The following is a 56,848-nucleotide window of genomic DNA, read 5'->3' as shown; positions in this document are numbered from 1 at the left end:
GACAAACTGCTTACCGCCCTTCATCACGAAGGGGACGCGGGTGAAGACCCGAATGTCCTCGAGGGGGTTGTCGCGGACGGCGATCACGTCGGCGAGCAGGCCCTCGCCCAGCCGGCCCCGGTCGGTGACGTCGATGAGGTCGGCGCCGACGATGGTGGCGGCCTGGATCGCCTGCAGCGGCGTCATGCCCCGCTCGACCATGGTGACCAGCTCGTTGCCGTTCTTCCCGTGCGGGATCGCAGGCGCGTCGGAGCCGATGGCGATCTTCACGCCGGCCTCGATGGCGTTGCGGATCGACGCCTTGGCCTTCGGCCAGTCCCGGGCGGCCTTCGCCTGGATCCGCGGGTCGGAGGACTTGAGCACTTCCATGCCGTCGATCAGCGCCTGAGTCGCGACCAGGTAGGTGCCCCGCTTGACCATCAGGTTGATCGTGTCGTCGTCGATCATGAAGGCGTGCTCGATGCAGTCGACGCCGCACTCGACCATCTGGGTCACGGCCTCCGAGCCGTGGGTGTGCGCCGCGACCCGCAGCCCGCGCCGGTGCGCCTCGTCGGTGATCGCGAGCACCTCCGCGTCGGAGTAGTGCTTCGCGCCCGCCGGGCCGGTAAGCGTCATGGTGCCGCCGGAGCCGCACATCTTGATGACCTGGGCGCCGTGCTTGATCTGGTGGCGGACGGCCTTGATGACCTCGTCGACGCCGTTGGCGAGGCCTTCCTCGACGGTGAGCTGCAGGACGTGCGGGGCGAACTGACCGAACATCGTCGGGTCGAGGTGGCCGCCCGTCGGGGTGATGGCGTGGCCGGCGGGCACGATCCGCGGGCCGTCGACCCAGCCGGAGTCGATCGCCTTCATCAGCGCCACGTCGAGCAGGTAGCCGCCGGTCTTGCAGAACAGGCCGAGGTTGCGCACGGTGGTGAAGCCGGCCCGCAGGGTGCGGCGGGCGTTCTGGGTGGCGCGCATCATCCGCAGCGGCGGGTCGTCGCGCATCTGCCCGGTGAACTGGTTCTCACCGGGGCCGCCCATCAGGAGGTTGAGCTCCATGTCCATCAGACCGGGCACGAGGATCAGGTCGCCGAGGTCGATGACCTCACCCTCGGGCTGACCGCCCAGGCCGACGATGTACTCGCCGTCGACCTTGAGGATCCCAGGCCGGATGATCTCCCCGTGGTCGACGTCCAGCAGGCCCGCAGCCTTGAGGGTCAGCATGGAGGCGCTCACCTCTTCCCTTCGAGCCCAGCCAGGATAAGACCAGCCAGGTTAGGAGAATCACGTTCTCAGACTTGAGTGCCAGATTTTCACGCGGGGCGCCGCCGCGTCAAACGTCCCGACCCGGGCCCCAGGCCGCTCCCCAGAGGCCGCGAGCCCTCGACCAGCGCGAACCGGGCCGCGCGTGGGGCCAGAAGCGACACCGAAGATCGATTACATCGTTGATTCTCGTAGGATGAGAAGCTAGTTTCCCTCCACGAGAACAGCGCCGACCAGCCAACGGCCCGCTCGGCGTCGAGGTCACGAAGAAGATGATGGGTGAGCGGCGCTGGGCCGACCCGGCGGAGATCGACGCGGTGTTCGTGAGCGAGGACGCCCAGGAGGGCGCCCGGGCGTTCGCCGAAAGCCGCGCGCCGGTGTGGAAGGGAAGGTAGCCCGGTGAGCATCACCGACACCACGGACACGGCCGCCAGCGCGACGAGCGCGCCCGCCGCGGCACCGCGGCGGCACGAGCACTGGATCAACGGCGCGGCGGTGCCCCCCGCGGGTGGGGCCTACTTCTCCACCCGCAGCCCGGCGACCCGCGAACCGGGCGATGAGATCGCCGCCGGCACGGCGGCCGACGTCGAGCTCGCCGTCGCCGCGGCGGCGGCCGCCTGGCCCGCGTGGGCCGCCCGGCCCGCGGGCGAGCGCGCGGACATCCTGCACGCGGTCGCCGACGCGATGGCGGCGGGGGCGGGGGAACTCACCGAGCTGGAGCGGGCCGCCACCGGCAAGACCGACGGCCAGCTGAAGCTCGAGATCGACATGTCGGTCGCGTACTTCCGGTACTACGCCGGGGTGCTGCGCGCGCTGCACGGCCGCACGATCGACCTCGGCGCCGGGGCGCACGCCTACACCCGGCTCGAGCCCTACGGCGTCATCGGCGCGATCACCCCGTGGAACCTGCCCCTGAACCAGGCAAGCCGCGCGCTCGCCCCGGCGCTGGCCGTCGGCAACGCCGTCGTCGCCAAGCCGAGTGAGTTCACCTCGACGTCGACGGTGCTGCTCGCCCGGCTCGCGACCGAGGCCGGGCTGCCGGACGGCCTGCTCAACGTGGTCACCGGCACCGGGCCCGACGTCGGCAGCCCGCTGGCCACCCACCCGCTGGTACGCAAGGTGGCGTTCACGGGCTCCGTTCCCACCGGGCGCCACCTGGCCAGGGTCGCGGGCGACCGGCTGATCCCGGTGACGCTGGAGCTCGGTGGCAAGTCCCCGGTCGTCGTCTTCGCCGACGCGGACCTCGACCGGGCGGCCGCGGCGGCGGCCGGCGCGATCCAGGCGAACTCCGGCCAGGTGTGCTCGGCCACGACCCGCCTGCTCGTCGAGAACTCGGTCCATGACGAGGTCGTCGCGCGCGTCGTCGAACGGCTCGAGAAGCTCCGGCCGGGCGTCGACTTCGGCCCGATCATCACCGAGGCGCAGTTCACCAAGGTCCTCGCCGCCTTCGCGGAGGCTTCGCGGGACGGCCTCACCCCGCTGACCGGGGGCGCCGCCTACGACGACGGCCCAGGCGCGGCCGGCCAGTACGTGCGCCCGACCGTCTACGCCGACGTACCGCCGACGCACCAGCTCGCCCACGAGGAGGTCTTCGGGCCGGTCCTCGTGACCCGCCGGTTCGCCAGCGAGGCGGAGGCGCTCGCCGTGGCGAACGACACCGACTTCGGCCTCGTCGCGAGCGTCTGGAGCGGTGACATCGCCCGCGGGCTGCGGCTCGCCGAGGGGATCCAGGCCGGCCAGGTCGCCGTCAACGGAGGCCCGCTGACCATCGAGACCCCGTTCGGCGGCTACAAGAACAGCGGCTACGGCCGCGAGAAGGGCCTCGAGGCCCTGCACGACTACGCCCAGACCAAGACCATCAGCCTCTCTCTGGGCTAACACGAAGGAGCACCACCGTGGACGATGCGCTGAGCGCCGCGTACGCGCTGCGCAGGGCCATGCTGGGCGACGCCTACGTCGACCGGCAGACAGGCGAGACCGATCCGGTCGCGCGGGAGTTCCAGGACCACATCACCCGCCAGGCCTGGGGCGTCTGGACTCGCGGCGGAGCCCTCTCCAACCGGGACCGCAGCCTGCTGGTGCTGGCGATGACCGCCGCTCTTGGCCGGATGGAGGAGTTCCGGCTGCATGCCAGCGCGCAGGCGCGGACCGGTGTGACCGACGCCGAGCTGGACGAGCTGCTCTTCCAGGTCGCCGCCTACTGCGGCGCGCCGGCGGCGATCTCCGCCCGCCGTGCCCTGCGCGAGGTGCGCGCCGACCGCGCCGCCCAGGAGGCCGCTCAGGAGACGGCCGCCGCTTCGGACAGCGGGTCCGCGCCCGGCGAAGGGGCGTGACTATGACCTCCCCGACGGTTGGCTTCGTCGGCCTCGGCAACATGGGCGCCGCACTCGCCGACAACCTCGTCAGGTACGGCTTCGACGTCGTCGCCTTCGACGTGGCCGGCCCGGACCGGGCACCCGAGCGCTCCCGGTTCGCGGCCGACCTGGCCGAGGTGGCGCGCGAGGCCGACATCGTCGTGTTCAGCCTCCCGGACGGCACCGTCTCCGAGAAGGTCGCCTCCGAGGTCGCCGGCGCGGCCGACCGCCGCGTCGCCCACATCATCGACACGTCGACGATCGGTGTCGCCGCGGCCGGCCGTATCACCGAGCTGCTCACCGCCGCCGGCATCGGCTACGTCGACGCGCCCGTGTCCGGCGGCGTGGCCGGCGCCAGGGCCCGCAAACTGGCGGTCATGTACGCGGGCACCGACGAGGCCGTCGAGGCCGTCTACTCTGTGCTCGCCGGCCTGTCGGACAAGATCCGCCGCGTCGGTGACCGCGCCGGCCTCGGCCAGGCGCTGAAGCTCGCGAACAACTTCCTGTCCGCCACGGCGCTGGCCGCCACCAGCGAGGCCGTCGCGTTCGGCGTCAGGGCGGGCCTCGACATGAAGACCATGATCGAGGTCCTCAACACCTCCAGCGGCCGCAGCGCCGCCACCGACGACAAGTTCCCGAACGACGTCCTCACCGGCCGCTACGGCTCCGGCTTCGCCAACACCCTCATGGCCAAGGACGTCCGCCTCTACCTGGCCGAGGTCCGCGAGGCCGCCACTCCGGACACCGTGGGGGCGACGACCGAGGACATCTGGAAGCACTTCGCCGAGGCCGAGCCGGGGGTCGACTTCACCCGCATCTACCCCTTCGTCGAGGGCTCCGCCTGACGCGAGGCCAGCCCCGTATCCCCTCCGGGCTCGTTATGGAAGCGCTGGGCGCCGATCCGTGGCCGTCCGCTTCCCGACACAGCAACGTTGTCCGTTCGCCTCGCCACCGTTGCGCCGCATACGGGACGATATGTACGCGGAACGGAGCGAACGGATTGGCCGGTGGGGGGACCCATGGATCTGCCTGAGCGGCCTGACTCGTCGAATGCTCCCGGAAACGGCGGACGCACGGGTGCCGGTCCCGCGGGCGACTCCCCCGACCAGCGCGGCTCCTTACCCCCCAGCCGCAGTCCGCTGGCCGTCGCGATCGGAAATGCCTCCCTGCTGTGCGTCGGATACGTGATGCTGGGCTGGCGCCGGCGGGCGGCCGCCGTCGGCCTGGTGACGCTCGTACTCGTCATCCTTCTCGCCTCGGCGATTCAGACGGTGTGGTTCGAGCTCGTCTTCCTGGCATGGTGGCTGGCCCTTGTCGCGCATGGCTGGTTTCTGGCGGGCGGATGGCCACGGCGCCGGCGGAGGGCGGGCGGAAGAACGCGGCTGGTCACCGCGCTCGCCCTCGCGCTCCCGGTGCTCGCGGCCGTCGTCCTTCTCCGTCTCGACGTCGCGCGGATCAACAGCGACCTGGCGGGGGCGGTCCGGGACGGCGACTGCGGAAAGGCGACGGCGGCCCTGGACCGCAGGTCGGCGGCCCACTATCTGGCCGACGCGCCCGGAGCGGCCAGCGGCGACGCCACCGGGCGGGTGTGCGCACGGCTCCGAGTCGCCGCCGCCCAGTTCGACGACGCTCTGGACGGCGACAAGAGCGCACTGACACAGGGTTTCAGCGGCCTGTCGGGAGTCCTCGCGGACGCGCCGGGCCACGAGCGCCTGGTCGAGGGCGTTCTGAGCGGATTCCTCGACCGCCTCCCCGTCCACGACGCCTGCGACACGGAGACGATCCTCGACGGGCTGCGCGCGAGGAAACCGACCGCCGACATGTTGGACCGTGCCACCGGCGTCGTCCCCCGGCTGGCACCCGCGGCGATCGTCGGCTGCGGCGACAGTCTCCTGGCCTCCAGTGACTGGGAGCCGGCACGCACCCAGTACCAGCGGCTGCTTGACCAGTACCCGGGCGACAAGCTCGCCGGCAAGGCCACCGATGGGATCAGGAAGGCGACCCAGCAGGTCGAGCTGGCCCACGTCCGTGAGCTGTTGGGAACCGGCTCCGGCGGCGGGCAGCCCGCCTACTGCACCAACCCGGCGCCGTACAGTGGCGCGGCTCCGCATGGCGGCGACGGGCCGTATCGCACCCTCCTGCGCGGCGACAACACCTACGTCGGCCAACTGCCCGCCGAATGGCTGACCGACGACGTCGCCGACGCGGTGCTCGTGGTCTGCGCCGGCGCGAAGGAGTACGGCGACACGGTTCGGACCTGCTCGTACGAGACGAGCTTCGGCGTGTTCGGCTCCAAGGACGTGGCATTCAAGAAGATCGCGGTGCCGGTCCGCGTCTACGAGGTCCAGACCGGGCGCCTGGTGTCCGACCTCAGGGTGCAGGTCAACGGCCCGAACTGCCCCAGCACGATCAGCTACACCACCTACGGTTCTTTCGACACCGGGCCGCCCTCGGAGATGTACGTCGACGCGTCGGACGCCGACGTCACCGCCGCCGTACGCGGCGCCCTCGCACCCGTGATCGACCCATGACCACCACCGACCGACTGACCGGCTCACCAACTCACCGCGACGGGTGGCGTGGGCCCGGTGGCCGGGCCACGATCGTCGGCGGTCGGTACCTGCTCAGCCGGTCGGTCGCCGCCCGGGCGGCCCGGATGATCGGCCGACCGCAGCTTCGGTGGTCGGGCGTGATGCATCACGTTCCATCGGCGCTCCTGACAGCGTCGCGGCCCGTTCCGGGGTGCCACCCGGGCGGGCCCTTTCATGAACTCAAGCCAGGCTCGGCCGGTGGCGGCGACCGGCCAGCGCGCTACGTGGTCAGCGCCGGCATTCTGCTCGCTGCGTACCGGCGTGCGAGCGCCGCTCGCCATCTCATCGCCTGGTCACTCGACTCGACTGCCCGGTAAGTCCATAGCCCGGCAACCTGGCTGGCGAACGCGGTCAGCGCTTCCGGGGTGACCGTCCAGCAGGCGAGCCCGGCTGCCCACTGTTCGGCCTCGGTCGGGCTGTGGCCCGCGCCGATGAGCCGGATCGCCATGAACGCGGCGTCGACCCAGGGGGCGCCCTGCGCGGGCCAGCCCCAGTCGACCACCCAGATCCGGTCGTGGGCGACGAGGAACTGGTGGGCGTGCAGATCGGTATGCAAGAGCCGGTCGCCGGCGACCGCGTCGCTCACACCGACGGCCAACGTGGCGGCCATCGCGACGTCGAACCCAGGGACTGCGTCGGCTGGCAGGGAACGCAGGTCATCCCACCAAGCGGAGCGTCGCCACCGGTCCGACAACGGGCGTAGCCCGTCACCGGATCGCCGGCCAAGTTCGTCGAGCACCTCACCGATACGCGGTAGGTCCGCGGAGCCGGGGGTGAGATCCGCCGGACGGCCGTCCGCATGGTCGAACGCGACGAGCAGCCAGCCCGCCGTGTCGACGGCGAACAACGGCGTCGGGGCGACCCCGGCGGCCAAGTGCCCTGATTCGTGCTCGTTTGACAGCCATCGCGCCCGTCGGCCGTCGCCCTCGACCGCTTTGACGAACAGCCGGCGGCCGGCTGTTTCCGCAACCACGGCGAGGTCGCAGCCGTTGCCCACGTCCACCGGTTTGGTGGACGTGACCGGCCCTGTCTGCGCCTCGACCGCCTCGCGGACCTGCGGAGGCAGGTCATCCCATCGCATGGGAGGTCGCATTCCTAGTCGTCGTCCTGGTCGGTCCGGGTGTCTCGGTTCTCGTTGCCGTCCGAGCCGGAGGCACCGCAGTCGTCCGGGTCGCACCTGCGCTTCGCGGTTGTCGTCCACAGGTCAGGGTCGACGACGAAACCGGATGCCTTCATCGCGGCGATCGTAGCGACCTGGCCACCGGCTGGGCGTTCATCGACGGTCGGGTCGACAGGCACGTGATGAATGAACCGGCCGCAGACGCGGGCGCAGAAGGCTGCGTAGTCGCGGGTGAAGAGGATGAACGTGTGCCAGCCGACGTCCACCAGCGGCGACGGGACGAGCCCCTGGGGGCCGCGGTCCGCGCACGTGCCGAGGAACGCCAAAGCTTGGTCGACGATCCGGTCAGCCAGCTCGGCGTGATCCGGATGGTCGGCGGCGACCCGGGCCGCGACCCGGGCGAACAGCGCCGGGTCGACAAGTTCATGGCCGTGATGCTGCTCGGCTGTGGGCTGTGTTGTCGGGGCAGGTGGGGCGAGGGTGGTCATGGTGCCTCCTGGTGGTGTCGCGCCCGCCCGGGGGGTGATGGCACCCGGGCGGGCCCGAGCCGGTGGGGGGAGGGGGCTCGTTCGACGGGTCGGGTCTGAGCCGGGCGGAGCCGCAGCAGTTGGAACGGCCCGACTTCCCAGGCGGGCAGCATCTTCAGGCCCTCCGCGTACGTCTCCGCTCCTGTGCGTGAGTAGAACGGTGCGAGGGTGCAGAGGACTCGACCGTGGTTGTCGAAGATCGTCAGTCCCCAGAGGTTGACGATCAGCGGCTCGTCGTCCGGGTGGCCGGGGAGATCGGGATCTCCCCGGCCGTCAGCACCACCCGCGGCCGGAGCGCCGGCCGGGAGGGTGGTCCGGTGCCGTGATGGCTCGGCCAGTTCGGATATTTGGTCCATCGGCGCCTCCCGAACTGTCCGTGCCGTTGCCGGCGCCGTTGCCGGCACGACCACTGTCAGGCAGTGTTCGAATAGTCGCTAGACGTGTAACCGTGCTGTGCTGTGATGTGCGGTGTCAGCACAGTCCGCACAGGCAAGGCGGGGGTTCGCATGGGGCAGGATGGTCGTGCGGAACTGGCCGCCCGGATCCGCGAACTACGCGGCGACAAGAGCCAGGCCGCGCTGGCGGCGGCGATTCTGCACGATCGGACAGCGATCTCCCGGGCCGAGACGGACACCGAGGTGCCATCGCCGGCGCTCTGCGAAAAGCTCGACGCGTACTACCGAACCGGTGGCGAACTAGGCCGCCACAGGCAGACATTGGTAGGCGGGCAGCTAACGGAGGTGAGTCCGACGGACCGTCGAGACCTTCTTGCGGGACTGGTTGCCAGCGCCGGCGAGCTAACCGTCCGGATCCGGACCGGCCGGACGACCCCGGGCCGCAGTGACCTGCTCCTCCTCCAGCACACCATCCGCACCGTGACTGACACGTACGGAGCCACTCCGCACTCAGCGCTGACCCCCATCGTCGGACAGCATTGGCGCCTCGCCGAGGGGATCGTCGCGGACGCCTGGAAGTCGGACCGCCTCCGCCCCGCGTTCCGCGTCGCGGCCGGCCAGCTCGCCTACCTGCTCTGCCGGCTGTTCTTCAACACGGGCGACACAGCCGGATCGGCCACCTTCCTTGAGCTCGCCGAGGAACACGCCGTTGGTACTGGCGATCCGGCACTCTCCTCCGCCGTCACAGGCATGTGGAGCACCCTCCACTTCTATGCCGGGGACTATCGGGAGGCCGCCGCGGTCGCTGTCGACGGCCGCCGTTGGGGGTATTCCTACGACACGGCGGTCCTCGCCGCCTATGAAGCGCGCGCGCTCGGCGCCCTCGGAGACGACACCGGGGCGATGCGCGCCCTGGAACTGATGGAGCGGTCGCCGATTCCCAGCGCACCCGAGCCGTCGTGCGAGCCCTACGGCACTGCTTGGGGGATGCTCATCGCCGGCGGCACCCTCGCCCGACTCGGCCGGCATGAGGAGGCTTTGCCGATCACAGCCGGGTCCGTCGCCGCATACGACACCAGGTCCGACGCTCCCTATGAAATGCACGCCAACGCGCTGCTTGCCCACTCCCGCGCACTGCTCGGAGCCGACATCGCCGCGGCGGCCGACACAGTCTCCCGGGCACTCGACATGGTCGCCGATCGCCCGACGTACAGCGTGTGGGCCCGGGCCGGCGAGCTAGCCAGCGTCATGGCGCCGCACCGGTCGGTCCAGGCCGTCGCCGAGCTGCGCGGCCGGCTTCGCGAGGCGCCAGCGATGCTCGCCCTCACCGCCGGCCAGACGTCATGACTGCCCCTGCATCGACGGCGAGCGCATCCTTCACGGTCCCCACCGTCACCACCGACCGGCTACTCCTTCGCGCCTGGCACCCGGACGACATCGCCCCCTACTCGGCGATGAACGCCGACGAGGAAACGATGCGCCACAACGGCGGCACCTTCGACACCGCCGGAACCTGGCGCCTGGTCAGCCATTTGATCGGCATGTGGGCATTGCGCGGTTACGGGATGTGGGCCGTCGAGCTTCGGGCGACCGGCGAGTTCATCGGCCGCGCTGGACTGTATGCCGCCTTCGAATGGCCCGCGGTCGAGGCCGCCTGGTCAATCCGCCGGGACCTGTGGGGCCAGGGCCTGGCGACCGAAGCCGCCGCCGCGGCCATCGCCTGGGGCTGGTCGACCCTGCCAGACGACCACTTCATCTCGATCATCGACCCCGCCAACATCGCCTCTCAGCGGGTCGCGGAGAAGGTCGGCTTCACGGTCACTGGGCACGGCAGCGTCGGGCCGTGGAAGGACCAGATTCTCTACCGGCTGGACCGGTCGCCGCCCGGCTGAACTCGCAGTCCCGGGCGCCTGGTCGCAGGCTCGGCGACCTACATGAACGCGACCGGCCCGCCCCGACGCGCGGGACGGACCGGCGGGCGGGTGCCGCTAAAGGCGGACGCCCTTGGCGATTAGGAGGGCGGAGCAGGTGGCGGCCACCCACCTTGCCGCCTCCACCCGCCCACCCAGATCACTGTCGGTGAAGAAATCATGGGTTAGCGTGTCCCCGATCGATCACAGGGGGACACGGGGATGACGCACTACGGCACCCACGACCAAGGTCACGGCTACCAAGGTCCGGGCTACACACAGCCCTACCAACAGACCGGCGGCTACCCACCCGCCTACGGCAACCAGCCACCATCCGGCCCGCCGCCCCGCCCATCATGGAAGCGACGCTGGCCCCTATGGGCCGCCCTCGGAGTCGTCGCCCTGCTGTTCGTGTCCTGTGTCGCCGCCATCGCCAGCTCGGGTGATGGCAAGTCGTCCGCCAGTGCAACACCGACACCGACACCGACAGCCACACTGACGACGACGCCAGCACCGGCTACTTCGGCGGTCACTGTCGCCTCGACGCAGCCAGTCGCCCAGCCGACCGCGAATGCCACACCCGAACTCGTCGCCGTTCCGAACGTCGTCGGAAGCGATCTCCAGTCCGCGCAGGAAACCCTGTTCCCACCGCTGCGGTCCACATCAATCGACGCGACCGGGCAGGGCCGGATGCAGCTGTGGGACCGGAACTGGGTCGTCGTCCGCCAAGACCCGCCAGCAGGCACGCAGGTCGAGGCGCTGACCGACATCAAGCTGTATGTGATCAAGCCAGGTGAGACTGCCCGCTGACGCAAGACCAGGCTGGCAGGTCAACCAATCGCCGGAGGGACATCACGCCGCGGGTAGGGACGTCGAGGGGGCTTGCATGCCGGGTCGGTTCCGCCGCCCACGTCCCGAGACCGACGAGGAGAGGGACGCCCGCCTCGCAGGCACGATCGTCAACGGCCACTGGGAGGCCGTGCAGATTCTCGAACCGATCGAGCTGGAAGATCTCGAACCAGCCGAGAAGATCGCCTACGCGCAGACACTCGCGATCCTGGCGTTGACACATCGGCTGGACAGGCTCGGCAAGGCGGCCAACAGCGACAAGACGGCCAGCAGCATGGACCCGTTGGTCGCGAGACTCGCGGATGCGATCGAGCGGATAGCGAACTTCGGCGTCCCGCCACCGCCCGGCTGACAGCCCCTTGAGGCTCAGGCTGCGTGGTGGACGACGTTGGGCGAGGACCGACGGAAGCGGGTACGGCGGACCGACTCGGTACGGCGCATCCGGTAGGCACGGACCGCCTTCTCGCTGACCCCGTCGCCGAGGCGGGACAACTCGCCACTGGACGGCGACAGGTAGCGGCGGACCGTCCGCGACTAGGTGCCGAGGCGCTTCGCCGCTTCCTCGACGGTCAGTTCGGGGGTCGAGGAGGTCCCGTGTCGCCATTGGCGCTATTGATGATCTAGTCGCCGTGGCGTCGGCCATCCGCTGGTGTCCAGGAGCGGACAAGTGATTCGGCGCGTTGCCGGAACACTGCAGCCACCAGCCCAACGGTGGGACGGCAAGTAGCGAGGAGATCACGGCAAATGTCCACAGTATTGCGTCGGCGGGCGTGCGGCGAGGACCAGGCCAGGAGCGCGGGCGCTCAGCGTGGTCGCCGCCGGCGTCGGGGGCTTCTCGCATCCGTCCTGGCCATCAGCATGGCCGCCGTTGTTCTCGGCGTCGCCTCTCCCGCTCGGGCCGCGTCGCCCTACTACCAGTTCAAGTCCGTGAGGTCCGGGCTCACTCTGGACGTCAACGGGGGGTCGACGGCGCCCGGCGCCCAGGTCATCCAGTGGTCCAGCAACGGCGGCGACAACCAGCGCTGGGCGCTGTTCTTGACCGGCAACCAAGGCCAGGTCGTCAACAAGAAGAGCGGGCTTTGCCTCAACTTCGACGGAGTAGTCGGCCACACCCTGACGCAGGAGCCGTGTGACGGCCGGTTCACCGAGCTGTGGCAGTTCCAGGTCGCGGCGGACGGGACCTTCCAGCTGCGCAACTATTGGAGCGGGCTCTACGCCGACGTCTACGGCGACAGCCTGTGGCCGGGCGCGCCGATTGACGGGTGGTACGGCAACGGCGCGCTTAACCAGCAGTTCGTGTCGGTCTTCTTGGGGTAGCGACGCGACCCCCCAGGACTACCGAGGGATCGGAACCGACTGCGTGGGCGTCCTCGAAGCACTTGGACGCACCGTGTACGACCCCTTCAGTCGGTGACTGGTGGAGCCGCACTTTGGGCAGCGAACCTGCCCGTCCTCGTCCAGCACGCCCTTAATTCACGCCAACGCCCCCCAGTTGTCGTAGCGGAGGACACCCTAGACCGGTGCGCCAGAATTGCGGCGCTACCCCTTGTCGGAGATCGGCGCCGCTGCCAGGTTGGTCAGCAACGAGAAGTCGACCTGGCTCTCCAATCCTGGCGGCTTCCCAGCCGACTACGAGGCCGGCTTCCCCACGCTCTGCGAACTTGCTGACAAGCGGCTCGCCGAGCATGGGTGGCGCCTCGAAGGTGACTGGAGCAGGACCCGGCGGGGTGTCAGCGGACGTTGTAGAGACCGCGACGGGGCCGACGGTCGGCTGAGCCGAAGACGACGAACGCCCCTCCCGGTCTCGGCTGGGAGGGGCGTTCGCGTTGCACACCTCAATGCCAGCGTAGATCGCGGACGTCTGGGGCGCCGGGCCTGGGGGATGCCCCCGAATCGGGGCTTGTCACTCACTGTCGCCGTCGGTCGCGACGGTCCCGCGTGGCGCCGATCAGTCTTCGGACCGGGCTGGACCGTCTCTGGACCGTCGCGCACGCGAGACACCGCGAGACGTGGCTAGATCATGCCGGGTGTAGCTAGCCTGGTCAGAGCCATGATCCGGAATTCGTGCTGGTCGATCACAGGCCGAGGTCCTTGGCGATGATGGTCTTCATGATCTCGCTGGAGCCGCCGTAGATGCGTCCCACCCGGGCGTCGGCCCAGGCCCGGGCGACCGGGTACTCGGTCATGTATCCGTAGCCGCCGAACAGCTGCAGGCAGGCGTCGGTGACGCGGCCCTGCATCTCGGTGACGAACAGCTTGACCTTCGCCGCGTCCGTCGGGGTGAGCTCGCCCGCGTCGAGCGCGGTCAGTGCCCGGTCGAGCATCGCCCAGCCGGCCTCGACCTCGGTCGCGCAGCCGGCCAGGACGAACTTGGTGTTCTGGAAGTGGCCGATCGTCTTGCCGAACGCCTTGCGGCCGTTCACGTAGTCGACGGTCTGCTGGACGACGGACGCGGCCGAGGCCTGCGCGTTGACGGAGATAGACATCCGCTCCTGCGGCAGGTGGGAGGTCAGGTAGGTGAACCCCTGGCCCGCCTCCCCCAGCAGGTTGGCCGCAGGCACCCGGACGTCGTCGAAGAAGATCTCGCAGGCCTCCTGGATGTGCAGGCCGATCTTCTTCATCTTCCCGCCCCGGGAGACGCCCGGCGTCTTCGCGTCGATGACGAGCAGCGACAGGCCGGCGTGCCGCTGGGCCGGGTCGGTCTTCACCGCGGTCAGGAAGACGTCGGCGTTCAGGCCGCCGGTGATGAACGTCTTCGAGCCGTTCACCACGTACTCGTCGCCCTCGAGGCGGGCGCTCGCCGACAGGCCCGCGAGGTCGGAGCCCGCCCCCGGCTCGGTGAGGGCCAGCGCGCAGACCAGCTCGCCGCTGGCCAGGCCAGGCAGCCAGCGGGACCGCTGCTCCTCGTTCGCGTGGTCGACGAAGTACGGCACGCTGATGTCGCAGTGGATGCGCAGCGGGCCGAGGCCCAGGCCCAGGCGGCCGGCCTCCTCGGCGACGACCGCGTTGAACAGGTACGAGGCGCCGCCGCCGCCGTACTCCTCCGGGATGCCCAGCCCCAGGATGCCGAGGTCGCCGCACTTGTTGTAGAAGTCGCGCGGCGGCATGCCGCGCTCCTCCCACTCGTCGAAGTGGGCGACCACCTCCTTCTCGAAGAAGGTCCGGACCGCCGCTCGGAATGCCTCGTGCTCAGGTCCGTAGACCGTGCGTCGCACCGGTCGTCACCCCTTGTTCGCGTTGAGCTTCTCGACGATGGCGGCGAAGTCTGGCGTCTTGAACGACTGCTCCTCGGCGTTCGTCGCGTAGTCGAGGCTCGCCATCACCGCCCGTTCCAGGTGGATGTTCAGCAGCCGCTTCGTCGACTCGACAGCCTGGCGGGGCAGGCCGGCGATCTTCTTCGCACACTCGAGGGCCTCGCCGAACGGGTCGGCGACGATGTGGTTCGCCAGACCCATCTGCAGTGCCCGCTCGGCGGGGATCTTCGCGCCGGTGAGCGCGTACTCCTTCGCCCAGTGCAGGCTCGTGTGCAGCGGCCAGGTGAGCGGGCCGCCGTCGGCCGCCACCAGGCCGACCTGCACGTGCGGGTCGAGCAGGTACGCCCGCTCGGCCAGGTAGACGATGTCGGACAGCGCCACCAGGCTGCAGCCGAGGCCGGCCGCCGGCCCGTTGACCGCGGCGACGACCGGCACCCGGCAGCGCGCCATGCCGAGCACGAGCTCCCGGCCGTGCATGATCGTCAGCCGCTGCAGATCGGGGTCATCCCTCAGTCGCTTCAGGTAGGCGAAGTCACCGCCGGCCGAGAACGCCCGCCCGGCGCCCGTGATCACCGCGGCCCTGGCCTCCAGGTCCTCCGACAGCAACGTCCACACCTTGGCGAGGCCGAGGTGCAGCTCGTGGTTCACCGCGTTGAGGTTGTCCGGCCGGTTCAGCGTGATGATCCGGATCGGGCCGTCGGCCCGGACCTGGATCTCGTCCGGCAGGTCGTACAGGTTGTCCGACATCGTTGTCCGTCCCTTCCGGCCAGGTCAGCTCGTCGGCAGGCCGAGGATGCGGCCTGCGATGATGTTCTTCTGGATCTGGGACGTGCCGCCCATGACGCTCTGCGCCCGGCTGTACAGATAGGCCTCGAGGTTCTCCCGGTCCCTGGTGCCGGTGACGGCCAGCGCCGCGTGGCCCACGGACTGCTCGACCCAGGTCATGAGCAGCTTGTCCAGCGAGCCGTCCGAGGTGTGCGTGACGCCGTCGAGCTGCTCGGACAGCCGCCGGCGCACGTGCAGCCGCAGCATCTCGGCCTGCACCGCCGCCCAGCGCAGGTCGTCGGGCACCTTCCCGCCGGCGGCGTCGGCCGTCTGCGCGAGCGAGCGGACGAGCTTGCCGTAGCGGGCGGAGAAGCCCAGCGTCGACGGCTCGCGCTCGTGACCGACGACGGTCATCGCGAGCTTCCAGCCGTCGCCGGGCTTGCCGACCATGTTGGCGGCCGGCACCCGGGCGCCGTCGAAGACGACCTGGCCGAACTCGGCCGACACCCCGTTGATCATCTTCAGGGGCCGCTGCTCGACGCCCGGCTGGTGCATCGAGACGATGAAGCCGGAGACGCCCTTGTGCCGGGGCACGTCCGGGTCGGTGCGGGCGAGCACCAGGCACAGGTCGGCGACGTCGGAGTAGCTCGTCCAGATCTTGTGGCCGTGGATGACGTACTCGTCACCGTCGAGCTCGGCCCGGGTGGTCAGCGAGGCGAGGTCGGAGCCGGCGCCCGGCTCGCTGAAGCCCTGGCACCACCGCTCGGTCCCGTTGATCATTCCGGGCAGGAAGCGCTGCTGCACCTCCTCGCTGGCGTGCCGGCCGAGGCCGTGCGCCAGGTAGCCAAGGCTCGGCCGCGGCGGGGCGCCGGCGATGGCCAGCTCCTCGTCGAGGATGACGTCGTAGACCGGCGGCAGATCGTGCCCGCCGAACCGCTTCGGCCAGGACAGGCCGAAGAAGCCGCCCTCGTAGAGGGCGGTGTGCCACCGCCCGGCCTGGTGCCAGTAGTCGTCGCCGGACGCCTTGAACTCACCGGCGTGCTCGGCCAGCCATGCCCGCAGCCGCGCGCGGAACGCGGCCTCTTCCGGGGAGTCACGAAAGTCCAAGGTCGATCTCCTCAAGACTGGCCGGGAACAGCTCCGCGGACGTCAGCACGCGCCGCAGGAAGACATGCGCGAGGCACTCCCAGGTGTTGCCGATGCCGCCGTGCACCTGGATCGAGGTCTCGCAGATGGTGCGGGCGGCGCGCTCGGTGTAGACCTTCGCGACCAGCGCGGCCTGGACCGCCTCGACAGCCGACAGCTCGTCGACCGCCCACGCGGCGTGCCGCAGCACACTCACCGACCCCTCGACGAGGGCGAGCGCCTCGGCGAGCAGGTGGGCGATCGCCTGGTACGAGCCGATGGCGTGGCCGTACTGCTGGCGCACCTTGGCGTACTCGACGGCGAGGGCCTGCGCGCCGCGGGCGGCGCCCAGCATGTCGGCCGCGGTCGCGACGAGCGCGAGCGCGTGCCACCGCAGCGCTGCCTCGGCGTCGAGCTCGCCGACCGCCGTGAGCGGGCCGGCGACCTCGCCGGTGAGCCTGGTCAGGTCGACGCCCTCGACGGTCACCCCGACGCCGCCGGCGAGCACCTGGGTGCCCTCGAGCGCGAGCAGGCCGCGCAGGCCCTTGGCGTCGACGGCGATGCCGTCGACCGCGACCGTGGCCGCGCCGGCCGCCGCCGTCTCGAGGCCCTCGGGCGCGGGCTCACCCGCCGCGGTGAGCCGCGCGTACAGGTCGTCGGCCAGCACCGGGCCGACGAACGGCACGTCGATCAGGCCGCGGGCGAACTCCTCGGCGACCAGGGCGACCTCGACACCGGAGGCGCCGTCGGACCGCAGGGTCCGCCAGCCGGTCGCGGCGATCGCCTTCTCCAGCCGCGCCGCCCGGTCGTCGTCGGCCAGGTCGAGCACGGACCCGGGGCCGAGATCATCCGCGAGCCGGGCGGCCGCGTCCCGCAGCTCGCGCTGCTCACTCGTCAGACGAACGTCCATACTGCTCCTTGTTTCTGGTTCGCTCCGTCCGGGCGCCGCGCTCCGGCCCCCTCCTCGCTTCGCTCGGAGGGGACCTCCGCGCGGCGTCCTCCTCCGCTCACGTGCCCTCCGGCGACCTCCGCTGCGGCCCAACCACGTCGCTTCGCTCGTGGCTGGGCCTCCGCGGAGGCACGCCTCCGGGCCAGGACGGTCGCCTGCCGCTGCACCTCACCAATCCGAGCTGGCCCACATGTCGAGACACGTCGCTTCGCTCGTGGACGGGCCTCCGCGGAGGCACGCCTCCAGGCCAGCCCGGTTGCGGAGCGCTTCAACGTTGCGAGCGGTGTAAGCGTTTGCGGGGGGCCACTTCGCTTCGCTCGTGGCCGGCGCCTCCGGGCCAGGACAGTTGCGCAGCGCTTGAACGTCATGGACGGAGCCGGGCCTGCGGTCATCCGGCACCCCGAAGCGACTCCGGCGCGAGCGCCGTGTCGCGCAGGACGCGGCGCAGCACCTTGCCGGAGGGCAGCCGCGGGATCTCGGCGACGAACACCACCTGGCGCGGCCACTTGTAGGACGCGAGCCGCGTACCGACCAGAGTGAGCAGCTCCGCGGCCAACGCGTCGTCGGACGTGACGGCCCACACGTCCGCCGCCTGCCCGGGCGGGGCGGTAACGGGGGCCGAGGCGGGGGCCGTACGGGTGACGGCGGCGACGATCACCTCGCCGGACGCCGCGTCCGGCACGCCGAACACGGCGCAGTCGGCGACCGCCGGGTGGCCGTGCAGCACCGCCTCGACCTCGGCGGGCGCGACCTGGAAGCCGCGCACTTTGATCATTTCCTTGCGCCGGTCGGTGAGCCGCACCCAGCCGTCGTCGTCGATGGTGCCGACGTCGCCGGTGCGGTACCAGCCGTCGTCGAAGGCCTCCGCGTTGGCGTCTTCTGGCAGGTAGCCGGCCATCAGCGACGGCGAGCGGGCCTGGATCTCGCCGGTCTCCCCCGGGCCGAGCGGCTTGCCGGTCTCCAGGTCGACGACCCGGAGGTCCACGCCCGGTGCGGCCTTCCCGACGCTGTCCAGCCGCGCGCCCTCGAGCGGGTTGCAGGCGAGGACAGGCAGCTCGCTCGCGCCGTAGGCAGGGAGCCACCGCACCCCGGCCCGGCGGGTGACGGTCTCTGCGACGCTGGCCGTGACGGGTGTCGCGCCCCACATGATGAAGCGCAGCGACGAGAGGTCGAACGACTCCAGGTCCGGGTGTGAGGCCATCGCGAGCGCGATCGGGGCGACCGCCATCTCGATGGTGATCCGGTCGTCCTGGATCGAGCGCAGCAGCGCGTCCAGGCTGAAGCGGCGGTGCAGCCGCATCCAGGCCCCGGTCTCGAGCGCGGTGACGATGTTGAGGATGCCGAGGATGTGCGACGGCGGGGTCGCGACCTGGATACGGTCCGCCGCCGTCATCCCGAGCACGTCGCGCCAGTGGCCGACGGCGGCGGCGAACGAGCCGTGGGTGTGCCGCACGGCCTTCGGGAGCCCGGTCGTGCCGGAGCTGAACACGAACAGCGCGTCCGCGGCGGGGTCGGGAGCCGCCGCCTCGCCGGGAGCGGATGCCTCGGCGGGGGCCGGTCGCTCGCCGGGAGCGGCGACCGGGGTGGGCTCGGTAAGCTCGACGAGCTCGTCCAGGTGGAGCATCGGCATCAGTTCGGCGAGCACCGGGTGGTCACCGACGGCGTGTGCCGGCTGGCTGACAGCCAGGGCGTGCTCGACGTCGCCGCGTTTCCACGCGGGGCTGAGCAGCACGACGGAAGCACCTAGCCGCCAGATGGCCCGTACAGCGATGATGAATTCTGGACGGGTCGACGACATCAGCGCCACGCGGTCACCGGCACGGACCCTACCGCCAGCGAGCCGATCGGCTAACCCGCTGGTCAGGGCGTCCAGCCGGGCTTGGCTGTACTCCTGCTCCTCGAAGACGAGGACCACCATGGAGAGGCTCCCGTCTCGTCGGTGGAAACTGTATTCTCGTCTAGTTAGAACCTTAATACCAGAGGATGTCGTCACATGCCGAGACCTCCGCTGTTCCAGCGTGCGACCGTCACCCGGGTGATCGAGGAGACGGCCGACGCGCGGACGTTCGCGCTCGCCCCGGTCGCGGGGCCGTGGGAGTACCGCGCCGGCCAGTTCTGCACCTTCAAGGTCACGATCGACGGCCAGGAAGTGCTGCGCAGCTACTCCATGTCGAGCGCGCCGGAGACAGACGGCGAGCTCGCGGTGACCGTCAAGCGAGTCCCCGCCGGCCGGGTGTCGAACTGGATGATCGACAACCTGGCCAAGGGCGACGAGGTCGAGCTGACGAGGCCGCACGGCGTCTTCTGCCTTCGCGAGACCGACGCGCCGCTGATCGGTTTCTGCGGCGGCAGCGGGATCACCCCGGTCATCTCCCTGGCCAAGAGCGCGCTCGCCACGACGAACCGCCGGGTCCGGCTCCTGTGCGCCGACCGTGACCAGCCTGCGGCGATCTTCTGGCAGGCGCTGGCCGACCTGGCCGAGCGGTACCCGGGCCGGCTGTCGGTCACCCGTCACCTGGACGTCGAGAAGGGCTTCCTGGACGCGGACGCGGTCCGCGTCTTCCTCGGCGAGGACACCGGCGCCGACGTCTACATCTGCGGCCCGACGCCGTTCATGGACCTGGTCGAGGCCGCCATCCCCGTGGCAGGGAAGATCTTCATCGAACGGTTCGGCGTGACGGCCCCGCTGCCTCCGGAGGAGGACGAGGCCATCGGCACCGGGGCCGAGGGCTCCGGCTCGGCGGCCAGCCAGGTCCTCGAGGGCACGGTGACGATCATCCTGGGCCGCAAGAAGGTGACGGTTCCCCGCCGGCCCGGCGAGACGTTCCTGGAGAGCGCGCGCCGCGGCGGGCTCACCCCGCCGTTCTCCTGCGAGTCCGGCACCTGCGCGACCTGCATGGCCCACGTCGAGGAGGGCGAGGTCTCGATGCGGGTGAACGACGCGCTGACCGACGACGAGGTCGCCGACGGCTACGTGCTCACCTGCCAGGGCCTCCCCGAGTCGGACAAGGTCGTCGTCAAGTACGAGTAACGCGGTCGGTTCAGGCGCGGCCGTGCTCGCCAAGAGCTGGGGGCGGGCCGTAGGCCGGTTCGTAGCCGTCGACACGGATAGGGCTGCCGATCAGACGGAAGCCGCCGCCCGCGTCGACGACGGCCTCGGGGGCCTCGGCCAGGGCGTCGGGCAGGGAGCGGACCGCGGCGATCGGGATGCCCTGGGGACGCAGCCGCGCCTCCCAGCCGCGCGCTGTGTCCGCCGCCAGTGCCTTGATGACGATCGCCACCACCTCCTCGCGGCTCGCGGCCCGGTCGGCCATCGTCGGGAAGGCCGCGACCTCCTCCGGGGGGATCCCGGCCTCCGTCACGAACGTCCGCCAGGAGCGGTCGTGCGTCAGGAACATGGCGATGAAACCGTCCGCGGTCGGGAACAGCTGCGCCGGCACGTAGTACGAGTGCGCTCCGAACGGGTGGCGCACCGGCTCGGTGCCGTCGTTCAGGTACGCCGACGCCTTGTAGTTGAGCTGGGAGAGCATGACGTCGCGCAGCGACACCTCGACCTGCCCGCCCCGGCCGGAGACGATCTGGGCGAGCAGGCCCAGCGCGGCGGTCAGGCCCGCGGAGTTGTCCGCCGCCGTGTAGCCGGGCAGCGTCGGCGGGCCGTCCGGTTCACCGGTGAGCGCCGCGACGCCGGTGGCCGCCTGGATGATGTAGTCGAACGCCGGGTCGTCGCCGGCGCGCAGGCCGTAGCCGGTGATCGCGACGCAGACGAGCTTCTCGTTGTACTGCCTGAGCGCCTCGTAGGTCAGCCCGAGCTTGCGGATCGCGGACGGCCGCTGGTTGACGATCAGCGCGTGCGCGCCCGCGGTCAGCTCGTGCAGCCGGTCCTGGCCTTCCCGCGTGGTCAGGTCGGCGACGACGCTGCGCTTGCCGCGGTTGAGGCTGGCGAAGTAGGCCTCGCCGACCTGCCGCGACATGTCGCCCGTCGGCGGCTCGATCTTGATGACCTCGGCACCGAGGTCCGACAGCAGCATCGAGGCGTACGGGCCGGCCAGGATGTGGCCGGCCTCGAGAATCCTGATTCCCGCCAGCGGCCCCTGACCCGCGGCGGAACCGGTCAGGGCATCCCGAACTCGCTCCGTCACCGCGCTCCCTCCGTGCGCGGCGCGTGGCACCGTCAAGTGACGGCGCCTGGGCGCAGCGCCCACCCAGCCACCTCGCCGACCCGCGACACCGGGCCAGACCACCCATCATCATGGGCCTCGAGAACTGGGACCACGTGCGAGGGAGCTCAGCGCCCCGTCCTGATTCCCGAACAACGGCCGCCGGGCGCGCGAAGGAAGATCATTGTCGCGCACCCTTTGGCCCCCTACTAAGCCCGAAGGTCGGCGGCGATCTGGGCGTAGACCTCGCGGGTTCGGCGCTTGGAGGCCACCAGCTCGTCGCGGTTGTCGCCGATCGGCAGCAGCCGCGCGGAGAGGTCGGTGACGCCGGCGTCGACGAACTGCTTGATCCGGGCGACGATCATCTCCTCGTCGCCGACAGCGGCGAGGTCGCCGACGTCCTTGGCGTCGCCCTGGTCGAGCAGCCGCTGGTAGTTCGGGGAGACCTCTGCCTCGCCGAGGATCCGGTTGGCGCGCGCCTTGGCCTCCTCGACCTGGTCCCGCAGGCACAGGCACACCGGAATGCCCGCGACGATCCGCGGCGCCGGCCGCCCGGCCTCCTCGGCCGCCTTGATGATCCTCGGCGCGATGTGCCCGCCGATGGCGCGCTCGTCGGCCAGCCACAGCACGGTGCCGTCCGCCTTCTCGCCGGCGATGCGCAGCATCACCGGGCCGAGGGCGGCGACCAGCACCGGCAGCGGCGCGACCGGGGTGAGGCCGAGCGGGTTGTGGACCGTGAAGGTGTCGTTCTCGACGTCGGCGCCGCCGGTGCCCGCCAGGGCGGCGTTCAGCACCTCGAGGTAGTCGCGGGTGAACGCGGCCGGCCTGTCGTAGGGCAGGCCGAGCATGTCCTTGACGATCCAGTGGTGCGACGGCCCGACGCCGAGCGCGAGCCGGCCGTTCGTGGCGGCGTGCGCCGACATCGCGGCCCGCGCCAGCGCGATCGGGTGCTGCGGCTGCAGCGGGACCACCGCGGTCCCCAGCTCGATGCGCTCGGTCACCGTGCCCATCAGCGCGACGGTGATCAGCGCGTCGAAGTCCGTCGGGACCTGAGGGATCCAGGCGGTGTCCATCCCCGCGCCCTCAGCCCAGCGCACGTCGTCGAGCATCCGGGCGGCCTTACGCGCGGAGTCCCCGCGCTCGGGCCCGATCATCACGCCGAACCGCGCCATCTTCTCCACCTAACTCTTCGGTCAACTCTTACGCGCCGCCGCCAGCGTCAGCGCAGGCACAGTCACAGGCACCTCGCCGGCGCGGACAAGGACCGGCCCGGGTGTGCGCACCGGCCCTGTGACCGCACGGTCGGCGCGAAGCGCCCCACTCAGGCGGCGCTGGCGACGCCGGTCACCTCGGCGCCTGACCGGCCCGTGCCACTCTGGCCGAGCGGGTTCCCGGCCGTCACCGCAGCTGGTCCTTCATTACCTTGCCCGTCGCGTTCAACGGGAGGGCGTCGAGGAACTCGACATATCGCGGCGCCTTGAACCCGGCCATCCGCACCTTGGACCAGGACATGACCTCCTCGGCGGATACCTGAGCACCCGCGCGGAGTACCAGGAACGCCTTGCACACCTCGCCCAGCCGCTCGTCGGGCACGCCGATGACGGCGGCCTGGGCGACGGCCGGGTGCTCCAGGAGGTATCCCTCGATCTCGGCGGGATAGGCGTTGAACCCGCCGACGATGAACATGTCCTTCTTGCGGCCGACGATCTTCAGGTAACCACGCTCGTCGAGGGAGCCGAGGTCGCCGGTGTGCAGCCAGCCGTCGGCGTCGATCGTCTCGGCGGTGGCCTTCGGGTCGTCGAAGTAGCCCTGCATGACGCTGTAGCCGCGGATGAGCACCTCGCCGTCACCGGCGACCGCGACCTCGATGCCGTCGCAGGGCGCGCCGACGGTCGTCGCGATCGACTCGAACGAGTCGCCGGGACGGGAGGCCGTGGCGGTGCCGGCCTCGGTGAGCCCGTAGCCGGTCATGATGTGCTGGAACGGCAGCTCGGCCTTCATCCGGCGGATGAGCTCCACCGGGATGTCGGCCGAGCCGGTGACCGCGCAGCGCAGAGATGAAAGGTCGTGCCAGGCTCTGCCACCTTCGGCCAAGTGCGGGCCGCTGGCCTCCAGCAGCGAGTGGTAGATGGTCGGCGCGCCCGGGAGCATGGTGACCTTCTCCCGCTCGACCAGCTCGCCGACCTTGTCCACATCAAAGACGGCCAGCGGCAGAATGGTCGCGCCACGAATGAGTGACGCGACAAGCCCTGCCTTGTAGCCGAACGTGTGGAAGAACGGGTTGACGATCAGGTACCGGTCGCCCTCGCGCAGATCGGCCTGGTAACACCACTCGGAATACAGCCGCAGGGTCTGCCGGTGGTTCATCATCACGCCCTTGGGGCGCCCGGTGGTGCCGGAGGTGAAGATGATGTCGGCGATGTCGCCGCCGTCGACCTCCCGCTCGAACGGCGAGCCGCTCGTGAGGAAGTCCGACTTCAGGTCGATGTTCGTGACCCCGTCCGGCACCTCGTAGTCGATACCGAGGAAGCCGGGCTGGGTGAGCACGGCCTTGGCACCGCTGCGCACGATGATGTCGGCGGCCTCGGCCGCCTTGTAACGGGTGTTGACGGGAACCAGGACACCGCCGGCGGTCAGCAGTCCAAAGGCCGCAATCGCCCACTCGGCGGAGTTGGGCGCCCAGATAGCCACCCGGTCGCCCTTGCCAACGCCAAGCGCGGCGAACGCGCCGGCCGCCCGGCGGACCCGCTCGACCAGTTGGACATAGGTCAGGCGCAGGTCACCGTCGACGAGCGCCTCGGCGTCACCGAACCGCTCCGCGGTGCTGGCCACCATCCGCGGGATGGTGTCCCACGGCAGCCCCGTGAACGTCGCGCTCTCGGTGCTCCCGGCAATCCTGAGGTCCCCGGCCACTCTGAGTGCCTCTGGGGACGCGGGCCGCCGGGCATGCGAAGGAAGATCATTCTCGCATGCCCTTTGGCCCTCTCGGTTCTCTGTCACCTGGACGTCCTCGTCACTCGGCTTCCTGGTTCCGTACTCGGCTTCCTGGTTCCATCGCGGCGGCGCTCAGCGGTCGATCGGCCGTCGATCGGCCCGATGTGGTCGCTCGTGTCGACGACCGGGTCCGGCGAGCGCGTCGACATGAGATCCATCCTTGCTCAAGGCGAGAATCCTATTCTCTGGCCTGTCCGGCCGCAATGTCCCGCCGCAGGAGCACCTTCTGGACCTTGCCGCTGGCCGTGCGCGGGAAGTCGCCGACCGTGTGGACCTCCTCGGGCCACTTCTGCCTGGCCAGCCCTACCCGTTCCAGGTGCGCCCGCATCTCCGCGAGCGTCGGCACCTCGTGCCCCGGGGCGAGCCGCAGCACCGCGGCGGCGTGCTCGCCGAGGCGCGGGTCGGGGGCGGCCACGACCGCCGCCTCGGCGACGGCCGGCATCGTGAGCAGCGCCTCCTCCACCTCCAAGGCACTGATGTTCTCCCCGCCGCGGATGATGAAGTCCGCCTTGCGGTCGACGATCGTGAGGTAGCCGTCCGCGTCGAGCACGCCGACGTCGCCGGTGTGGTACCAGCCCTCGTCGTCGAACGCCTTCGCCGTCAGCTCGTCGTCGAGGTAGCCCAGGCACAGGTCCGGGCCGCGGCTGAGGATCTCGCCGTCCTCGGCTAGCTGGATCTCGACGCCCGTCATCGGGTCGCCGTCGGTGAAGATCCTCTTCTCGAGGGCCGCGGAGTAGCGCGAGCCGGTGATCGACGGGTGCTCGGTGCTGCCGTACGACCGGAAGACGGTGACGCCCAGGTCGGTGAGCCGGGTGGTGACCGCGGCCGGCACCGAGGAGCCGCCCAGGCCCGCGTAGCGGATCCCCTCGTAGTGCTTGGCGAGCTCGAAGTCGGGGTGGTCGACGATGCTGGTCATGAAGAAGGTCGCGCCGCCGCCGACGGTGAGGCCGTCGGCGAGCAGCGCCAGCACCTTCGCCGGGTCCCAGACATCCAGCAGGTTGATCGGCATGCCGTCCAGCACCGGGATCAGCAGCGCGTTGAGCATCCCGATGAAGTGGCCGACCGGCGCGCCGGTGAGCTGGGCGCCCCGGTCCTCGGGCATCAGCCCGGCGAGCTGGCGGGTCTCGAAGACCAGCGTCTGGTGACTGTGCACCACGCCCTTCGGGTCGCGGGTGGTGCCCGAGGTGAACGCGATCACCGCCGTCGAGGCTGGGTCAACCAGGAGCACGCCCTCGAGCGGCTCGTCGGCCAGCAGGTCGTCGAAATCCACCGTTCCGCCGCGTCGCTCAGAGCCTTCTGCTTCGCCGCGTCGGTCACGCGCTCCGGCTCCGTCCTCGCTCCGCTCGGACGAAACGACCTCCCAGATCGACTTCGTCGATCCGGCAGGAACCCCGTCCGCGCGTGCCCTCCTTCGCTCAGGGTCACGGTCGACCACGCCGACGATCGGTACCTCGGCGCACAGGTCCTCGTGCAGTTCCATCCGGCCGAACCGCTCCGCCGTGACGAACACCTTCGGCTTCGCGGTGCGCAGGATGTAGCCGAGCTCCTTGCGGCCGTAGAAATGCACGATCGGCACGACGACCGCGCCGAGGAACGTCGACGCCCAGAAGGTCGCCGCCGCCTCCACCCAGTTGGGAAGCTGGACGGCGACGACGTCGCCGGGGCCCACCCCGCGCGCCCGCAGCCCCGCGGCGAGCCGGCGGGCGAGCCGCTCGACGTCGCGAAGCGTCCCCTCATACGGCCGCACGTCCGAGTGGACCCGGAACTGGGCGTCGGGCGCGGCCGCGAGCCCGGCCGCTAACAGGTCACCGAGCGTCTCCCGGGTCCACCACCCCTCGGCCTCGTAGCGCTTGACCAGCTCGGCGGGGATGGTTCGCATGCTGGTGCACACTCCGTTTCGTGCGGCGACGGTACTCTCACCAGACGAGAACGTTAGTACCAAAGACGGAGAAGGCATAGTGATCGATCTCGACATCGACGGAGGCCTCGCGGTCGTCACGGTCGACCGGCCCGAGGCACGCAACGCCATCTCGCGGGACACGATGGACGAGCTGGAGAAGGTGCTCGACGCCGTCGACACGTCGGGAGCGCACGCGCTGGCCATCACCGGCGGCGGCGACCGTGCGTTCATCTCGGGCGGCGACCTTAAGGAGCTCGCCACGATCCGGACCAAGGAAGGCGCCGTCGACATGGCGCTGCGGATGCGCGGGCTGTGCGACCGGATCGCCGCGTTCCGCGGGCCCGTCATCGCCGCGATCAACGGCCACGCCCTCGGCGGAGGCGCCGAGGTGGCCATCGCCGCCGACATCCGCGTCGCCGCCGAGGACATCCGGATCGGCTTCACCCAGGCCATGTTGGCGATCATGCCGGGATGGGGCGGCGCGGAGCGGCTGGCGGCCGTCGTCGGCCGCGGCCGGGCCCTCATGCTCGCCGGCTCCGGCGCCGTCGTCGACACCGCCGAGGCCGCCCGCCTGGGCCTGGTCGACAAGGTCCTCCCACGCGCCGAGTTCGACGCCGGCTGGCGCGCGCTGGCGAAGTCCCTGGCCCACCACCCGGCCGCCGAGACCAAGCGCGTCATGTCCGGCACGGTCGGCCCGCGGGAGGCCGCCGAGGCCTTCGGCGACCTGTGGGTCTCCGACGCGCACTGGGCCGAGGTCGACAAGGTCCTGAACCGGATCCGCGACAAGTAACAAGTAAGGACGACAACAGCGCCCTGGGTATAACAGCGCCCTGGGTATAAGGAGGGGAGGACGCCGAGACGGCGTCCTCCCCTCCTGCCTGTGGCCGTTGTCCCCGGCACCGGACCGTCGACGAGCCTCGGCCCGGCGGTCAGGTAACCGCGCCGGCTTCCTTCAGGGCGATGATGCGGTCCCAGTCGTAGCCGAGTTCGAGGAGGACCTCCTCGGTCTGGGCGGCGAAGTCCGGCGCCGGGGCCGCGACGGGCGCGGTGACGTCGAACTGGACCGGGTTCGCGACGAGCTCCATCTCCCCGGCGTCGATGATGTACTCGTTGGCCCTGACCTGCGGGTCGGCGCTGACCTGCAGCGAGTCCTGCACCGGGGCCCACGGCCCGGACAGGGTGGCCAGCCGTTCGGTCCACTCCGCCAGGGTCCTGGTGGCGAACGCCTCCCGTAGCAGCTTGACGCCCTCGGGGGTGTTCTGGCCGATCAGCTCCGCGGTGGCGAACCGGGGGTCGTCGGCCAGCTCCGGCCGGTCGACGTGGCGGCACACGTCCGCCCAGAACCGGGCCGGCTGCAGCATGACCAGGGAGATGTACCGGCCGTCCCTGGTCTTGTACAGCCCGGAGAGCGGGTTGGTCGGCGCGCCGTGCTCGCCGGGCACGATCCCCTCGAAGGCCATGTTGACGAACTTCGACAGCGCGACCCCGTGGCCCATCGACCAGACCCCGCTGCCCAGCAGCGAGACGTCGACGATGGAGGGCTCGCCGGTCCGCTCGCGGCGGAACAGCGCCGCGGCGATGCCGCCAGCGAGGTTCGTGCCGGAGATCGTGTCCCCGTACGCCGGCCCGGGCGGGTTGACGACGCCCTCGGTGCCCGGCGGCGTCAGGCTCGCGGCGGACGAGCCGCGCGCCCAGAAGGCGGTCATGTCGAACCCGCCCTTCGTGGACTCCGCGCCGCGCGGGCCGAGCGCGCTGCCGCGCGCATAGATGATCTTCGGGTTGACGGCGCGGATGTCGTCGACGTCGACGCGCAGCTTCTCGCGCACCTTCGGCAGATGGTTCGTCAGGTACACGTCGGCCTGCTTCGCCAGCTCCAGCAGGACCTCCCTGCCGAGCGGGTTGGCGATGTCCAGGCCAACGCTGCGCTTGCCCCGGTTGCTGTGCCAGATGTTCGGGTTCGGCCCGGCGGGGTCGACCTTCATCTTGCCGATCTGCGTAAGCCCGCGCTGCGGGTCGCCAGTCACGGCATGCTCAATCTTGATGACCTGAGCGCCCCACTCCCCGAGGACCGCGCCACCCGACGGCACGAAGCCGTACATGGCGACCTCGAGGACGCGGATGCCTTCCAGGGGCCGGGCGCTCACCGGCCCAGCCCCTGGGTCAGCTTGACCACGCTCACTTGACCGGCACCGCCAGGGTCTTGCGCTCCAAGAACTCCTCCAGCCCGGGCACGCCCATCTCGCGGCCGATGCCCGACTGCTTGTACCCGCCGAACGGCGAGTCCGGAGCGAACCAGTTGCCACCGTTGACGCTGATCGTCCCGCTCCGGATCCGCCGGGCGATCGCGATCGCTCGCTCGTCGTCCGCGCCGAACACCGAGCCGGACAGACCGAAGATCGAGTTGTTGGCGATCGCGACGGCGTCGTCGTCGTCCTCGTAGGCGATGATCGCCAGAACCGGGCCGAAGACCTCGTCCTGAGCGATCTCGCTGTCCTGGTCGACGTCGGCCAGCACCGTCGGGGCGTAGAAGTAGCCGGGCCCGTCGAGGCTCTTGCCTCCGGCGACGAGCGTGGCGCCGGCCGCGACGGCCCGCTGGACGATCCCGTCGACCTTCTCGCGCTGCTCGGCACTGATCAGCGGGCCGACGTAGGTCTCCTCCAGCGCCGGGTCACCGACCTTGATGTTCTCGATCGTGGCCTTGACCTTCTCGACGAACTCGTCCTTGCGCGAGCTGGGCACGAGCAGGCGCGAGGTGACGGCGCAGCCCTGCCCCGCGTGCGAGCAGATCGTCATGGTCGCGATGAGGGCGAGAAAGTCCGCGTCCGCGTCATCGACGGCTATGAGCGCCGACTTGCCGCCGAGCTCCAGGAAAACCTTCTTGACGGTCTTGGCGGCGACTTCCATGATCCGTCGACCGACCGGCGTCGAGCCGGTGAAACTGATCATGTCGACGTCGGGGTGGCCGGTGAGCACCTCGGCGACCTCGACCGACGGCGAGGTGATCACGTTGACCACGCCGGCCGGGATGTCGGTCTCGTTGGCGATGATCTCGCCGAGTGCCAGGGTGATCAGCGGAGTCTGCGGCGCGCCCTTGAGGATCACGGTGCAGCCGGCCGCGAGCGCGGGAGCGACCTTCGCGATCGCGATCTGGGTCGGGTAGTTGTAGGGAATGATCGCGGAGACGACGCCCGCGGCTTCCTTCTCCACCCAGCGTCGATTCTTGATCCCGTGGGACTCGACCTCCGGAAGCTCCTCCGTGAACGAGTAGCCCGCGGCCAGGTCCGCGTAGTACTTCACGATGTCGATCGGGACATCGAGCGCCGCGCCGTACGTCATCACGCGCGGGTGCCCGACCTCGGCGATCGTCAGCTCGCGCAGCTCCTCGCGGTGCTTGACCAACGCCTCATGCAACTGGTTCAGGCAACGCACCCGGAACTCGACGTTCGTCGACCAGTCCGTCGTGTCGAACGCCCGGCGCGCCGCCTTCACCGCGGCCACCGCCTGCTCGACCGTCGCGTCCGGTGCCTCGCCGAGAACCTCGCCCGTCGTCGGGTTGAGCGAGACCGTCGCACTCGGCGCCTCGACCAGCTGCCCGTCGATGAGTAAGCCCTTCACGGCAGCTCCCTCGCCCTCTTCTGGTTGGTTCTCGTGGTGCGTCCTCGCCGATCATCCCCGAGGACGCACGCCGGATGTGCGCGGAGGCCCGTTACCAGCGCTTCCCTGTGCTGGAAGCTACATTCTCACCTGACGGGAATCAAGATTTCATGGACTGCCCGGTACAGCGGGCCGCCGCCGGGTGCCTCGACGGCCCGGGCACATACCCGGGCCGTCGACCCTACCGGGCACAGCGCACCCGCGGCGCCCGGCCGACGGGGCGCCGCGCGCCCCGCCGGTGCCCTCTCAGACCGTGGCGGGCAGCGCCACCGGGACGTTCATCAGCTTGGCCAGGTTCTCGCCCATGACCTTGCGGATGAACGGCTCGGGCTGGTCCTTGAGGTCGTCGATGTAGCTGACCGGGTTGGCCAGGCCCTCCGGGTGCGGGTAGTCGGAGCCGAAGAGGATGTGCTCCTCACCGAGCAGCTGGGCCAGCTCGGCGAAGTTCTCCTCCCAGAACGGGCTGATGTAGATGTTGCGCTTCAGGGCCTCGACCGGGTTCTCGATGAAGTCCTGCGGCATCTTCTTGTAGAGGTCCTTGAGGGTCTTGAGCAGCGGCCCGACCCAGGAGGCGCCGTTCTCGACGACCGCGACCTTCAGCCGCGGGAAGCGCGACACGGCGCCATGGATGACCAGCGACGCCACCGCGTCCTCGATCGGCCGCCAGGAGTGCAGCATCCGGAAGGCGTTCGGCTGGAAGGGCAGGTGCTCGGTCGCGGCCCCGGTCCACTCGCCGGTGAAGCGGGAGTAGCCCGAGTCGGACGAGTGCAGGGCGACCAGGATGTCGGCCTCCTGGACCCGCGCCCAGAACGGGTCGAACTCCGGCAGCGCGAACGAGCGCGGCCCCCGGTAGCCGGGCACCGGCGCCGGCCGGACCAGGATCACCTTCGCGCCCCGCTCCAGGACCCACTCCAGCTCCTCGACCGCCTTGTCGACGATTGGCAGGGTGATCACCGGGGTGGTGAAGATACGGTCGAGGCCGTTGTAGTTGAACTGCCAAGTCTCGTAGAGCCACTCGTTGAGCGCGTGGATCGCCGCGTGGGTCAGCTCCGGGTCGTCCTTCATCCGCTCCTCGAGCAGGCTCGCGAGCGTCGGGAACAACAGGGTCCTCGCGAGGCCCTGCTCCTCGTCCATCAGCTTCAGGCGCGCCGCGGGCTCGCGCCAGGCCGGGATGCTCTTCACCGGCTTGCCGAAGATCTCGCGGCGGGACTTGCCGTCCGGGTTGCCCTTGCGGTAGTACTCCTCCTGCGCACCCGGCCGGGCGACGACCTCGAAGGTCGGGTTGGGGATGTACTCGCTGACCGTCCCCTGGACCATGATCTTCGTGCGGCCGTGCACGTCGACGTAGTCGATCGCCTTCTTGTAGCGCGGCGGCAGGTACTTGGTGAACGCGTCGATCGTCTCGTACAGGTGGTTGTCGGCGTCGAACACCGGGATCTCGGGGCCGGACATCGGGCCTCCCGCTTGGGCTCTGGCTGGTTCCGTCGAAGTTAATTAATAATGCACCTATCGGCCGGGTGCACGGGCGCGAGCCGGGTGGCAGTGGTCACGGCGCCCCCGTCCGACCTACCGGTGGCGAACCGAATCACGTTCTGACACGATCGTCGAAACCTGCTCCTCGGGCAACCGCCCCGACACCCGGCCCACCGGCCGATGCGGGGTACGGGCCCTCGGCACGTACGCACAAGCAGGCCGACGATCGGACTGAGCATGATCGGGATCAGCGACCGCCACAGGGGGTTACCCTCGGCGGGGCGCGGCACCCGCAGCGCACGAAGCGCTCGGGCCTCGCAGCGAGACCGGCCGCGCGGGCGAGCACACTGTCCACGGGCAGCAACGAACTCGCCGGCCGACTCGCACCGCGAGGCCCGAGATGAGCGAACCTACTATGTGAACGCTCACTCAAATGCCCGCGGCCAGGCGGCCCGCGACTGCCCCCGAAGCTCGCCTGAAGCCCGGCTGAAATGCGAGGAAGGCGTTCACTCTGGGCGAACCGTTGACGAAACGGTGTCGAGCATGTATTCACTTAGCGACCGACAGCCGCTGTGATGCCCGACACACGACGTTACCGCGAGCTCGCGCTCGCCGGCGAGCTGTACGCCACACCTCCGCTGACCAAGATCGCCAACTGGGGACGACATGCCGCATACCAGGGTCGCTCGCCGCACCGTCGCCTCCAGGCGGTCATGGCGACGTCCCTCGCTGCCCCTGTTGACGACGCCCTCGGCGCCGTGGAGGCCTCGGCGATCGTGATCGACATCCCGGCCGCTGTGGGCATCCGCCGAAAGCCGGCCCCCGCGGTCTTCGACGCGGCCGGCGCCGACCTCGATCCGGTGACCGTCCCGCCGGACCAGGCCGACCTGACGCCGCGTGCACGACGCATCGCGACCGACGGCACTGGCGACCCATCATTCCCACTGTTCAAGACGGGCGCGGAGTCCTACGGTCACGACACTGACATTGACATCGACACCAGTCGCAGCGTCGCGATCGGCATGTTTCCATCGATGGCCGGCCTCCGTGCGGCCGTCGAGGGGATCTCGCGTGTGCGTGGCGGTCTGACCACCACGCTGGGCGACGAGGGCCGCGTGACCATCCACAAGCCGCCTGGCCAGTCGCCGATCGACGAGAACTGAACATAGCCGATCAAGAACTTCGCAGGGCCGATGCAAAACTGAACAGGCTGTAGACCAAACTCCACCACCACCACCACCACCGCCGCTTCCGCGGCCCTGTCCCGGGACGCCCCACGACAAGGGGCCGTCCCGGGTCAGGGCCATGGAAGCGGTCCTGACCCGAGAACCGCCGCTCAACGTGGTCCTGACCTGGGACGCCGATCGCGGAAGCGGTCCTCCTGGGACGACGTCGGGAGACTCCTCCATGTCACACATCGCCTCGCTCCTGCTCGGGCTCGGCAACGGCGCGGTGTTCGCCGCGCTCGCGCTCGCGCTGGTGCTGACCTACCGAAGCTCGGGGGTCATCAACTTTGCGACAGGAGCGATCGCTCTCTACGTCGCCTACACCTACGCGGACCTGCGAGAAGGCGAGTTACTGGTTCCGATTCCGGGCCTGCCAACGACCGTCAACCTCGGAACGGACAGCATGCCGTTCCTTCCGGCGGCGTTGCTCGCTCTGGCGATCGGCGCGCTGCTAGGCGCGCTGCTCTACGCGGTCGTCTTCCGCAAGCTGCTGGACGCGCCGCCGCTAGCCAAGGCGGTGGCCTCACTGGGCGTGCTGGTCATTATCCAGCAGGTGATGGTGATCCGGGTTGGTGTGGCGCCGGTCAGCGTCGAGCAGATCTTCCCGGCGGAGCGCTGGAAGTTCGGCTCGCTGACCGTGCTGTCCGACCGGTTCTACCTGGCCGTGGCCGTGGTCGTGCTGACCCTGGTGCTCACGGCGGTGTTCCGGTTCACCCGGTTCGGCCTGCTGACCAGGGCCACGGCCTCCTCGCAGACCGGCGCCTACGTCAGCGGCGTGTCCGCCTCCCGGGTGGCCCTGACCAACTGGATGATCAGCTGCGCGGTCGCGGGTGCCGCCGGCATCCTCATCGCGCCGGTCAGCCCGCTCGCGCCAACGACCTACACGCTGTTCGTGGTGCCGGCGCTGGCCGCGGCCGTGGTCGGCGGGTTCCAGAACCTGGTGCCGAGCGTGATCGCCGGCCTCGTGATCGGCATGGTCCAGGCCGAGGCGCTGTCGCTGGCCGCGCAGCACTCGTGGCTACCCAGGACCGGCTCGGCCGAGCTGGTGCCCCTCATCGTCATCGTGATCGCGCTGCTGGCGACGGGCCGGGCGATGCCCGTGCGCGGTGGCCTGGTGCGCCAGTCGCTGGGGCTGGCCCCCCGGCCGCGCTCCCTCACCCTGCCGACGGTCGCCGGCACCGTCGTCGGTGTCCTGTTCCTGGTCCTCCTCCACGGCACCTGGCGCGCCGCCGTCATCGGCACCATCATCGCCGCGGTCATCGGCCTGTCGCTGATCGTCGTCACCGGTTACGCCGGCCAGGTGTCGCTCGCCCAGCTCGCGCTCGCCGGCGCGGGCGCGTTCCTGCTGTCGAACCTCACCCAGAGCTGGCACATCCCGTTCCCGTTCGCGCCGCTGCTCGCGGCGCTCGGTGCCACCGTCCTGGGCGTCGTCATCGGCCTGCCGGCGCTGCGACTACGCGGTCTGACCCTCGGCGTGGTCACGCTCGCGCTCGCCTACGCCATCGAGGCGGTCTGGTTCCGCAACACCCAGATCGTCAGCACCTCGGGCGCGAAGGTCAGCGACCCGAAGATCTTCGGCCTCAACCTTGGGATCGGCAGCGGGCATGCTTTCCCCCGCCTGGAGTTCGGCCTGCTCTGTCTGTTCGTGCTGGTGGTGGTGGCGTTCGGTGTCGCGAAGCTGCGGATGAGCGCGCTGGGCTCGGCGATGCTCGCCGTGCGGGCCAACGAGCGCTCCGCCGCCGGTATCGGCATCAACGTGGTGCGGATCAAGGTCATCAGCTTCGCGATCGGGTCGTTCATCGCCGGCCTCGGCGGCGCGCTGCTCGCCTACCGGCGCGGCGTGGTCACCTTCGACTCGTTCTCCGCGGTCGGCGGTCTGTCGCTGCTGACGGTCGCCTACCTAGCCGGCATCACGTCAGTGTGGGGCGGTGTCAACGCCGGCCTCATCGCCAGCACCGGCATCTTCTTCATCGCGATGGACCGCTGGATCCACCTCGGCGACTGGTTCCAGGTCCTCACCGGCATCGGTCTGCTCGCCGCCCTCGTCGGCCACCCGGAGGGCCTCGCCAGCGACGCGCACAAGCTCGTGCACAAGGCCCGAGGTCTCCTGGAAAGCAGACGCCCAGCGACGCCGGTCGCCGCCCCGGTGCCGGCACTGGCGGGCATCCCTACCAACGGTCTGGCGGCCGGAGGCTCCGGGGCGCTGGATGCCCCGGCCACGCGCGCGACCACCGTGTCCGCTCCCCTGGCCTCGGTCGCCGTGGCGGGCGCCCAGGCGACGGCGCCGACCGGCGGTCACGGCGAGGTCCTGGAGGTGTCCGGCCTCACCGTCCGCTACGGCGGTGTGACCGCGGTCGACGACATCGCGCTGCGTGTCGAGCCGGGCAAGATCGTCGGTCTCATCGGCCCGAACGGCGCCGGCAAGACCAGCGCCATGGACGCCATCACCGGCTTCGCCCGGGCCAGCGGCAGCGTCACGCTCGGCGGCCAGCGCATCGACGGGCTCGCCTCGCACGTCCGGGTACACAAGGGCCTCGCGCGCACGTTCCAGTCGCTCGAGCTCTATGAGGAGCTCACCGTCGAGGAGAACGTGTCCGCCGCCCTCAGCGGCGTGCGCGGCCACGAGCGCCACCAGCGTCTCGCCGCCGCCCTCGCCGTGACGGGCATCGCCGACCGGGCCGACCGGCAGGCCGGCGAGCTCTCCCAGGGCGAGCGCCAGCTGGTGTCCATCGCCAGGGCCTGCGCCTCACGCCCGAATGTGCTGCTGCTAGACGAGCCGGCCGCCGGCCTGGACAGCACCGAGTCGGCCTGGCTCGGCGAGCGCATCCGCGGCATCGCCGCGGGCGGCGCGGGCGTCCTGCTCGTCGACCACGACGTCGCGCTGGTGCTCGGCGTCTGCGACTACATCTACGTGCTCGAGTTCGGCAAGCTCATCGCCGAGGGCACGCCGGCCGAGATCCGCGCCAACCGGCTCGTGGCCGACGCCTACCTCGGCAACGCCCACAGCACACCCGACCCGGCGCCCGCGGACGAGCAGGCCGCCGCGAGCGACGCCCAGCAGACGGCCAACGAGTCCCCGGCGGTGACGGCATGACCGCGACGGTCGAAACCTCCTCCCCCACCCCCGCCGAGGTCAGCACCGCCCGGCTCCAGACCGTCAGCCTCACCGGCGGCCGCGGCACCACGACGGCGTTCCGCGACGTCGACCTCGCCCTGGCGCCCGGCAAGGTACTCGCCCTGCTCGGGCCGAACGGCGCCGGCAAGTCGACGATGCTGCTCACGCTCGCCGGTCTCCTGGCGCCGCAGAGCGGCAACATCCTGGTCGACGGCACGAAGCTGCGCGGCGGCCGGCCGGCGGCGGCGAACCGGGCCGGGATCGTCCTCGCCCCCGACACCCGGCCGCTGTTCGTCCCGCGGTCCGTCGAGGACAACCTGATGGTGGCGGCCCGCCGCGGCGGGCCGAAGCCACGGGACATGCTGGAGACCTTCCCCGCGCTCGAGAAGCGGTGGAAGCTGCCGGCGGGCGCGCTGTCCGGCGGCGAGCAGCAGATGCTCGCGATGGCACGCGCGCTCATCCAGCAGCCCCGGGTGCTGCTCGTCGACGAGCTGAGCCTCGGCCTCGCCCCGCTCATCGTCGAGACTCTCTTCGAGACGGTGCGCACGATCGCGGCCGACCACGGCTGCTCGGTCGTACTGGTCGAGCAGTACGCGAAACTCGCCATGGCCGCGGCCGACGATGTCGTCGTCCTGGCCCGCGGCCGGATCGCACTCTCGGGCTCCTCCGACGAGCTCGCCGACCAGGTGGACCGGCTGGAGAACCTCTACTTCGACTCCGCCGACTCCACGAACAACTGACCGAGCCCTCCCTCCGGGGAGGGCCGAGGATCCAGGCGGGTCGCGCCGAGCAACACGCGGCCCGCCTGATCTTTTTGTTCGCGTCAACGAGAGCGGGACGGGTGAGGTTTCGTGAAACTGGGATTTGCCATGCCGCATCTGCTGCGGCTGAAGGCCACCTGCCAGCAATGGGAGGCCGAGGTAACAGGCGCGGACCAGACGCGCCTCGCGAAATGGGCCGAGAAACTCGGCTACGCGATGATCGCTGTCCCCGAGCACCACATCATTCCCAGGGCACACGTGGACCTGTCCGGGCCACACTATTTCAGCGCCTACCCGGCGATGGCTTACTGGGCGGGGGCCACCGAGCAGATCCGCGTCAACTCGTGTATCGCGATCCTGCCGTTACAGCACCCGATCGTGACGGCGAAGGCGCTGTCGACCATCGACTGGCTGTCCAGCGGGCGGGTGACCGTGACGTTCGCCGTCGGCTGGCTGGAGGAGGAGTTCAGAATCCTGGGCGTTCCCTTCCAGGAACGCGGCGCGCGCGCCGAGGAGTACATCCAGGCGATCCTCGAGCTCTGGACGAAGGAGGAGCCCGAGTTCGACGGGAAATACGTCTCGTTCAAGGACGTCGCGTTCGAGCCGAAGCCGGTCCAGAAGCCGTACCCACCGGTGTGGTTCGGCGGTGACGCCGAACCGGTGCTGCGACGCGTCGCCCGCTACGCGACGGGCTGGTGGCCATTCCTCACCAAGCCCGAGGACATTCCCGCCAGGCTCGACCTCATCAGGTCCCAGCCCGACTACAACGGCAAGCTGACCGAGGTGTTCTACGGCCTGGGCACCGCGCGCGTCGGCGAGGGCCACGCGGTGAACGAGGACCCGAACGCCCGGCCCGGCATGCCCAAACAGGAGATCATCGACCGCCTCGGCTGGTTAGAGGAACTCGGAGTCACCATGAGCTCCGTTCCCATCCCCGCCCTCACCCACATTGACGAGTACTACGACTACACCCAGTGGATAGCCGAAGAAATCATGCCCGCCGTCGGGGGCTGAACACCTTCCCCTCCCCCTGACCGCCTGGGCGTCCCGCCGTCGTCACGGAATCGGCGCCGGGACGTACCTGGTCGGGGCGCGGCCGGGACTGACGACCAGTTCGGTTCCGGGTTCACCAGTACGGAGGATCTCGACGGCGGCGGTCGCGACCTCGTCGGCGGAGAGCATCGGGATGCCGGCGGCCCGGAAGCGGTCGCGTGCCGGCGAGGTCAGGGGTGTGTCGACGAGGCCGGGGCAGATGGCGCTCAGCCGGATGCCCTCGCGGGACAGCTTTCCGGACAGGGCTCGGACCAGACCGATGACGGCGTGCTTGGTCATGGTGTAGATCGGGTCCTGCTCGACGCCCATCAGCGCGGCGTGCGAGGCGGTGACCACGATCGAGCCGGTCCCGTGCCGGCGCATCACCGGGAGCGCGGCCCGCAGCCCGTACACGACGGAATGCTGGTTGACGCCGACGACCGCCTGGTACCGGTCGAGGTCGAGCGTCGCCGGGTCCTTGTCGACCGAGTTGATCCCCGCGTTCAGGACGAGCAGGTCCAGCCGCTCGCCTGCGGCCGCCACCATCCGGACGGACAGCTCGGGGTCGGTCAGGTCGCCGACCACCGCGGCACCACCGAGAGACGCGGCGACGTCCTCGACCGCCGGGTTTCGGTCCACCAGCACGCAGCGCGCGCCCTCGGCCGCCAGCCGCCGCGCGACCGCCTCCCCGATCCCACCCGCCGCCCCTGTGATGACCGCTACCTCGCCCATTCGCCCACCTCGTCCCGTCTGCCCAGGTATTCCTGCAGGTTACGTGCGGGCCGTCAGCCCGGTCGCGACCTGGACGCACGGCAGGGACAACCCCCACCGCCTAGAGAGTCGGACGCACGAGTAGAAGCGCGGGAACGCGGCTAAAGGTCCCGATCCAACTCGCAAGATCCTGATCGACGTATCCAGCCACCCGCAGCAGATCACCGTGCAGTGTCAGCAGCGGCCGGTTGTAGATCGGCTCGTGGTGGGCGACCCGGTTCCGAAGACGCACAAGCTCATTGACAGGCAGGTAGACGGTGTCGCGACGGGCCGGACGTAGCCCTGGGAAGGCGTGCCGCAGGGCGGGCGTCCACAGCGACGACTCATAACGACCGGCGAGGAGAAACCGCCAGAAGCCGAAGCTCAGCTCGGTGACCAGGCCGCCAGGCGTCTCGGCCTTGTTCTGTCGCTGGAGTCTCCACCTGGCGTCGGCGATGTCTTGCGTTCGGCGAGCCTCTAGGACCCCGGAAGGGTCGTCGTACCAGCGGCCTGTCTGGGACCGCGCCGTATGCCATCTCGCTAGCTGATCGTGCAGCGCGTTGCGAAGCGCAACCTCCAGCAGCCCGAGCGCCTCGAAGAAGGCTCCACTGACAGTGCAGTTCCACTCGTAGAGGGCGAACGCCTTGTCAAGGTCCCCGGAGCAGGCCTGCTCGTAGGGTCCCATGCGCTCGAAACTCATCCGCTGGCGCAGCGCGAGCACCGACGGGGACGGGGTCGGGGCGTTGGACATGGCGACACTGATCCCTTAAAGTGTTCGGTGGACACCCCGGATGGCCTCTACCGCCTAGCGCGGTATGTCACCGGGGTTATTTTCTAGGTATATTTTTCTATGAAGGCCATGGCGGCTCACTCCATGACTCGCTCTTCGCCGAGGGTTGCAGCCGCTGGATCAGTTGCTCAACCAGGTCGGAGTCGGCCTTGCTGAGCGCGTTGATCCGAGCCGCGAGCCCGCGGACCCTTCGCGACTGGTCGGCGGCTTTCACCCCATACCACTCTTCCGCCACCGCAACAGCTACGTCACGTTGAGTGACGTTTAGCAGCTTCGCAAAACCGGCAAACGTGTCTTGAGCAGGCGGCCCCACGGCATCCGGGCCAAAATTGATCAACTTGTTGAACCATGCGGTCGACCGGGCTCGGTCACTGCCAGCCTCAAGATCGGCATAGCGGTACCCCCGCCGACGGAGATCCTCAATCCGCTCCGTGAACGGGCGCCCCTCCAGCTCATCTCCCACACCATGAGACTACATGAATCTCACAGTTCGTGCGATAAACGAAATAGAGGATCATGCCGAGTCTGCACCGGGTCAGATCATGCCGCCGACGCCGCAGAGGGATGCGAGAAGGCCGGCATAGGCCACCATGCCGGCGTCGGGCCCGGGCCCGACGCCGGCGGCGCCAATTTCAGGCCCGTCTCAGGACCGGGCGCGACCGCCGCGGGGGACGTTGCGGAACGCGATGCCGTGGTCCGGGGCCGCCTCGCGCGGCATGCCGAGCACGCGCTCGCTGATGACGTTGCGGGCGATCTCGGTGGTCCCGCCGGCCACGGTAGCGATCGTGCGGATCAGGTAGCCCACGCCGCAGGCGGCGGCCGGGTCGTCGTCGGCCCAGGCCGCGCCGATGGCGCCGGCGATCTCGTAGGTGATCGTGTCGCGGCGCGTGCCGAAGTGGCCGGCGAACAGCCGGCCGATCGCCGACGACTGCGGGTGCAGCCGGCCCGTGGTCATGCCGGCGGCGAGCCGGCGGTTCAGCTGCTCGCGCACCACGGAGAGCAGCCGCGCCTCGCCGATCAGCTCCCGCGTCCTCGGGTCGTCGAGCCGGCCCAGCCGGCTGGCGATCGGGACAAGCGGCGCGTCGATGCCGGCGCTGCCGCGGCGGGTGTGGCTCGGGCTGGTCACGAACGGTGAGTTACTCGCCTGCCGCTCGTGCATCATCCAGCGGGTGCCGACGGTCCAGCCGCCGTCGACGTCGCCGAGACGCTCGCTGTCGGGCACCCGGACATCGGTGAGGTACTCCTGGCAGAACTCCTTCGAGCCGTTGAGCATCTCGATGCGGCTGATCTCGATGCCCGGCTGGTGGATCGGCAGCATGAACACGCTCAGCCCGCGGTGCTTGGGCACATCCCAGTTCGTGCGGGCCAGGCACAGCGCCCAGTCGGACCACCAGGCGCCGGTGCTCCAGATCTTCGAGCCGTTGAGCACCCACTCGTCGCCCTCGGCGACGGCCGACATGAGCGCCCCGGCGACGTCGGACCCGCCGCTCGGCTCGGAGAGGAACTGGATCCAGATCTCCTCGCCGCGCAGGATCGCCGGCAGGTGGCGGTGCTTCTGCTCCTCGCTGCCGAACTCGAGGATGACCGCGGCGCATGGCGAGAGCGTCGGCACCTGCAGGTGGCGCGGGAACTCGTAGCCGGCGAGTTCCTCGTTCAGGACCTGCTGGTGCGCGGCGGTGAGCCCCTGGCCGCCGTACTCGCGCGGGAAGGTGATGCCCGCGAGGCCCGCGTCGAACAGCATCCGCTGCAGCTTGCGGGCGTGCGCGACCTCGGCGAGCTCCTGCTCGTCGGTCAGCGTCCGCCGCAGCGTGCGGACCGTCTCGTCCTGCTTGAGATTGCCCCGGATGAATCGGCGCGCCCGCTCCCGGAAGCTGTCGAGGTCCTCGACGTCGCCCGCCGCGCCCGCCCGCGGCGCCGACGGGACGGCGGCGCGCGGGGCCGCGGGCGTCTCCTCCGGCTGAGTGTCGTCGCCCGGGGCGGTGGCCTGCGCGACGGCGATGGCGGCCAGCCGCTCCAGGTGCTCGGCCGGGGCGCCGAACAGCGAGCGGTTGACGGCACCCCGGCGCAGGAACAGGTGCAGGTCGTGCTCGAAGGTCACCCCGATGCCGCCGTGCAGCTGGACGCAGTCCTGCAGCAGCTCGACCCCGGGCTCGCCGAGGGCCTTGGCGACGCTGACCAGCTCGTCGGCCCGTGGCGAGCCCGCGTCGACGGCGGCGGCCGCGGCGTCGACGGCGGCGTGCGTCGCCTCGAGCCACATCTTCATGTCGGCGAACCGGTGCTTGAGCGCCTGGTAGGAGGCGAGCGGGCGGCCGAACGAGTAACGGTCGAAGGCCCACTCGACGGTCATGTCGAACGCGCGCTGCAGCGCGCCGACGGTCTCGGCGGTGAGCATGACCAGGGCGAGCTGAAGCTGGCGGCGCACGTCCTCGTCGGCCCCGCCGAGCTCGCCGACGACCGCCGCGCGCGGCAGCCGGACGCCGTCGAAGGTGACCGTGGCGAACCGGCGGGTCAGGTCGAGGGAACGCATCGGCGTGACGGTGACGCCGGCCGCGTCGGCGGGCACGAGCACCTGGGTGAGCCCGTCGCCGGTACGGCCGGTCACCAGCAGGTGGCTCGCGGACCCGGCGGCCTCGACCGGGCGCTTGACCCCGTCGAGCACGACCTCGTCGCCGTCGGCACGGACGGTGAGGGTGATGGTGCCGAGGCGGTCGTGCGGGGCCGGCTCGGCCAGGCACCACGCACCGACCGTCTCGCCGGCCAGCAGCGCGTCGAGAACGTCGGCCTGCTGGGCGGCCTCGTGCCCCTGGGTGGCGGCGGTGCCCGCCGTCAGCGCGCGGGACAGCGCGGCGGCGACGACGTTCGTCCCGACCAGCGGCCCCGGCGCCGCGTGGGTGCCGAACTCGTAGGCGATCAGGCTCAGGTCGACGACGGGCGCGCCGCTGACGCTGCCACCGCCAAGCTCGTCGTCGACCACCAGCGCGGTCCAGCCGAGCTCGGCGCCGGACCGCCAGTAGTCGCGGCCGAATCCCTCCGGGTCGTCGCGCAGCCGGCGCAGCGCGTCCGGGGCGGCCTCCCGCTCCAGGTAGCGCGCCGTGGTGTCACGCAGGATCTCCTGCTCCGAGCTCAGCTCGATCAGCATGGACTCGACACCCCCGTGGCGGCTCGTGGGCGGTCGCCCTTGCAGATTGATTCATAATTCACTAGAGCAATCTACGATCGGCGGGGCGGAACGCGCCACGATCTGTGGGACCGCCACGACCTGTGGGACGGAGGACACGCTCACGCCCATCCGCCCGCCAGCGGCCGTATACAGGGGAGAACCCTGGCCGGAGTGCCCGGCCGCCCGCCGTCCAGCCGCCCCACAGCCGAAGATCGCATACTGTCGAGGACCCCGACACCATCCCGTCACCACCGCGAGGACCAGCACCGTGCCGCCCAGCCGAACCGTCAAACTCACGAAGGCGAGCAACGCCGTCGTCGACTACCTCCTTGAGGAGATCTTCGAGGGGCGGCTGCGCTCCGGGCAGCGCATCGACCTCGTCGAGGTGGGCGACACGCTCGGCCTGTCCCGCAGCCCGGTCCGGGAAGGTCTCGTCATGCTGGAGCGGGACGGGATCGTCTCGATCCGGCCGCACCGCGGGGTGTTCGTCGAGCCGTTCGACGCCGAGTCCGTGCTCGACGACTTCGAGGTGATGGGCCTGCTCTCCGGGGTCGCCGTCTCGCGGCTGGCGCACCAGCGCGACCCGGCGGTCATCGCCGAGCTGGAGCAGCTGATCGCCGACCTGAAGGCCACCGAGTCGATCGAGAGCGTCGGCGAGATCGTCCAGCAGATCCTGCGCGCCCAGCACCGCGCCGGCGGCTCGCGGCGGCTGCGCGCCGAGCTGCGCGCCTTCGCGGGCTTCCTGCCCTGGGTGTTCCGCGTCGAGAGCGGCCTGACACACGCCGACGTCGTCGCCGAGATGGAGCGGGTCATGAACGCCATCGTCGCGGGCGACGGCGAGGCCGCGTCCCGCCAGCGCGTAGCGGACTTCCGCGCCGCCGGCGAACGCGTCATCTCGGCCCTCACCACCCGCGGCATCCTCTGAACCTGGCCTGAACCGGCGGGTGCCGGCGCTGGTCAGGTCTCCTGGAGGCCGCCCATGTGGTGGCCGCCGTCGACGGAGAGGACCTGGCCGGTGATGTACGAGGCGGCGTCGCTCGCGAAGAAGGCGATCGCCTGGGCCACCTCGTCGGGCCGGCCGACCCGGCCGAGCGGGGTGCCCGCGGCGATGTCGCCCGGGTCGATGCCGGCGACGTCCCAGGCCGCGGCCGCCCGCTCGGAGGCGATCCCGCCCACGGCGACGCAGTTGGCGCGGATGCCGTAGTGCCCCCACTCGGCGGCGGTGACCTTGGTGAACATCTGCAGCGCCGCCTTCGCCGCGGCGTAGTGCGCTCCGCCCCTGACGCCGTACACGCCCGCGTCCGAGGAGATGTTGACGATCGTGCCGGAGCGCTGCGCGACGAAGTGCCTGCCGGCCTCACGGGTGCAGAAGTAGGCCGCGCGGACGTTGAGGTCGAAGCTCGCGTCCCAGCCCTTGGTCGGCAGGGTCCGCAGCGGGCCCATCCGGGTGCCGCCGGCGTTGTTCACCAGGATGTCGACGTGTCCGAGCTCCTCGACGGTGCGCTCGACGAGGGCGACGACCTGCTCCTCGTCCTTGATGTTCGTCGGCACCGGCAGGCAGCGCCGGCCGGTGGCGTCCCGCACCGCCGCCGACGTGCGCTCCAGGTCGGCGACGGTGCGGGCGGCGATGGCGACGTCGGCGCCGTAGGCGGCCAGCAGGCTGGCGGTGGCGGCGCCGATGCCGGTGCCGCCACCCGTCACGATCGCCACGCGGCCCGTGAGGTCGTAGGGAGCATCCATAGAGCGAGAACCTCTTCCTTCTTCGAAGGTCCGGGCTTGCCAGTCGGGTACCGGCCGGTCAGCGCCAGAAGCGGGCGGTGGACTCGTAGGCCCGCCGGCAGAACTCGGGGACCGGCAGCTGGCGCAGCTCGGCGGACAGCACCTCGACGCTCACCAGACCGTCGAAGCCGCGCTCGAGCAGGGCCGAGGCGAACCTCTCCAGGTCCAGCTCGCCGTCGCCGGGCATGACGCGGCGGTGCATCGTCTCGGATATCCCGCTGCCGACGGGTGGCGGCGCGTCGTCGAACTGCAGATAGGCGATCTCCGCCAGCGGGATCGCCGCCAGCTCCTCCCAGGTGCTCTTCCCACGGAAGAAGTGCCAGGTGTCGATCAGCACTCCCGCCTGCCCGGCGCCGGCGGCGGCCACCACGTCCCTGGCCTCGGAGATCGTCCCGACGAAGCCCATCGGGCTGAACTCGACGGCGAGCCCCGCCCCGGCCTCGGCGAGTATCTGGGCGCAGCGCCGGATCAGCGGCGCGGTCTGGGCGGTCAGCTTCGCCCGGAACCCGGCGAGCACCCAGCGGGCACCGAGCACGGCCGCCGCCTCGGCGAGCCTGGCCGCCTGCGCCAGCGTCTCCTCGGCGTCCTCGCTGACCAGCAGCGCGAGCACCTCGTGGCAGCGCAGCCCGGCGGCGTCCAGCGTCTTCGCGGCGGCCGCGGTCGCGTTGCCGGCGGCCATGCCGACGGAGGTGAAGCCCGCCCCCGCGGCGGCCGCGGCCAGCCCCGGAACGTCAATGTCCCACCGTGAGTCGGGAGTCAACGCGATCTCGACCGCCATGGGTTCTCCTCATCACATACTCGCGTCGGCCCGCACGCCGCCACGACCCCCCTTCCCCACCGATTGGCTATGGGACGGCTCGGCGCCCGTCGGCGCGTTCGGCGCCGATGCCGCTCGGTAGCCAATCCGGACCTCCCAGATCGGCTCCGCCGATCCGGCAGGGACCCCGGGGGACCCCGCGGACAAATCGGCGCAGAAAAAGAAGGAGAGCGCACGGAAGCCAGGCCGGGGGTCAGGCCGGCTGGCGGGGCATGACGGTGACGGAGGGGATGCTGCCCCGGCAGCGCAGGACGCCGTCGAGGACACGCAGCAGCTCGTCGACGTCGAGCAGGGCGCCGGTCTGGTAACCGCGGCTGACCCACAGCGGCCGGACCTTCGCGGCGTAGTCCCAGTCCCAGTCGGCAGGGAACTCGCTCTGGCCGGGGCCCTCGCCGCCGGCGCAGTCGCCGACGACGACGCGGGTGAAGCCGACGTCGGGGTGCTCCGTGCGGAAGGCCTCGACGAGCTTGTCGAGGGCCGCCTTGCTGACCGCGTAGGCGGCGAACCCGGGCCAGACGGGCGTCAGCGACGCACTGATCGAGGACAGGTACGCCGCGACCCCGCCGGAGGCCTTCAGGTGGGGCAGCGCGGCCGCGGTGACGAGGGCGGCCCCGGTCACGTTGGTGTCGAAGGCGCGCCGCCAGGTCGCCGCGCCCACGCGCTCGACCGGCGACAGCGGCCCGATGCCGGCGCTGTAGACGACGGCGTCGATGCCCCCCAACCCGGTCGCGGCCTCTTCGATCGCTGCCTGGCAGCTCGCCTCGTCGGTGACGTCGCACTCGATGGCGAGCGTGCCGGGCCCCGCCTCCTTCGCCGCGTCCACCAGCCGCTCGCGACGACGCGCCAACAGCGCGACCTGGTCGCCGCGGCGGCCCAGGTCGACGCCAATGCACCTCCCGAGCCCGCTCGACGCCCCGACCACCACAGCCTTCACCAGGACTCCCTTCTCGGCCGCCGGCCGCGCGCGGCGGCCGGTCGGACCTGACTGGGTCCCGAGATGGCACGAGCACGGCCGCCACGGCCCGGGACCCGGCGGCCGCGCTGCCATCGGTGGTCAGAGGACGAACGGCAGGCTCTCGTAGCCGCGGACGGTGCTGGTGTGCAGCCGGACGGCGCGGTCCCGGTCGACGTCCCACGCTGGGAAGCGACGCAGCGTCTCCTCGATCGCGACGCGCGCCTCCAGGCGGGCGAGGCCGGCGCCGAGGCAGAAGTGGATGCCGTGGCCGAAGGAGACGTGGCTGTCGAACGTCCGGTGGATGTCGAAGCGGTCGGGGTCCGGGTACCTGCGGTCGTCGCGGCCGGCGGAGCCGGTGAGCAGCAGCACCTTCGACATCGCCGGGATCGTCACCCCGTGCAGCTCGACCTCGCGGGTGGTCATGCGGCCCTGGACCGGCGACGGCGCCTCGTAGCGCATCAGCTCCTCGACCGTGTTCGGGGCGAGCGCCGGGTTGGCGGCCAGTTCGGCCCGCTGGTCGGGATGGTCGGCGAGCACCGAGCCGAACCAGCCGAGGAGGCGGGCGACGGTCTCCGTGCCGGCGCTGACGATCTCCTGGGCGACGGTCGCGGCCTGGTCGGTGGTGAGGCGGCGCGGGCCGTCCTCGGAGGCGATCTCGGCCTCGGCGAGGCCGGTGATCATGTCGTCGCGGGGTGCCCTGCGGCGCACCTCGATCTGCTTGTGCCAGTACGCCTTGAGCTTCACGGTGGCCGCGCGTGAGATCTCGTTGCTCATCCCGGCGGTCTCGTCGTGGTGGAACGTCAGGTCGATCGTCCTGCGGATCTCCTCGCGGTCCGCCGGGTCGACGCCGATGAGCTCGGAGATCACCTTCGACGGGAGCTGCGCGGCGAAGTCCTGGACGTAGTCGAAGCCGCTCCCGCCGACGTGCGGGTCGAGCATCTGGGCGCACAGGCCGCGGATGTGGCCCTCCAACCGGGCGACCCGGCGCGGGGTGAACGCCCGGGAGACGAGCGCGCGCAGCATGTTGTGGACCGGGGGGTCGGAGAAGATCAGGAACACGGGCGGCATCGGCTCCGGGCTCATGATCTCCAGGACGGTGCCGTGCGCGGAGCTGAACGTCGCCGCGTCGCGGTGGGCCTCGTCGACGTCGGTGTGGCGGGCGAGCGCGTAGAAGCCGAACCGCTCGTTGCGGTAGAGGGGTGACTCGGCGCGCATCCGCTCCCACACCGGGTACGGATCGGTGTCGATCGTCTTGTCGAACGGGTCCCAGTACAGGTCAGCAACGGCCGCCGGCGTCATCATCAGTCCTTGGGTTCATCGCATCCACCGCGGTTGTCCGCGGTCCGTCCGCCGCTCGGGCGGCCGGCACGTCGACGGCGACGGCCCTGGCGGGCATGCCCGCCGTCGCGCATTTGAACACTGTTATAACGAGTGAACGCACACTCCCCCGCGTCGCGGGAGATGTCAAGACCCGTCCGGATTGCCAGGTCGCGGGAGCGCGCCCCCGGGCCCGTCCGGCCGGCCGCGCGGGGTGCGCGGCCGGCCGGACGGGCCCGGTCAGGCAGCCGGGCGCGGTCAGGCGGCCGGTCAGCGCGCGGCCGGTCAGCGCAGCGCGGTGCCGATGATCTGGGGCAGGTCCAGGGTCGTGCGGATACCGGGGAGCGCCGCGACGACGGCGGGGATCGCATTGACCGGGCGATGGGCGGTGTAACCGGGTGACGTCGCGGCCATCTCATCGAGCGTGACGGGGAAGCGCAGGGTGATGTCGAGCGGGGCGTCGCCCTCGACGGACACGCGCCAGCCGGTATCCAGCAGTTCCCAGGCGGGATCGAGGTCGGTACTGCAGTACCAGTTCGCCCGGAACTCCAGGAACGGTGTGCCGCCGCGCAGGCCCGTGACGGTGACGCGCTGCGCGGCCACCGTCCCCGCGGCGATGCGGCCGGCGGCTATGTCGACGTCGTGGGTCGCGACGGCGACCTCGCCGGAGGCGGTGATCTCCTCGATCGGCGCGCCGAACGCGTCGGCGGTCAGCGACAGCGAGGGGCCGAAGGCCTCGCCCAGGTACGCCGCGCGACGGTCGTCGAACGCCGCCGGCGGCTGACCGTAACCCATGAGGTTGAAGATCATGTCGGGCGAGTCGCGCCGCGACATGTCGGCGTACTCGTTGATGACGATCCGGTCGAGCCGGCGCTGGAGGGAGGAGACCACGAGCGGGAGCGCCTCGGAGATGAACCCGGGGCTGGAGCCGGTGCTGTGGATCGAGGTGCCGCCGGCCGCGCAGGCCTTCTCCACCTGGGCGCGCAGGGTGGGATCCATGCTGGCCGGGCGGTGGAACTCGCCGCGGGTGGTGACGATGTTCGCCCCGGACTCGAGCAGCCGGCACGCCTCGTCGACGTCCAGCCGTGCCGGCATGTAGAGCACGCAGTCGGCGCCGAGAGCCACGATGTCGTCGATGCTGGTGGTCGCCAGGACGCCGGTGGTGGTGCCCAGTGCTGCCAGCTCGCCGGCGTCCTTGCCCGCTTTGTCGTCGCTGTAGACGTAGAGCCCGACCAGCTCCAGGTCCGGGTGTTCGATGACCGACCGCAGCGAGCGGGTGCCGATGTTGCCGGTCGCCCACTGGACGACCCGTAGTGGAGCCTGTCCTAACGCGGCGTCGCCGGACGTCGTGGTCATGAGTCTGCCCTCCTGAGCAGGAACGCGCCGCCAGGTGCGCCGCCGCCGGTGGAGACGACCGCGGTGCGGGCGTCGGCGACCTGGCGGGGGCCGGCCTCGTGGCGCAGTTGGGTGATCGCCTCGTACAGGAATCCGAAGCCGTGCAGCCGGCCCTCGGAGAGCTGGCCGCCGTGCGGGTTGAGCGGCAGGTCGCCGTCCAGGGCGATCCGCCGTCCCTTGTCCAGCCAGTCCTGCGCCTCGCCGAAGCCGCAAAAGCCCAGCCCCTCGAGCCAGGAGATCGCGTTGAAGGTGAAGCCGTCGTACAGGCAGGCGAAGTCGACGTCGGCGGGAGTCAGGTCGGTGCGGGTCCACAGGTGCGCGGCCGGGCCGAGCACCACTGGTTCATGCGTCATCATGCCCTGGTCCCAGGAGACGCGTTCGTTGATCTGTGTGCCGACGGCCTCGACCTTCACGGCCGGCTTCGGCAGGTCCGCCGCGGCGTCGGCGGCCGAGACGATGACCGCGACGGAACCGTCGCAGGGGACGTCACAGTCGTAGAGGCCGAACGGCGTCGAGACGAGGCGGGCCGACATGTAGTCGTCCAGGGTCATCGGGGCCCGGTAGATCGCGTCCGGGTTGCGGGCGGCGTTCGCCCGGCCGTTGAGCGCGATCGCGGCGAGCATCTCCCGGGAGGCGCCGTAGCGGTACATGTACTGGCTGGCCTGCATGGCGATCCAGCTCGCCGCCGAGATGGCGCCGAACGGGTGGCGCCACTCGGTGTTCAGGCCGGTGGCCCGGCCGGGCATCCCCCCGAGGCGCAGCTCGCGGTAGGTGGACTCCCACACGGTCCGGAAGCACAGCACGTGCCGACAGAGGCCCGCCGACACCGCCAGCATCGCCTGCACGACCGCGCCAGTCTGGCCGGGCAGGTCACCGCCGCCGTTGAACCAGGTCGGGCGCAGGCGCAGCGCCTCCTCCACGGAGGTGACACCGCCCTCGCTCATGCCCATGCCGCCGGTGCCGGGATAGGTCGACAGGCCGTCGATGTCCTCGGGGGTGAGCCCCGCGTCGGCGATCGCCTTCAGGCATGCGTCGGTCGTGAGCGACAGCGGGTCGACCATGAGCCGGCGCCCGATCCTCGATCGGCCGATGCCGGAGAGGACCACGTCGTGCTCGAAGCGACGGGCGGACAGCGGCGCGCGGGGCGCGGGGAGGTTCGGCTCGCCGACGCGGTCCCGGGTCTCGTCGGGCTCGCCGGTCGGCTCGAACAGCGGCAGCCAGACGTCCTCACGCTGCTCGAAGGTGACCTGGACCCGCTGGCCGATGTGCACCTCGACCGGCTCGCAGCCGACGATGTTGGTGGTCAGGCGGACGTCGTCGCTCTCCTCGATCGCAACCACGGCGACCACGTACGGCGGCTTCAGGTCGGGCAGCCACTGCTGGACGTTGACGGTGTAGCCGACGACGCTGGCACGGCCCGACACCGCCTTCGGCGAGACGGCGCTGCTGCGGCACGTGGGACAGACCGGGACCGGGGGGTGCACGAGCGTGCCGCAGTCGTCGCAGCCCTGGATGCGCAGGATGCCGTCGGCGCCGGACTTCCAGAACCACTCGGTCGCCGGGGTCAGCGCGGGGAGAGGCGGCATCGCGGCTCCTTGTCGACTGAGGCCCGCCGGCCGTGGACGCCGGGCGGGCCAGTCGCGTCGTGGCATGCGGGATGGCGTGCGAGGTTACGGGCTTGCATCGTGAGTGGTACCACGTTTTCAACATCGACGTCGAAACAAGCCTGGCGGGCTGGACGCCCCGACACGGGGAGATCACACGGCGCGACAACATCACCCAACCGGCAGCCGCACGTATACTAGAACCGGTTATCTCTACCCGCCGGTACGGTGACCTGACGGGGAGGCGCCACCATCATCGGCCTTCCGGCCGGCCCTTCGGCCGGCGGGGTGGGAGCAGAACGGGAGCGGGCATTGGTGACGGCAGTGCCGGCTGACCGCGACAAACCGACCGGTCCGCGCTCACGCAAGGGCGTCGCCACCAGAGCCAGGCTGCTCGGGGCGGCCAAGGCGGTGTTCGAGGAGGACGGTTTCCTCGAGGCGAGGATCTCCGATATCGCCGAGCGCGCCGGCCTGTCGCACGGCTCGTTCTACCACTATTTCGACTCCAAGGAGCAGATCTTCCGCGAGGTCGCCATGGCCCTCTCGGACCTGCTGCATTCCCCGCTGAGCACGGTGATCTTCGACCCGTCCTCCACCGCGTCCCCACAGGAGCGCATCCGCGCCGGCAACCGTCGGTTCCTGGAGGACTATCGGCGCGAGGCAAAGATCATCGGTGTCATCGAGCAGGTCTGCCGCCACGACACGCACCTCAACATGGTGCGTTTCGAGCACCAGCAGCGCGACCGGGAACGCATCTCGAACTCGATTGCGCAACTGCAGCGAAAGGGCTGGGTCGACCCCACCATCAATCCGACGATCGCAGCATCGGCGCTCGGCGCGATGGTGACCCGCTTCGCGGAGATGTGGCTCGTCCAGGGTCTTTTCAAGCCGGATTTCGACGAAGGCGTCGAGCAGCTGACGCACCTTTTCCTGAACGCGCTGAACCTGCGCGAGAAGCCGACGGACGCGGACGCCGCCGAATAACGCCGACGACGGGCGCCGCCAGGCAGGCGCACCGGGCAAGATCGTGGGACAAGGCCGCCACGTAACGTCACCGGGCACTCCCCCCGGCGCTCTCGGCCCTCCGCGACCCCACCCGACGATCCCGCTGGCGGGACGGCGCGCACCTCTTTGGACGGGCTCCGCCGGCACGGAGCGCTCACGCTCGAGCTCCCATGCCTGAGCTGGCGTGATAATTCCGACTCTGACGTCAACGTCGTACAATTACGCTGCTCCGCCGACCTCCACCAATCAGGCCTTGGGCGACGAGGCGGGGCGACGCTGGCGACCGGTCCCTCGCGGGCTACCCGGCCGCGGAGCTAGCTCCGGAAGCCCGCGGACCGGGCGTCACAGCATGGCCCGGCCGACGCCCAAGGTCCCCGCGGGCCCGGGAACTGCTGTCGCCACCCGGCATCAACCTGGACGACATCACCATCGAAGGTGGGTACACGATGCGAACAGTTGTGGTCGGCGCCTCCAGCGGGTTAGGGCGTGCCATCGGGATCGCCCTCGCCCAGCGCGGCCAGCAGGTCGCGCTGCTCGCCCGGCGCAAGGACCGGCTGGACGACGCGGTCGCGGAGGCGGGTTCCGGCGCGGTCGCGATCTCCTGCGACGTCACGGACGAGACGTCTGTCAAGGCGGCGATCGAGGAGGCCGCGGCCGCGCTGGGCGGCATCGACTCCGTCGTCTACGCCACCGGCATCGGCATCCTCAAGCGGCTGGTCGACCTCGACACCGCCGCCTGGCACCACGTGTTCGACACCAACGTCATCGGCGCGTCCCACGTCACCGCGGCGGCGATCCCGTACCTGACGGAGGCGAAGGGCGTCGTCGCCTACCTGTCGTCCATCACCGGCTCGGTCACCGAGCCGTGGCCGGGGCTCGGCTCCTACGCGGTCAGCAAGGCCGCGCTGGACAAGCTGATCGAGGCCTACCGGGTCGAGCACCCGACCGTCGGCTTCACCCGAGTGACGGTCGGGAACTGCTTCGGTGGCGAAGGCGGCTCCGGGACCGAGTTCCCGTATAGCTGGGACCCCGCGCTGGCGGGCGTGGTGCACCCGATCTGGGCCGCGCGCGACTACGTCAACTCGGACTTCGTCAACATCGACGACCTGATCAACGTGGTGCACACCGTCATTACCAACGGCGCGGCACTGAAGCACGTGGTCGTCGACGCGCGCCGGTCAGCCCCGCTCCCGCTCGACGTCCCCAGCGGCCAGCCGGGCAGCATCCAGGACGTGCTCGACGCGCTTCCGGGCCAGGCCGCCGCTGCCGACTGACGAGCATTGAGAACAGGCCGCCAAGTGCCACCTGGCGGCCTGTTCTCGGCTCTTCTGGCCGCTTCCGCGGCGGGCGCGGGCCCGGCACGCGCGACACCAGCGACGTCGCTCGCCCCGGCCCGCGCCGTCGGGGTCAGGGAGCGGGGACCTCGATGACGACGGCGCTGGCCATGCCGCCACCCGCGCACATCGCGGACACGGCCTTGCCGCCACCGCGCCGGCGCAGCTCGTGGGTCAGCGTGATGATCTGACGGGCACCCGTCATCGCGATCGGGTGGCCGAGGCTGCAGCCGCTACCGAGGTAGTTGACGATCTCGTCGTCGATCCCCAGCAGCTGGCAGGCGGCGGCCGGCACCGACGCGAACGCCTCGTTGATCTCCCAGAGGGCGATGTCCTGGATGGACAGGCCGGCGCGATCGAGCGCCTTCGGGATCGCCTTCACCGGCGCGAGACCCGTCTCGGCCGGCGGGACCCCGACGGAGGCCCAGGCGCGGACGATCGCGAGCGGCTCGAGCCCGTTCGCCTCGGCGAACTCACGCGAGGTGAGCACCACCGCGCCGGCGCCGTCGTTCGAGCCGGACGCGTTGCCGGCCGTGATGCTGAAGCCCTCGATCTCCGGGTGCAGCACCCTGAGCTTGGCGAGCTTCTCCATGCTCGTGTCCCGGCGCGGGTGCTCGTCGGTGTCGAAGGAGAACGTCGTGCCGTCGCGGCGGGTCACCTCGACCGGGACGATCTCCTCCTTGAACGCGCCCGCGTCGATGCCCGCGACCGCGCGCTGGTGTGACCGCAGCGCCCAGGCGTCCAGGTCCTCGCGGGACAGGCCCGTCTTCACGGCGGCATTCCAGCCAACCGTGACCGACATGTCGTAGTTCGGGGCCTCGGGCGTGTTGCGGTGGGTGGGCGAGTACCAGTCCTCGACGTCGTCGGTGCCCGGCTTGCGGCGCTTGGCGCGGGGCGACGTGGACGAGGAGTTCGTGCCGCCGGCGACGACCACCCGGTCCATGCCGGTCATGATCGAGGCGGCGGCGGTCTGGATCGCGGCCATCCCGGACGCGCAGTGCCGGTTGTGGGCGACGCCCGGCGCGTTCGTGAGGCCGGCCTCGATCGCCGCGTACCGGGCGATGTCGCCGCCGCCGTACAGGGCCTCGCCGAGGACGACGTCGTCGACGACGTCCGGGTCGATGCCGGCGCGGCGGACGGCCTCGCCGACCACGAGCGTGGCCAGCTCGAACGCGTCGACGTCGAGCAGGGAACCCTTGATCGCGGTGCCCACCGGCGTCCGGGCTGTCGAAACAATCACCGCTTCGTGCACGTCAACAGCGCTCCTTCTCAGGCATGGCGGAACGGGGGCCCACAGCGTCCGGTCAGGTTGGCGTGCGGCGGTGCGGGCCCATGCTTAGAATTTTGACGTCGATGTCAAGACTAGGCCCGCGCGGCCGCCTCCCGCCCGGTCGACGCCGGCCGGCTCCGGACGGCGTCACCGTTCGTGGGCCGCCCAGGACATCCGCTCACGGGCCAGGCGGCTCATGAGCGGAGGCCTTGGATCACCTGGATTAGCCTTGGATCACCTGGATTAGAGGCGGTGGCCGCCGGCCGGCGACGGCGCCATCGGGCGGATCATGCTGTCCTGCACGAACGAGGCCACCAGGCCGCCGTCGGCCCGGAAGACATCGCCACGGCCGTAGCCACGGCCCCGCCCGGCGTAGGGGCTGCGCTGCGCGAGCAGCAGCCAGTCGTCGGCGGGCACCGGCTCGTGGAACGTGATCGTGTGCGACAACACGCTGGTCGAGATCGTGCGGTGCGACTGCGACTGCCCCACGCCGGGGTGCGGCCGCATGGCCGTCCCGATGAGGAAGCCGTCCGTGACGAACGCGAGCAGCGCCTGGCTGGACAGCGCGTCGCCGGGGGCGCCCGGCCAGCGCGTCCAGACGTCCAGCTCCGCCGGGCCGACGGCGTCCGGGTCGTTGATGTCGACGTCGCCGACGACCCGTACCTGCCAAGCACCCGGCTCGTCGGACGAGCCGTCCCCGTGGCCGGCGCCCACGGCGTCCCCCGGCTTCGGCGGCTCGTGCGCCGGCGCGGCGTCCGCGTGCCGGATGAAGTCGGGGTCGTCCGCCGACAGCAGGACGGTGGACTGGGAGACGACCTTGCCGCCCTGGCTGATGGTCACCGAGCTGCTGGCCATGCTGCGCCCGGAGTGCAGGCGCGTCACGGCGACGTCGAGCGGGGTGTCCGGCCGGCCAGCGCGGGCGAAGACCGTGTGCAGGGTCTTCACCGTCTTTCCGTCCTGGCCGGCGAGCGCGGCCGCGATCGACTGGGCGAGCAGCTGCCCGCCGAAGACGACCGGGTTGGGCGAGGCGACGCTGCCCGCGGTGTAGCGGTCCTCGCCCGCCGGCTCTAACGCCAGCGAACCGAGGACCGCGTCGACGGTGAACACGGCCCGCCTACTTGGGCGGGAAGCGCAGCGCGCCGTCGAGCCGGATGTTCTCGCCGTTCAGGTACGGGTTGCGGGCGATCGACTCGACCAGCAGCGCGAACTCCTCCGGCCGGCCCAGCCGCTTCGGGAACTGGATGTCCTTGGTCAGCGTCTCCAGCATCTCCGGCCGGATGCCCATCATCTTGGGCGTGCCCATGGTGCCGGGGGCGATCGCGCACACCCGGACACCGATCGGCGCGAAGTCACGCGCCATCGGCAGCGTCATGCCCAGGATGGCCGCCTTGGCCGAGCCGTAGGCGATCTGGCCGGCCTGGCCCTCCAGGCCGGCGAGCGAGCCGACGTTGACGACGACGCCGCGCTGGCCCCACTCGTCCGGCTCGTTGTCGGCGAAGGCGCCCGCGGTGACCAGGCGGCTCATGTTGAAGGTGCCGGTCGCGTTCATCGCCAGCGTGACGATGAACGACTCCTTGTCGTGAGGCTTGTTGCCCCGGCCGACGGTGCGCCCGCCGCCGACGCCGCCGCCGGCGACGTTCACGAGCAGCGACACGGTGCCCAGCGTCTTGGCGGCCTCGATCGCGGCCTGCACGTCCTCGTCGACCGTCGTGTCGCCGCCGACGGCGGTGGCCTGTCCCTCGTCGAACTCCTTGGCCACCGCTTCCGCCGCGTCACCGAACTTGTCGAAGATCACGACCTTCATGCCAAGACCGACGAGGTGGCGCACCGTCGCCGCGCCGAGACCGCCGCCACCGCCGGTCACGATCGCCACGCGTCCGTTCAGGTCCACGTTTCCAACCCTTCTAGAGGGCCAAAGGGTGTGCGAAGATGATCTTCCTTCGCACACCCGGCGGCCACTGTCCCCGGAATTCTGTTCTTTGCTCGACCCACAGACATTACTGACGCCGACGTCAATGTTGGTACACTCACGCCCCGTGACGGCCGGTGGATGTGACGGCCGTCACAGATGGGAGCAGCCACGTGGCGATCTTCACAATGCGGTTCGACTTCCGCAACCCGGCCATAGCCGGGACATCCATGGCCGAACGCTACGAAGCCGCCTTAGCGATGGCGGAGTGGGCAGATCGGCTGGGCTTCCACAGCGTAGGCCTCTCCGAGCACCACGGCGCCGATGACGGGTATCTGCCCAGCCCGCTGACCATGGCGGCCGCCGTCGCCGCCAGGACCAGCAAGATAAAGATCATGATCGCAGCACTGATCGCGCCGTTCCACGACCCGCTGCGCCTCGCGGAGGACACCGCCGTCATCGACCACCTCTCCAAGGGACGGCTCGAACTGGTGCTCGGCGGCGGCTACGTGCCCGCCGAGTTCGAGATGTTCGGCGTCTCGCCCAAGGAGCGCGCCAGGCGGGTCACCGAGCTCATCCAGACCCTGCGCCAGGCCTGGACCGGTGAGCCGTTCGAGTACCGCGGCCGCACCGTGCGGGTCACGCCCGCCGCCTTCTCCCCCGGTGGCCCGGCGATCACCATGGGCGGGAGCTCCGAGGGCGCGGCCCGGCGCGCGGCCCGGCTCGACATCGGCTTCACCCCGACCGACGGCACCACCTGGGACCACTACCGCGACGAGTTGGTCAGGCTCGGCCGTCCCGACCCCGGCCCTCGCTTCGGCGGGCGCACCGGCGCCTTCTTCCACCTGGCGCGGGACGTCGACGCCGGCTGGGAGCGGATCGCGCCGCACGCGCTGCACGAGTCGAACGCGTACGGAGCCTGGCTCACGTCCGGCGGCAGCGGCACCGCGACCGGCGTCTACGCCTCGGCCGAGTCCACCGAGGCGCTGCGCGCGACCGGCCAGTACCGGGTGCTCACCCCGGCCGAACTCGTCGAGGAGCTGCGCGCGCAGGGCCCGTTCGCACTGTGCGTCGTCAATCCGCTGATGGGCGGCATCCCGCCGGAGGTCGCCTGGGGGAGCCTGCGGCTGCTGGAGAACGAGGTCATCCCTAAGCTCTGAGGATGCGGCACTCTGTGCCATAGTGGTGTGGAGGGCGCCCCTCAGGGCAGATCCGGCACCCCGGGGTCCCTCACCGCTCTCCACCAGTGATTGCTTGATTTGCCTAGGACGAGAATGTAATTTCCGTCCCGGCGTCGGGGGGGGGGGGGGCCCCCCCGCCGGGGGGGCCCCCCCCCCCCCGCCCCCGCGCCCCGGGACTGGACCGCC

General features: G+C 70.8%; 49 protein-coding genes and 2 pseudogenes (1 of these 51 cut by a window edge). 20 read left to right on the top strand and 31 right to left on the bottom strand.

Translation table 11 applies throughout. The features are described from left to right. Positions 1-1,206, bottom strand: partial view of a metal-dependent hydrolase family protein gene (locus QOZ89_RS27715; RefSeq protein ID WP_071047500.1) — the 5' portion only. Its footprint begins 6 nt before the window's first position; the window shows 1,206 of its 1,212 coding nt (coding positions 1-1,206); it begins with the start codon at positions 1,204-1,206; its stop codon lies off the left edge, out of view. Positions 1,207-1,517: 311 nt separating this feature from the next. Here QOZ89_RS27715 and QOZ89_RS27710 point away from each other — a divergent pair, with 311 nt between their 5' ends. The 5 genes from QOZ89_RS27710 (at position 1,518) to QOZ89_RS27690 (ending at position 6,130) form a co-directional block, all read left to right on the top strand. Then, entirely contained in the window at positions 1,518-1,640 is a 123-nt protein-coding gene (locus QOZ89_RS27710; RefSeq protein ID WP_274536499.1) for a hypothetical protein, read from the top strand. A 4-nt stretch (positions 1,641-1,644) separates the two neighbouring features. Continuing rightward, positions 1,645-3,123 carry an aldehyde dehydrogenase family protein gene (locus tag QOZ89_RS27705; protein WP_241841568.1) on the top strand — a complete coding sequence of 493 codons (1,479 nt, stop codon included), beginning with the start codon at positions 1,645-1,647 and terminating at the stop codon, positions 3,121-3,123. A 17-nt stretch (positions 3,124-3,140) separates the two neighbouring features. After that, positions 3,141-3,578 (top strand): carboxymuconolactone decarboxylase family protein, encoded by a 438-nt coding sequence (locus QOZ89_RS27700; RefSeq protein ID WP_071047501.1) that lies wholly within the window; start codon positions 3,141-3,143, stop codon positions 3,576-3,578. 2 nt (positions 3,579-3,580) lie between these two features. Beyond that, complete coding sequence (locus QOZ89_RS27695) at positions 3,581-4,444, top strand: NAD(P)-dependent oxidoreductase (protein WP_312626278.1); 864 nt, start codon at positions 3,581-3,583, stop codon at positions 4,442-4,444. Between the two features lie 174 nt (positions 4,445-4,618). Further along, complete coding sequence (locus tag QOZ89_RS27690; protein ID WP_312626276.1) at positions 4,619-6,130, top strand: tetratricopeptide repeat protein; 1,512 nt, start codon at positions 4,619-4,621, stop codon at positions 6,128-6,130. Positions 6,131-6,410: 280 nt separating this feature from the next. On the opposite strand, the gene QOZ89_RS27685 is transcribed toward QOZ89_RS27690, so the two are convergent. From QOZ89_RS27685 to QOZ89_RS27675, 3 genes are read right to left on the bottom strand one after another with little or no spacing between them, the layout of a single operon-like run. Next, positions 6,411-7,271: a hypothetical protein gene (locus tag QOZ89_RS27685; RefSeq protein WP_312626274.1), complete on the bottom strand. Its 861-nt coding sequence runs from the start codon at positions 7,269-7,271 to the stop codon at positions 6,411-6,413. Positions 7,272-7,285: 14 nt separating this feature from the next. Further along, positions 7,286-7,798: a glycine-rich domain-containing protein gene (locus tag QOZ89_RS27680; protein ID WP_312626273.1), complete on the bottom strand. Its 513-nt coding sequence runs from the start codon at positions 7,796-7,798 to the stop codon at positions 7,286-7,288. Then, a complete protein-coding gene (locus QOZ89_RS27675; protein WP_131803823.1) occupies positions 7,795-8,193 on the bottom strand; it encodes a hypothetical protein in 399 nt (132 codons plus the stop codon). Before QOZ89_RS27675 ends, QOZ89_RS27680 begins: the two co-directional genes overlap by 4 nt. Before the next feature lie 150 nt (positions 8,194-8,343). Here QOZ89_RS27675 and QOZ89_RS27670 point away from each other — a divergent pair, with 150 nt between their 5' ends. The 5 genes from QOZ89_RS27670 to QOZ89_RS27650 all read left to right on the top strand — a co-directional run bounded on the left by QOZ89_RS27670 (position 8,344) and on the right by QOZ89_RS27650 (position 12,308). After that, on the top strand, positions 8,344-9,579 hold the full coding sequence (locus tag QOZ89_RS27670; protein ID WP_312626271.1) for a helix-turn-helix domain-containing protein: 1,236 nt from the start codon (positions 8,344-8,346) through the stop codon (positions 9,577-9,579). Next, positions 9,576-10,124 (top strand): GNAT family N-acetyltransferase, encoded by a 549-nt coding sequence (locus tag QOZ89_RS27665; protein WP_071047508.1) that lies wholly within the window; start codon positions 9,576-9,578, stop codon positions 10,122-10,124. Before QOZ89_RS27670 ends, QOZ89_RS27665 begins: the two co-directional genes overlap by 4 nt. Positions 10,125-10,364: 240 nt before the next feature. Further along, positions 10,365-10,952, top strand: a complete 588-nt coding sequence (locus tag QOZ89_RS27660; RefSeq protein WP_083418285.1) for a PASTA domain-containing protein — start codon at positions 10,365-10,367, stop codon at positions 10,950-10,952. A 76-nt stretch (positions 10,953-11,028) separates the two neighbouring features. Continuing rightward, positions 11,029-11,343, top strand: a complete 315-nt coding sequence (locus tag QOZ89_RS27655) for a hypothetical protein (RefSeq protein ID WP_071047509.1) — start codon at positions 11,029-11,031, stop codon at positions 11,341-11,343. A 506-nt stretch (positions 11,344-11,849) separates the two neighbouring features. Then, the gene (locus QOZ89_RS27650; protein WP_157910445.1) at positions 11,850-12,308 is read left to right on the top strand and encodes an RICIN domain-containing protein; all 459 of its coding nucleotides are present in this window, start codon (positions 11,850-11,852) and stop codon (positions 12,306-12,308) included. Between the two features lie 758 nt (positions 12,309-13,066). Here QOZ89_RS27650 and QOZ89_RS27645 read toward each other — a convergent pair. The 5 genes from QOZ89_RS27645 to QOZ89_RS27625 form a co-directional block, all read right to left on the bottom strand. Beyond that, entirely contained in the window at positions 13,067-14,206 is a 1,140-nt protein-coding gene (locus QOZ89_RS27645; RefSeq protein ID WP_312626265.1) for an acyl-CoA dehydrogenase family protein, read from the bottom strand. A 6-nt stretch (positions 14,207-14,212) separates the two neighbouring features. Then, the gene (locus QOZ89_RS27640; protein WP_198543129.1) at positions 14,213-14,992 is read right to left on the bottom strand and encodes an enoyl-CoA hydratase/isomerase family protein; all 780 of its coding nucleotides are present in this window, start codon (positions 14,990-14,992) and stop codon (positions 14,213-14,215) included. 24 nt (positions 14,993-15,016) lie between these two features. Then, the gene (locus QOZ89_RS27635) at positions 15,017-16,117 is read right to left on the bottom strand and encodes an acyl-CoA dehydrogenase family protein (protein WP_312626260.1); all 1,101 of its coding nucleotides are present in this window, start codon (positions 16,115-16,117) and stop codon (positions 15,017-15,019) included. Then, positions 16,104-17,045 (bottom strand): acyl-CoA dehydrogenase family protein, encoded by a 942-nt coding sequence (locus tag QOZ89_RS27630; RefSeq protein WP_312626258.1) that lies wholly within the window; start codon positions 17,043-17,045, stop codon positions 16,104-16,106. Before QOZ89_RS27630 ends, QOZ89_RS27635 begins: the two co-directional genes overlap by 14 nt. A 427-nt stretch (positions 17,046-17,472) precedes the next feature. After that, the gene (locus QOZ89_RS27625) at positions 17,473-19,002 is read right to left on the bottom strand and encodes a class I adenylate-forming enzyme family protein (protein WP_312626256.1); all 1,530 of its coding nucleotides are present in this window, start codon (positions 19,000-19,002) and stop codon (positions 17,473-17,475) included. A gap of 75 nt (positions 19,003-19,077) precedes the next feature. Here QOZ89_RS27625 and QOZ89_RS27620 point away from each other — a divergent pair, with 75 nt between their 5' ends. Further along, complete coding sequence (locus QOZ89_RS27620; protein WP_071047515.1) at positions 19,078-20,115, top strand: ferredoxin--NADP reductase; 1,038 nt, start codon at positions 19,078-19,080, stop codon at positions 20,113-20,115. 10 nt (positions 20,116-20,125) lie between these two features. Here QOZ89_RS27620 and QOZ89_RS27615 read toward each other — a convergent pair whose 3' ends face one another. From QOZ89_RS27615 to QOZ89_RS27600, 4 genes are all read right to left on the bottom strand, one after another. Beyond that, the gene (locus tag QOZ89_RS27615) at positions 20,126-21,223 is read right to left on the bottom strand and encodes a CaiB/BaiF CoA transferase family protein (RefSeq protein ID WP_241841569.1); all 1,098 of its coding nucleotides are present in this window, start codon (positions 21,221-21,223) and stop codon (positions 20,126-20,128) included. A 227-nt stretch (positions 21,224-21,450) separates the two neighbouring features. Next, positions 21,451-22,413 (bottom strand): TIGR03564 family F420-dependent LLM class oxidoreductase, encoded by a 963-nt coding sequence (locus QOZ89_RS27610; RefSeq protein ID WP_071047516.1) that lies wholly within the window; start codon positions 22,411-22,413, stop codon positions 21,451-21,453. A gap of 226 nt (positions 22,414-22,639) precedes the next feature. Next, complete coding sequence (locus tag QOZ89_RS27605; RefSeq protein ID WP_071047623.1) at positions 22,640-24,100, bottom strand: FadD3 family acyl-CoA ligase; 1,461 nt, start codon at positions 24,098-24,100, stop codon at positions 22,640-22,642. 313 nt (positions 24,101-24,413) lie between these two features. Then, positions 24,414-26,114 (bottom strand): AMP-binding protein, encoded by a 1,701-nt coding sequence (locus tag QOZ89_RS27600; protein ID WP_116271447.1) that lies wholly within the window; start codon positions 26,112-26,114, stop codon positions 24,414-24,416. A gap of 79 nt (positions 26,115-26,193) precedes the next feature. Here QOZ89_RS27600 and QOZ89_RS27595 point away from each other — a divergent pair, with 79 nt between their 5' ends. Beyond that, positions 26,194-26,925, top strand: a complete 732-nt coding sequence (locus QOZ89_RS27595) for an enoyl-CoA hydratase/isomerase family protein (protein WP_071047517.1) — start codon at positions 26,194-26,196, stop codon at positions 26,923-26,925. Between the two features lie 139 nt (positions 26,926-27,064). Here QOZ89_RS27595 and QOZ89_RS27590 read toward each other — a convergent pair whose 3' ends face one another. The 3 genes from QOZ89_RS27590 to QOZ89_RS27580 form a co-directional block, all read right to left on the bottom strand. Then, positions 27,065-28,279 (bottom strand): CoA transferase, encoded by a 1,215-nt coding sequence (locus QOZ89_RS27590; RefSeq protein WP_312626251.1) that lies wholly within the window; start codon positions 28,277-28,279, stop codon positions 27,065-27,067. A gap of 31 nt (positions 28,280-28,310) precedes the next feature. Next, positions 28,311-29,750: an aldehyde dehydrogenase family protein gene (locus QOZ89_RS27585; RefSeq protein ID WP_071047518.1), complete on the bottom strand. Its 1,440-nt coding sequence runs from the start codon at positions 29,748-29,750 to the stop codon at positions 28,311-28,313. Between the two features lie 285 nt (positions 29,751-30,035). Further along, entirely contained in the window at positions 30,036-31,241 is a 1,206-nt protein-coding gene (locus QOZ89_RS27580) for an amidohydrolase family protein (protein WP_071047519.1), read from the bottom strand. A 596-nt stretch (positions 31,242-31,837) separates the two neighbouring features. Here QOZ89_RS27580 and QOZ89_RS27575 point away from each other — a divergent pair. From QOZ89_RS27575 to QOZ89_RS27560, 4 genes are all read left to right on the top strand, one after another. Continuing rightward, a complete protein-coding gene (locus QOZ89_RS27575; RefSeq protein WP_071047520.1) occupies positions 31,838-32,425 on the top strand; it encodes a hypothetical protein in 588 nt (195 codons plus the stop codon). A gap of 244 nt (positions 32,426-32,669) precedes the next feature. Continuing rightward, positions 32,670-35,582, top strand: a complete 2,913-nt coding sequence (locus QOZ89_RS27570) for a branched-chain amino acid ABC transporter permease/ATP-binding protein (RefSeq protein WP_071047625.1) — start codon at positions 32,670-32,672, stop codon at positions 35,580-35,582. Further along, a complete protein-coding gene (locus QOZ89_RS27565) occupies positions 35,579-36,343 on the top strand; it encodes an ABC transporter ATP-binding protein (protein ID WP_312626247.1) in 765 nt (254 codons plus the stop codon). The genes QOZ89_RS27570 and QOZ89_RS27565 overlap by 4 nt, the downstream gene beginning before the upstream one ends. Before the next feature lie 111 nt (positions 36,344-36,454). Beyond that, positions 36,455-37,378, top strand: a complete 924-nt coding sequence (locus tag QOZ89_RS27560) for a TIGR03619 family F420-dependent LLM class oxidoreductase (protein WP_312626245.1) — start codon at positions 36,455-36,457, stop codon at positions 37,376-37,378. 42 nt (positions 37,379-37,420) lie between these two features. Here the strand turns inward: QOZ89_RS27560 and QOZ89_RS27555 are convergent, their stop codons facing one another. The 6 genes and pseudogenes from QOZ89_RS27555 to QOZ89_RS27535 form a co-directional block, all read right to left on the bottom strand. After that, positions 37,421-38,128, bottom strand: a complete 708-nt coding sequence (locus QOZ89_RS27555) for an SDR family oxidoreductase (protein WP_312626243.1) — start codon at positions 38,126-38,128, stop codon at positions 37,421-37,423. Positions 38,129-38,228: 100 nt separating this feature from the next. After that, positions 38,229-38,897 carry an Abi family protein gene (locus QOZ89_RS27550; RefSeq protein ID WP_071047524.1) on the bottom strand — a complete coding sequence of 223 codons (669 nt, stop codon included), beginning with the start codon at positions 38,895-38,897 and terminating at the stop codon, positions 38,229-38,231. Positions 38,898-38,994: 97 nt separating this feature from the next. After that, on the bottom strand, positions 38,995-39,399 hold the full coding sequence (locus tag QOZ89_RS27545) for a hypothetical protein (RefSeq protein ID WP_131803826.1): 405 nt from the start codon (positions 39,397-39,399) through the stop codon (positions 38,995-38,997). Positions 39,400-39,579: 180 nt separating this feature from the next. Continuing rightward, the gene (locus QOZ89_RS47665; protein WP_397428853.1) at positions 39,580-40,446 is read right to left on the bottom strand and encodes an acyl-CoA dehydrogenase family protein; all 867 of its coding nucleotides are present in this window, start codon (positions 40,444-40,446) and stop codon (positions 39,580-39,582) included. 21 nt (positions 40,447-40,467) lie between these two features. Next, positions 40,468-40,806 (bottom strand): annotated as a pseudogene (locus QOZ89_RS47660) (acyl-CoA dehydrogenase family protein); the annotation flags it as partial. A 126-nt stretch (positions 40,807-40,932) separates the two neighbouring features. After that, a pseudogene (locus QOZ89_RS27535) lies at positions 40,933-42,075 on the bottom strand (acyl-CoA dehydrogenase family protein); the annotation flags it as partial. Positions 42,076-42,364: 289 nt separating this feature from the next. On the opposite strand from QOZ89_RS27535, the gene QOZ89_RS27530 reads away from it, so the two are divergent. Further along, the gene (locus QOZ89_RS27530) at positions 42,365-43,021 is read left to right on the top strand and encodes a GntR family transcriptional regulator (protein WP_312626240.1); all 657 of its coding nucleotides are present in this window, start codon (positions 42,365-42,367) and stop codon (positions 43,019-43,021) included. A 32-nt stretch (positions 43,022-43,053) separates the two neighbouring features. Here the strand turns inward: QOZ89_RS27530 and QOZ89_RS27525 are convergent, their stop codons facing one another. The 6 genes from QOZ89_RS27525 to QOZ89_RS27500 form a co-directional block, all read right to left on the bottom strand. Further along, on the bottom strand, positions 43,054-43,836 hold the full coding sequence (locus QOZ89_RS27525) for an SDR family NAD(P)-dependent oxidoreductase (RefSeq protein WP_071047526.1): 783 nt from the start codon (positions 43,834-43,836) through the stop codon (positions 43,054-43,056). A gap of 58 nt (positions 43,837-43,894) precedes the next feature. Then, positions 43,895-44,653, bottom strand: a complete 759-nt coding sequence (locus tag QOZ89_RS27520; protein WP_312626237.1) for a sugar phosphate isomerase/epimerase family protein — start codon at positions 44,651-44,653, stop codon at positions 43,895-43,897. Between the two features lie 232 nt (positions 44,654-44,885). Continuing rightward, positions 44,886-45,626 carry an SDR family oxidoreductase gene (locus tag QOZ89_RS27515; RefSeq protein WP_312626235.1) on the bottom strand — a complete coding sequence of 247 codons (741 nt, stop codon included), beginning with the start codon at positions 45,624-45,626 and terminating at the stop codon, positions 44,886-44,888. 120 nt (positions 45,627-45,746) lie between these two features. Next, a complete protein-coding gene (locus QOZ89_RS27510) occupies positions 45,747-46,946 on the bottom strand; it encodes a cytochrome P450 (protein WP_312626234.1) in 1,200 nt (399 codons plus the stop codon). Positions 46,947-47,249: 303 nt separating this feature from the next. Next, entirely contained in the window at positions 47,250-48,320 is a 1,071-nt protein-coding gene (locus QOZ89_RS27505) for an NAD(P)H-dependent amine dehydrogenase family protein (protein WP_312626233.1), read from the bottom strand. Further along, positions 48,317-49,945: a thiolase C-terminal domain-containing protein gene (locus QOZ89_RS27500; RefSeq protein WP_071047530.1), complete on the bottom strand. Its 1,629-nt coding sequence runs from the start codon at positions 49,943-49,945 to the stop codon at positions 48,317-48,319. Before QOZ89_RS27500 ends, QOZ89_RS27505 begins: the two co-directional genes overlap by 4 nt. 330 nt (positions 49,946-50,275) lie before the next feature. On the opposite strand from QOZ89_RS27500, the gene QOZ89_RS27495 reads away from it, so the two are divergent. Continuing rightward, a complete protein-coding gene (locus tag QOZ89_RS27495) occupies positions 50,276-50,947 on the top strand; it encodes a TetR/AcrR family transcriptional regulator (RefSeq protein ID WP_312626230.1) in 672 nt (223 codons plus the stop codon). Positions 50,948-51,414: 467 nt separating this feature from the next. Further along, the gene (locus QOZ89_RS27490; protein WP_083418289.1) at positions 51,415-52,242 is read left to right on the top strand and encodes an SDR family oxidoreductase; all 828 of its coding nucleotides are present in this window, start codon (positions 51,415-51,417) and stop codon (positions 52,240-52,242) included. Positions 52,243-52,375: 133 nt separating this feature from the next. On the opposite strand, the gene QOZ89_RS27485 is transcribed toward QOZ89_RS27490, so the two are convergent. The 3 genes from QOZ89_RS27485 to QOZ89_RS27475 form a co-directional block, all read right to left on the bottom strand. Beyond that, positions 52,376-53,554, bottom strand: coding sequence for a thiolase family protein (locus QOZ89_RS27485; RefSeq protein WP_071047532.1), 1,179 nt, complete (start codon positions 53,552-53,554; stop codon positions 52,376-52,378). Between the two features lie 261 nt (positions 53,555-53,815). Next, positions 53,816-54,679: an acyl-CoA thioesterase gene (locus tag QOZ89_RS27480; RefSeq protein ID WP_312626227.1), complete on the bottom strand. Its 864-nt coding sequence runs from the start codon at positions 54,677-54,679 to the stop codon at positions 53,816-53,818. 7 nt (positions 54,680-54,686) lie between these two features. Further along, entirely contained in the window at positions 54,687-55,463 is a 777-nt protein-coding gene (locus QOZ89_RS27475) for an SDR family NAD(P)-dependent oxidoreductase (protein ID WP_071047534.1), read from the bottom strand. 191 nt (positions 55,464-55,654) lie between these two features. Between QOZ89_RS27475 and QOZ89_RS27470 the strand changes: the two genes are divergently transcribed. Further along, a complete protein-coding gene (locus tag QOZ89_RS27470; protein ID WP_198543130.1) occupies positions 55,655-56,641 on the top strand; it encodes an LLM class flavin-dependent oxidoreductase in 987 nt (328 codons plus the stop codon). The last annotated feature ends 207 nt before the right edge of the window (positions 56,642-56,848 follow it).

The organism is Pseudofrankia coriaricola, from assembly GCF_032027725.1.
Taxonomy (GTDB): domain Bacteria; phylum Actinomycetota; class Actinomycetes; order Frankiales; family Frankiaceae; genus Pseudofrankia.
This window is presented reverse-complemented; position numbering and strand designations above follow the sequence as displayed.

What these genes read in the sequence shown, in the direction of transcription:
- QOZ89_RS27710 (WP_274536499.1), top strand. Translation starts at nt 1,518, where the DNA reads ATGATGGGTGAGCGGCGCTGGGCCGACCCGGCGGAGATCGACGCGGTG.
- QOZ89_RS27695 (WP_312626278.1), top strand. Translation starts at nt 3,581, where the DNA reads ATGACCTCCCCGACGGTTGGCTTCGTCGGCCTCGGCAACATGGGCGCC.
- QOZ89_RS27690 (WP_312626276.1), top strand. Translation starts at nt 4,619, where the DNA reads ATGGATCTGCCTGAGCGGCCTGACTCGTCGAATGCTCCCGGAAACGGC.
- QOZ89_RS27685 (WP_312626274.1), bottom strand. Translation starts at nt 7,271, where the DNA reads ATGCGATGGGATGACCTGCCTCCGCAGGTCCGCGAGGCGGTCGAGGCG.
- QOZ89_RS27680 (WP_312626273.1), bottom strand. Translation starts at nt 7,798, where the DNA reads ATGACCACCCTCGCCCCACCTGCCCCGACAACACAGCCCACAGCCGAG.
- QOZ89_RS27675 (WP_131803823.1), bottom strand. Translation starts at nt 8,193, where the DNA reads ATGGACCAAATATCCGAACTGGCCGAGCCATCACGGCACCGGACCACC.
- QOZ89_RS27670 (WP_312626271.1), top strand. Translation starts at nt 8,344, where the DNA reads ATGGGGCAGGATGGTCGTGCGGAACTGGCCGCCCGGATCCGCGAACTA.
- QOZ89_RS27665 (WP_071047508.1), top strand. Translation starts at nt 9,576, where the DNA reads ATGACTGCCCCTGCATCGACGGCGAGCGCATCCTTCACGGTCCCCACC.
- QOZ89_RS27660 (WP_083418285.1), top strand. Translation starts at nt 10,365, where the DNA reads ATGACGCACTACGGCACCCACGACCAAGGTCACGGCTACCAAGGTCCG.
- QOZ89_RS27655 (WP_071047509.1), top strand. Translation starts at nt 11,029, where the DNA reads ATGCCGGGTCGGTTCCGCCGCCCACGTCCCGAGACCGACGAGGAGAGG.
- QOZ89_RS27650 (WP_157910445.1), top strand. Translation starts at nt 11,850, where the DNA reads ATGGCCGCCGTTGTTCTCGGCGTCGCCTCTCCCGCTCGGGCCGCGTCG.
- QOZ89_RS27640 (WP_198543129.1), bottom strand. Translation starts at nt 14,992, where the DNA reads ATGTCGGACAACCTGTACGACCTGCCGGACGAGATCCAGGTCCGGGCC.
- QOZ89_RS27630 (WP_312626258.1), bottom strand. Translation starts at nt 17,045, where the DNA reads ATGGACGTTCGTCTGACGAGTGAGCAGCGCGAGCTGCGGGACGCGGCC.
- QOZ89_RS27625 (WP_312626256.1), bottom strand. Translation starts at nt 19,002, where the DNA reads ATGGTGGTCCTCGTCTTCGAGGAGCAGGAGTACAGCCAAGCCCGGCTG.
- QOZ89_RS27620 (WP_071047515.1), top strand. Translation starts at nt 19,078, where the DNA reads ATGCCGAGACCTCCGCTGTTCCAGCGTGCGACCGTCACCCGGGTGATC.
- QOZ89_RS27610 (WP_071047516.1), bottom strand. Translation starts at nt 22,413, where the DNA reads ATGGCGCGGTTCGGCGTGATGATCGGGCCCGAGCGCGGGGACTCCGCG.
- QOZ89_RS27600 (WP_116271447.1), bottom strand. Translation starts at nt 26,114, where the DNA reads ATGCGAACCATCCCCGCCGAGCTGGTCAAGCGCTACGAGGCCGAGGGG.
- QOZ89_RS27580 (WP_071047519.1), bottom strand. Translation starts at nt 31,241, where the DNA reads ATGTCCGGCCCCGAGATCCCGGTGTTCGACGCCGACAACCACCTGTAC.
- QOZ89_RS27575 (WP_071047520.1), top strand. Translation starts at nt 31,838, where the DNA reads ATGCCCGACACACGACGTTACCGCGAGCTCGCGCTCGCCGGCGAGCTG.
- QOZ89_RS27570 (WP_071047625.1), top strand. Translation starts at nt 32,670, where the DNA reads ATGTCACACATCGCCTCGCTCCTGCTCGGGCTCGGCAACGGCGCGGTG.
- QOZ89_RS27565 (WP_312626247.1), top strand. Translation starts at nt 35,579, where the DNA reads ATGACCGCGACGGTCGAAACCTCCTCCCCCACCCCCGCCGAGGTCAGC.
- QOZ89_RS27555 (WP_312626243.1), bottom strand. Translation starts at nt 38,128, where the DNA reads ATGGGCGAGGTAGCGGTCATCACAGGGGCGGCGGGTGGGATCGGGGAG.
- QOZ89_RS27550 (WP_071047524.1), bottom strand. Translation starts at nt 38,897, where the DNA reads ATGTCCAACGCCCCGACCCCGTCCCCGTCGGTGCTCGCGCTGCGCCAG.
- QOZ89_RS27525 (WP_071047526.1), bottom strand. Translation starts at nt 43,836, where the DNA reads ATGGATGCTCCCTACGACCTCACGGGCCGCGTGGCGATCGTGACGGGT.
- QOZ89_RS27520 (WP_312626237.1), bottom strand. Translation starts at nt 44,653, where the DNA reads ATGGCGGTCGAGATCGCGTTGACTCCCGACTCACGGTGGGACATTGAC.
- QOZ89_RS27510 (WP_312626234.1), bottom strand. Translation starts at nt 46,946, where the DNA reads ATGACGCCGGCGGCCGTTGCTGACCTGTACTGGGACCCGTTCGACAAG.
- QOZ89_RS27505 (WP_312626233.1), bottom strand. Translation starts at nt 48,320, where the DNA reads ATGACCACGACGTCCGGCGACGCCGCGTTAGGACAGGCTCCACTACGG.
- QOZ89_RS27500 (WP_071047530.1), bottom strand. Translation starts at nt 49,945, where the DNA reads ATGCCGCCTCTCCCCGCGCTGACCCCGGCGACCGAGTGGTTCTGGAAG.
- QOZ89_RS27490 (WP_083418289.1), top strand. Translation starts at nt 51,415, where the DNA reads ATGCGAACAGTTGTGGTCGGCGCCTCCAGCGGGTTAGGGCGTGCCATC.